Raw genomic sequence first — 57,285 nt, forward strand, 5'->3', positions numbered from 1 at the left:
GCGCTCTTCGGCTTCGAGGCGCCGGAGGAGATCGTCCAGGACATGATCCGGATGCTCCCCAAGGCCCACGGCTACACCGATTCCCGGGGCATCCTGTCCGCCCGCCGGGCCGTGGCCCAGCGGTATCAGGCCATGGGTCTGCCCGAGGTCGACGTCGACGACGTGTTCCTCGGGAACGGCGTGTCGGAGCTGGTCTCCATGGCCGTGCAGGCGCTCCTGGAGGACGGCGACGAAGTCCTGATCCCCGCCCCCGACTTCCCGTTGTGGACGGCGGTCACCACCCTCGCCGGCGGCAAGGCGGTGCACTACCTCTGCGACGAGTCGTCCGACTGGAACCCCGACCTCGCCGACATGGCGTCGAAGATCACCGACCGCACCCGTGCCGTCGTCCTCATCAACCCCAACAACCCCACCGGCGCGGTCTATCCGAAGGAGATCGTCGAAGGCGTCCTCGACCTCGCCCGCCGCCACGGCCTGATGGTCTTCGCCGACGAGATCTACGACCAGATCGTCTACGACGAGGCCGTCCACCACCCGGCCGCCTCCCTCGCCCCCGACCTGGTCGTCCTCACCTTCGGCGGTCTCTCCAAGACCTACCGGGTGGCGGGATTCCGCTCCGGCTGGCTGGTCGTCACCGGTCCGCGTCAGCACGCCCGGAGCTATCTGGAGGGTCTGACCATGCTCGCCTCCATGCGCCTCTGCCCCAACGCCCCCGCCCAGTACGCCATCCAGGCGGCCCTCGGCGGCCGGCAGTCCATCCATGAGCTGACCGCCCCCGGCGGCAGACTGCGCGAACAGCGCGACCGGGCCTGGGAGAAGCTCAACGAGATCCCCGGCGTCTCCTGTGTGAAGCCGAAGGGCGCGCTCTACGCGTTCCCGCGCCTCGACCCCGCCGTGCACAAGATCCACGACGACGAGAGGTTCGTCCTCGACCTGCTGCTGCGCGAGAAGATCCAGGTCGTCCAGGGGACCGGCTTCAACTGGCCGCGACCCGACCACTTCCGCATCCTGACCCTGCCGTACGCCGACGACCTCGACGCCGCGATCAGCCGCATCGGGCGTTTCCTCAGCAGCTACCGGCAGTGACGTCCGTGCCTTCCGGCTGTCATGATCTGGGGGTCGGGAAGGCCGAGGAGAACGGGAGGGCGGCCGGTCGTGGATGTGGCGCTGATAGCCGTGGCGGGAACCTTGTTGGGCGTTGTCTTCACCCACTGGTTCCAGGGGCGGGCCACCGAACGCACGGCCGCCCTCGCCCGTACCGAGCAGCTCCGGCAGGAGCGGATCGCGACCTACAGCGCCTTCGCCGGTGCGGTCGTCGACTACCGGCACAGCCAGAACGACCGCTGGTTCCGGGCTGCCGAGGAACCCGGCTCGGAGGAGGCCGAGGAGTCCCGGTACGCCTCCTACCGGCAGCGCACCGCCGCCCGCCAGGCCCTCTTCCGGGTCCAGTTGGTGTGCGACGACTCCGAGACCCGGCGTCTGGCCGAGGCGGCCTTCGAGGAGACCCACTGCATGCACGAGGCGGTGGGCTTCGAGGAGCGGACCCACCGCTCCGACCGGGCGAAGCAGGCGCTGGCCCGGTTCATCACCGCCGCCGCTCCCGGCGTCCGCTGACGAGGGGCTGCCCGTGGACCTGGTAGCGCCGGTCGTCGTCGAGCCGCTCAGGCGCCGCCGCTGCTCGGAGTGCGGGCAGGGGCCGCTGGAACGGATGATCGTCGAGTTCGACGCACCGGTCTGTCTCCACTGCGCCGACCTCGGGCATCTGGTCTTCCTGCGGCGGGGCGACACGGCGCTCACCCGCCGGGCCCGTGAGAACAGCGAACTGTGGGCCGTCGTCGTACGGCACAACCGGCGCCGCACCCGGTACGAACGGCAGGGCCTGCTCGTCGAGGAGACGGCGCTCGCCGAGGCGGAACGGTCCTGCCTGGCGGACGCGGAGGCGCGCGCCCGGCGGCGGGCCCGGGACGCGGTGCGCCGCGCCGCGCTCGACGCCGGGGTCACCGAGACCCTCCGGACGGAGATCCTGCGGCTCTTCCCGTCCTGCCCGGCGGACCGGGCCACGGAGATCGCCGTCCACGCCTCGGCGAAGGGCAGTGGACGGGTGGGGCGCACGGCGGCGGGCCGCTCGCTCGACCGGGGTGCCGTCAGCGCCGCGGTACGGGCCTCCGTACGGCACGTGGACACGCCGTACGACACCCTGCTGATGCGAGGAGTTCCTCGGCACCAGGCCCGGACGAGGGTCGCACCCGCCATCGAGGCGGTGCTCCGGGCCTGGCGTCGCGGCGGCGCTCACGCCCCCGGCCGGGGGCACGGCTGACGGCTCGGGCGTCAGCCCGTGTCGGCCGGGCCGCGTGGACGGGACCTCAGGCCCCGTCTCCCGCGCGGCGCGCGCGACGGTACAGCAGGGCCCCGCCGAGCAGCAGCGCGGCACTGGCGGCTGCCGCGTAGCCCATGGCGTCCGAGCCGGTGGAGGCCAGCGCGGCGGAGCTGGACTCGCCCTGCGGCGCGGGTGCGGGCGCCGGGGCGGGCGGCTTGGACTCCGTCTGCGGAACCGGCACGTTCGGCACGACGGGGGGCTTCGGGCGCGGGGTCGGCTTCTCGATCGGCTGCTGGGGCTTGCCCGGACCGTTGACCGAGGTGTTGCCGAAGACCGGGTTGAGCACCCCGACCACGCTGACCGAGTTCCCGCTGAGGTTCACGGGGAGGTCGACGGGCAGCTGGAGGCCGTTCCCCGAGATGATGCCGGGGGACCCGGCGGCGTGGCTCTCGGCCGTGGCACCGCCGCCGTTGGAGGAGCCGCCGCCGTGGGAGCCGCCCGCCTGCTCGCCGCCGCGCGGGGTGCCCGGCAGGTCCTTGTGGGTCCGGCCGCCGCCCTCGGAGCCGTAGCCCTCGGGCTCGGGCTGGGCGGAGCGGTTGGCACAGGTGTTGCCGAAGGCCGGGTTGAGCAGCCCGACGACACTGACCGTGTTCCCGCAGACGTTGACCGGCACGTGCACCGGCAGCTGAACCGTGTTGCCTGAGCCGACGCCCGGTGAACCGACCGCGGCGCCCTGTGCGCCGGAGTCCGCGTGCGCGGCGCCGGCGGAGAGCGCGAGCGCCCCACCCGTGACCAACAGTGTGGCCAGACCACTTCGGCGAATCTGCCTCATGGCTTCCTGCCTTCCGGAGTTGTGCACGGGCGAATGCCCGTACCGGAATCAACGCGACAAACGTATGCGCCGGATCCGCCCTTCGGAGGGTTTCACTCCATCGAGTGGAGCGGCGTTCGAGTGTCGTGTCAGCGGCCGAGGAGGCCGGTGAGGGTGCCGACCGGGTCCGGATCGGGGGCGCCGCGCGGCCACCAGTCCTCGCGGTCGGCGTCCGACTCGTATCCGTACCAGAGGCCGTCCCGGCCGAGCCGGAGCTGGAGGGAGCGGGTGGAGAGCCGGTTGCGCCAGGGGCGGAACGCGGGGAGGTCGGCGGCGATCAGCGCCGGTCTGGCCCGGTCGAACGGGCCTGCGGGCGGGTCCCAGGGCTCCTCCAGTACGGCGAGACCGGCTGCGCCGCCCTGCCGCCAGGCGGCGACGGCCCGCGCGAGGTCCGTCGGGGTGCGGCCGAGCGCCTGCGCGAGGTCGCGGTAGAGCGCCCGGGTGGAGGCGGTGAGCCCGGAGCCGGGGTGCGCGGCGGCCAGCCGGACGGCGTCCTGCCAGGGGCCGAGCGCGGCGACCGGGTCGTGTCCCGTGCTGAGGAACGTGTGGGCGCGGACGGCCGCCTCGGAGGCGAGGAGGTCCAGGGAGAGCGGGTCGGGGGCGGCCGGGTCGGGCGGGAACACGGCGGGGCGGCCCGGCCGGTCGGGGACCGGCAGCGGCGGGGGCAGCGGCGGCGCGGGCCTGGTCGCGGCGAGCACGGCGCGGGCCGGGACGGTGGGCATGGCGGGCGCCGCGGCGGTGGTCTCGGCGGCGGACCTGGCCGCGTTGCGCCGGGTGAGTTCGGCGAGGAGCTCCTGTTCGCCCCGGCCGCGCATCAGGAAGAGGACGAACGGGTCCTCGTCGAGGAGCCGGGCGGCCTGGTAGCAGAGGGCGGCGGCGTGCTTGCAGGGGTAGCCGTCGTCCGGGCAGGAGCAGTCGGGCAGGAGGTCGCCCGGCGCGGGCAGCAGTCCGGTGACCGCTTCCAGGGCGTGCGGCACGTCCTTGTCGAGCAGGGCGGCGATGTGCTCGGGGCGGGCGGCGGCCTCGTCGAGGAAGCGTTCCCAGCCCTCGTCGCGGAGGGTCCGCATCCTGATCTCGGTGCGGTAGGGGCGGGTCCGGCTGCCGTGGACGTACGCGACGACCCGTCCGGGCGTCACGGTGATCGCGTCGACGTTGCCCCGGCGGGCGTACGCCTTGCCACGGGCCAGCCGTGCCGGGTCGAGGGCGGTGTCCTCCAGGGCGTCGACCCATGCGTTCCCCCACCAGGTGGCGGCGAACCGGCCGTCGGGCGCTTCGCGGGGCGCGACCTGCGGGAAGGAACGGCGGCGGTCGTCGTGGCGGGGTACCGCTCCGCGCGCGGCGCGTGCGCTGTTCACGAGGCCCTCCTCAGGGACACCAGGTCGGCCAGCTCACGGTCGGTCAGTTCGGTGAGGGCCGCCTCGCCGGTGCCGAGGACGGCGTCGGCGAGGGCCCGCTTGGAGCGCAGCATCTCGGCGATGCGGTCCTCGACGGTGCCTTCGGCGATGAGCCGGTGGACCTGCACCGGCTGGGTCTGGCCGATGCGGTAGGCGCGGTCCGTGGCCTGCTCCTCCACGGCCGGGTTCCACCAGCGGTCGTAGTGCACCACATGCCCGGCCCGGGTCAGGTTGAGACCGGTGCCCGCCGCCTTCAGGGAGAGCAGGAAGACGGGCACCTCGCCGTCCTGGAAGCGGTCGACCATCCGCTCCCGCTCGGCCACCGGTGTGCCGCCGTGCAGGAGTTGGGCGGTGACGCCGCGCGCGGCCAGATGGTCGGCGAGCAGCCTCGCCATCGACACGTACTGGGTGAAGACCAGGACCGATCCGTCCTCGGCGAGGATCGTGTCGAGGAGTTCGTCGAGCAGCGCGAGCTTCCCGGAGCGTCCGGCGAGCCGTGCGGTGCCGCTGCCGCGCGGCGCCTCCTCCTTGAGGTACTGCGCGGGGTGGTTGCAGATCTGTTTGAGGGAGGTCAGCAGCTTCATGACCAAGCCGCGCCGGGCCATGCCCTCCGCCTCCTCGATCTGCCCCATGGTCTCCCGGACGACCGCCTCGTACAGCGAGGCCTGCTCCCGGGTGAGGGAGACGGGATGGTCGGACTCCGTCTTGGGCGGCAGCTCGGGGACGATGCCGGGGTCGGACTTGCGGCGGCGCAGCAGAAAGGGGCGGACGAGCCGGGCGAGCCGCTCGACGGCCTCGGCGTGCTCGATCTCCTCGTTGTTCTCGACGGCGCGGGCATGGCGGGAGCGGAAGGCCTTGAGGGAGCCGAGGAGACCGGGGGTGGTCCAGTCGAGGAGCGCCCACAGTTCGGAGAGGTTGTTCTCGACGGGGGTGCCGGTGAGGGCGACCCGGGCGGGCGCGGGGATCTCGCGCAGCGCCCGCGCGGTCGCCGAGAACGGGTTCTTGACGTGCTGGGCCTCGTCGGCGACGACCATTCCCCACGGGCGCGCGGCGAGTTCGGCGGCGCTGGTGCGCAGGGTGCCGTAGGTGGTGAGGACGATGCCTCCGTCGGCGCCTCCGAGGTCGCGCTCCGCGCCGTGGAAGCGGCGCACGGGCACGCCGGGGGCGAACCTGCCGACCTCCCGCTGCCAGTTGCCCAGCAGGGAGGCGGGGCAGACGACGAGGGTGGGGGCGCTGCGGGCGCGGCGCAGATGGAGGGCGATGAGGGTGACGGTCTTGCCGAGGCCCATGTCGTCGGCGAGGCAGCCGCCGAGGCCCAGGGAGGTCATCAGGTCGAGCCAGGCGAGGCCGCGCAGCTGGTAGTCGCGGAGGGTGGCGGTCAGGCCGGGCGGGGCCGGTACGTCCTCGGGCCCCGCGAGCAGCCGGTCCCGGAGCGCGGCGAGCGCGCCGACCGGCACGGCGGGCACGGTCTCGCCGTCCACCTCGGCGCTGCCGGTGAGGGCGGCGGCGAGGGCGTCGACCGGTTCGAGGAGGCCGAGCTCCCGCTTGCGCGCCTTGCGGACGAGGGCGGGGTCGACGACGACCCACTGGTCCCGGAGCCTTACGACGGGCCGGTGCGCCTCGGCCAGCAGGTCCATCTCGCGCTCGGTGAGCGGGTCGCCGTCGAGGGCGAGCTGCCAGTTGAACCGGAGCAGTTCCCCGGTGTCGAAGAAGGAGGTGCCGTCGGTCGCGGAGCCGGGTGCCGTGTGGGCGGGGCGGACGACGGCGGAGGCGCTGAGCGAGCGGGCCAGTTCGCGCGGCCAGTGGACGGCGACCCCGGCGTCGGCGAGGCGGGCCGCGGCGGGCCCCAGCAGTTCGTACAGCTCGTCCTCGGTGACGGCGAGGACGTCGGGCACCTCCCGTTCCAGGAGCCGGGTGAGCGGGGGCCAGACCCGGGCCGCCCGGCGCAGGGCGAGGACGGCGTCGACGCGGGCACGGGGGCCGAAGTGCTCGCCGTCCCCGGCCCACAGGGCGGCGGCGTCGATGACGAGGGTGGGGTCGGCGAGGCTGTGGACCTGGAGGAGCGCGCCCGCCGCGTGCCGCTCACCGGGCGGCACGTCCGGCTCGGGGGTCCCGGCGTCCGCGTCGAAGAGGTCGGACGCCGACAGGTCGAGGCGGAGCGAGACGCGGACGCCCGCGTCCATGCCGGCCGCCGCCTCGGCGGCCCAGGCACGCGCGCGGGGCAGGTGCTGGGGAGCGCGGGCCGCGAACGGGGCCCCGACGGCGTGGGCGGCGGCCGGGGAGCGGGGCAGGGTGTCGGCGACCGCGTCGAGGAAGGCCCGCACCAGGGCCTCCGGGTCGGGCAGCCTCAGCGGTCCCGGACCGGGGACGGGCACGGCGTGCGCCTCGTACGGCAGGGCGGCGGCGACGGCCCGCAGGTGGGCGATGTCGTCGGCGTCCAGGGGCCCGGCCCGCCAGGCGTCCAGGTCCTCCGGGGTGAGCCCCGGCAGCAGTCGGCCCCGGGCCGTCAGCTGCAGGGCGTGCAGCGCGGCGGCGCCCCAGCCCGCGGCGGCGGGGTGGGCGGCCGGGTGGTGGCGGGCGGCCACCAGGTGGGGCAGGGCCGCGTCGACGGGGAGGGACAGCGCGGGCACCGTACGCCTGCGGGTGCCGCTGCCGTGCAGCCGGGCGACGGTCAGCTCGACGCGCTCGGCGCCGTCGCCCGCGGGGTCGGGCAGGGGAGCGCCGTCGGGGCGCCAGAAGGCGACCCGGCCCTCGCGGGGCAGGGCGGCGGGCAGGAAGACGGCGGCGCTGCCGACCCAGCTCTGTGTCACGGCTCCGCTCCTTCCCACCGGACGGGTGCAATGGTGTGCCGGAGATCCTCGGGTCGGATCTCCGACCGGTTTTCCGACCGGACCTCCGACCTTACGGGTGGGGTCTGACAACGGCCGCCCCGCCCGTTCCCCCGGGCGGCCCAGCCCCGGATGACAGGGGGTCCGGGAGCGGCGAGGGTGACGAACAGCGCAACGACCACGACAGAAGAGGTTCCGCCATGTCCGTTCGTCGCCGGCGTCTCACGACCGCCACCGGGGCCGTGCTGCTCGCCCTCGCCGTGGCGGGGTGCTCGGGTCTGGGCCGTACGGCCGTGGGCACGCTCTCGTACGAGACGCAGCGGCAGGTGTCGCTGCGGGTGACGAGTCCTCCGGTGAAGGGCTGCCATCGGCTGGCGCCGAGCGGGGTGACCCACATCAGGAACGACACCCTGGTCGACTTCGTGATGTACACGACACGCGACTGCCGTGGCAAGCACTCCGTCTACGTCCCGACCAGCAGCAGCAACCTGACCCCGCCGGGCACCCTGCCGTGGCGCAGTTTCCGCATCATCCACTGACGCTCCCCGGGACGGCCCGCCCCGGTCCGGCCGCCGGTTCCCTTTCCGTCCCCCCGGGTCCATCCTGGGAAGTGCCCCCGGGGGACTCCACGGGAGACGGTGGCCGCCATGCGCAGCGGGAACGAGCCGGTGAACGCGCGCAGCGCGCTGCGCCTGCGGTTCTGGCTGGGCCTGTGGGGGCTGGTGTGGGCCGTCTTCGGCACGGCCGTGTTCGCGCTGCTCGGCAGCCCCGGCTGGGCGGCCGCCTGCGGTGTGCTGGTCCTGGTGGTCCTGGTGGACCTGACGCTGGTGGTGCGGCACATCCACCAGGGCGCCCACTGGCAGCCGGACCGGACCGTTCCTCCGTACGAACCGGGTCGCGGCGACGGGACCGGGGGGCGCTGAGCGCCCGGTCCGTGTCCCGTCCGGTGCGGGCGGCCACCCGGTCCGGGTGTCCGGCCGCCGCTCGGGCTGCTGAGCATCCGGCCGCCGCTCCCAGCCCGGGTCGCGCACCGGTGCCCGGCGACCCCTGCGGGCCGGGGCGCGACGGCGTGTCCGGCCGTCGCCCGCAGTCGTCGCCGTCCCGTCCTCGGAGCTCGCCGTGGTTCCGGACACCGGTCCGGGCCCGGCTACTGCTGTTCCGTGTCGAAGCCTGCCGCACGGAGGTACTCCGGCTTCGGGTCGAGTGCCGCCGCGAGACGGAAGTGCCGGGTGGCCCGGTCGGTGAGGCCGGACCGCTCGAAGGTCCGGGCGAGTGCGAAGTGCGCGAAGGCGTTGTCCGGTTCACGCTCCAGGACGAGCTCGAACTCCAGTTGCGCGGGACGCAGCTGCGCGGCGGCGAAGAACGCGCGGGCACGCAGCAGACGTGCCGCCGTGTTCTCGGGGTGGGCGGCGATCACCGAGTCCAGCAGCTTGACCGCGCCACGGGGGTCGCGCGCGGCCAGCAGGTGTTCCGCGGCACGGAAGTCGATGACGTGCGTTTCCGGGTTTCTGTCGGCCACCCTGGCATCCTTCCCCTCGATCCGGTGGTTGAACACCGGACCCGGCACCCGCATTCCGCGACCACCGTCGCCGAGGGCCCCTACGCTCGGTCGGCGGCCCGGCCCGCCAGGTCCTCCCACAGCTTCCGCACCTGCGGTGCGAGCGCGTCGAGCGGGCCGTCGTTGTCGATCACCACGTCCGCCACCGCGAGCCGCGCCGCGCGCGTGGCCTGGGCCGCCATCCGGGCGCGCGCCTCGGACTCGGCCATGCCCCGGAGCCGTACCAGCCGGTCCAGCTGGGTCTCGGGGGACGCGTCCACGACCACGACCAGGTCGTACAGCGGCGCCAGTCCGTTCTCGGCGAGCAGCGGCACGTCGTGGACGACGACGTCCCCGGCGCCCGCGTGGCTCTCCAGCTCCGCCGACCGGGCCCCGACCAGGGGGTGGACGATGGCGTTGAGCGTGGCCAGGCGCTCGGCGTCGGCGAACACGACGGAGCCCAGCTTCGGCCGGTCGAGCGTGCCCGCATCGGTCAGGACGTCCTCACCGAACGCCGCGACGACAGCCGCGAGCCCCGGGGTCCCCAGTTCGACGACCTCACGGGCGATCCGGTCCGCGTCGATCAGCACGGCCCCGTACGAGACGAGCAGCCGTGACACTTCGCTCTTGCCGGCGCCGATCCCGCCGGTCAGGCCCACCTTCAGCATGAGCGGCAGCCTAGGGCGTGTTTCCGGCCGGTCAGGACTCGCCCTCCCGCTCCGCGAGGAAGCGCTCGAACTCGCGCCCCAGCTCGTCCGCCGACGGCAGGTCGACCGGTTCGGCGACCAGGCTGCCGCGGGTGTCCGCGCCGGCCGCCGCGTCGTACTGGTGCTCAAGGCCCTGGACGAGGGCGACCAGCTCCTCGTCGCCCTCGCCGATCTGCCGGTCGATCTCGGTCTGGGTGCGGCGGGCCTCGGTCCGCAGCGCGTGGGCCACGCTCGGCAGGACCAGACCGGTGGCCGCGGTGACGGCCTCCAGCGTGGTCAGGGCCGCGTCCGGATAGGGCGAGCGGGCCACGTAGTGCGGGACGTGCGCGGCGACCCCGAGGGTGTCGTGACCCGCCTCGGTCAGCCGGTACTCGACCAGCGACTCGGCGCTGCCGGGCACCTGCGCCTCGTCGAAGGGGCTGCGGTGGCCGGGCATGAGGTCCGTGCGGTTGCCGTGCGGGGTCAGTCCGACGGGCCGGGTGTGCGGGACGCCCATGGGGATGCCGTGGAAGTTCACCGCGAGGCGCACCCCGAGCCGCTCGACGATCTGCCGGACGGCGGCGGCGAACCGCTCCCACTCCACGTCCGGCTCGGGGCCGGACAGGACGAGGAAGGGGGCGCCGGTGGCGTCCTGGACCAGCCGGACCTCGATGGACGGCGTCTCGTACGCGGTCCACCGGTCGCGCCGGAAGGTGAGCAGGGGGCGGCGGGCGCGGTAGTCCACGAGCCGGTCGTGGTCGAAACGGGCCACGAGCTGGTGCGGGAGGGTGTCGAGCAGCCGTTCGACGATCTGCTCGCCGGTCTCGCCCGCGTCGATGTAACCCTCGAAGTGGTAGAGCATGACGAGCCCGGCCGACTCCTGCGCCAGGGCCAGGTCGACGACCGCCAGGCCCTTCGCGTCCCATTCGTACAAATCCTGGGGATCAAGCACGGCTACCGCTCCTCCTCGTGTTCTCTCTGGGAACACCACGCACGGCACACCCATTCCCGGGGCACGAGATCTTTCCGGGAGGAGTCGTACGAACTCCGGCCACTGGTCCAGACCTTGACACGCCAGATGCCGCTCCCTACCGTCTCGGGACAGCTTCGCGTTCAGCATCACGTCCCTCGTGCACATACAGGAACACTCCCCCACTCCGCACGGAAGGCATCCCCCATGCGCACCCGAACGCTGCTCCTCCCGCTGCTCCCCGCCCTCCTCGCCGTCCCCCTCGTCACCACCCCCGCCGCCGCGGCGACCGTCGAGGTGGCGACCGCCGCCCAGTTGAAGACCGCCCTCGCCGCCGCCCGTCCCGGTGACACGATCAAACTCGCGGACGGCACGTACACCGGCAACTTCAAGGCCACGGTCCCGGGCACCGCTTCGGCGCGGATCACCCTGACCGGTTCCTCGCGCGCGGTGCTGACCGCGGGCGGCGGCTACGGGCTGCACCTGAACGGCGCCTCGTACTGGACCGTGCGGGGGGTCACGATCACCGGCGGCCAGAAAGGGATCATGGCCGACACCGCGGAGAGCGTGGTGATCGACGGGGTGACCGTGCACGGACTGGACATGGAAGGGGTCCACTTCCGCAAGTCCAGCAGGAACGGGGTCCTGAGGAACTCCCGGATCTACGACACGGGGAACGACGGCAGGGGCATGGGCGAGGGCGTGTACGTCGGCACCGCCAACGATCTCACCGACCGCAGCGACAACGCGCAGATCCTCGACAACGTCATCGGTCCCGATGTGCGCGGCGAGGGCGTCGACATCAAGGAGGGGACCACCGGGGCGCGGATCGTCGGCAACGCCTTCGACGGCCGCGGACTGACCGGCGCCAACTTCGACGACTCCTGGGTGGATGTGAAGGGCAACAACGTCCTGGTCGAGAACAACACCGGGGTGAACACGACCAACAACGGCTACGAGACCCACACCCAGCAGAGCGGCTGGGGCTGCGGCACCGTGTTCCGCGGCAACCGTTCGAACCTGACGGGTGCGACCGGGGCCCAGCGGCTCGCGATCAACGTCACCAACCGGAGCGCCTCGTGTCCGACGACGGTCTACGCGTCGAACACGGTGACCGGCGGGAGCGGTCTGACGAACATCCCCGTCACCCCCTGACCGGGCAGGACGGCGGCAGGGTGGGGCGCGCGGGCGGGTGCCCACGCGCGGGGCGCGGGCGGGCGCGCGGGGGGGCGCCCGGCACGACAAGGGCATCGGCCTCACCGCCGAGGACGGGCGGGCGCGCGGGGCGCCCGGCCGGGAAACAGACCGAGGCCCGTTCCCCCGGAGGGGAACGGGCCTCGGTTCGCTAGCGGCTAGCGCTCAGCGGAGAGCCTGTTCAGCTCTGGCCGCCGGCCAGCTTCTCGCGCAGGGCGGCGAGCGCCTCGTCCGACGCCAGGGCGCCGGAGGTGTCGTCCGACTCCGAGGAGTACGAACCACCCGAGATGCCCGCACCGGCGTTGCCGGCGGCCGGGGCGGCAGCGCCCTCGGCAGCGGCGGCCTCGTCGGCCTCGCGGGACTTGATGACCTGAGCCTGGTGCTGCTCGAAGCGGGACTGCGCCTCGGCGTACTGGGTCTCCCACACCTCGCGCTGGGTCTCGAAGCCCTCGAGCCAGTCGTTGGTCTCGGGGTCGAAGCCCTCGGGGTAGATGTAGTTGCCCTGGTCGTCGTAGGACGCGGCCATGCCGTACAGGGTCGGGTCGAACTCGACCGAGGCCGGGTCGGCACCGAAGGACTCGTTGGCCTGCTTCAGCGAGAGGCTGATGCGACGACGCTCGAGGTCGATGTCGATGACCTTGACGAAGATCTCGTCGTTGACCTGGACGACCTGCTCCGGGATCTCCACGTGGCGCTCGGCCAGCTCGGAGATGTGGACCAGACCCTCGATGCCCTCGTCCACGCGGACGAACGCACCGAACGGAACCAGCTTGGTGACCTTACCCGGGACGACCTGACCGATCTGGTGCGTCCGGGCGAACTGCTGCCACGGGTCCTCCTGCGTCGCCTTCAGCGACAGGGAGACACGCTCGCGGTCCATGTCGACGTCGAGAACCTCGACGGTGACCTCCTGGCCGACCTCGACAACCTCGGAGGGGTGGTCGATGTGCTTCCAGGACAGCTCGGAGACGTGCACGAGGCCGTCGACGCCACCCAGGTCCACGAAGGCACCGAAGTTGACGATCGAGGACACGACGCCGGAGCGGACCTGACCCTTCTGGAGGGTCGTGAGGAAGGTCTGGCGAACCTCGGACTGGGTCTGCTCCAGCCAGGCACGGCGGGACAGGACCACGTTGTTGCGGTTCTTGTCCAGCTCGATGATCTTCGCCTCGAGCTCCTTGCCCACGTAGGGCTGGAGGTCGCGGACGCGACGCATCTCGACCAGGGAGGCCGGGAGGAAGCCGCGGAGGCCGATGTCGAGGATGAGACCACCCTTGACGACCTCGATGACGGTACCGGTGACGATGCCGTCTTCTTCCTTGATCTTCTCGATGGTGCCCCAGGCGCGCTCGTACTGGGCGCGCTTCTTCGAGAGGATCAGGCGGCCTTCCTTGTCCTCCTTCTGGAGAACCAGGGCCTCGATCTCGTCGCCGACCTTGACGACCTCGTTCGGGTCGACATCGTGCTTGATCGAGAGTTCGCGGCTCGGGATGACGCCTTCGGTCTTGTAACCGATGTCGAGCAGGACCTCGTCCCGGTCGACCTTCACGATGACGCCGTCGACGATGTCGCCGTCGTTGAAGTACTTGATCGTCTCGTCGATCGCGGCGAGGAAGGCTTCCTCGTTACCGATGTCGTTGACCGCAACCTGCGGGGTGGTGCTGGTGGCGGTGGTCTCGGTGCTGCTCGTCATGTGGGAAAGGGCTCCGGTTACGGACAGAAAGTCGTAGGTACTGCTACGCCGAGAGCCCGTATCGCACCAAGAAGCCGGACAGCCAATGAGGCACCTTTCCCGCGGACGGGTGGCGCCTCGAAAACCGAGGGGACATACAACAGGTGCGAGCGCGGCCTGCTCCGTCTGAGGCGCGCAGGCCCGCAGCGCAACCTTTAGCATACGGGGGCGGCCGGACAGGGTCAATGCGCGAAGCGCACACCCGGGGCAGATCGCCTCAACTCCGGCACCAATTCGAGTCCTTCCACGCCTCATCGGCGGGATCCGCGCACAGCGGCACTGAGCGCAAACTACATCGGCGGGCGAGATGAACCAAGAGCACGAGCACGAAGTCCCCTCCGACCCGGCCGAGGAGGAGGGCGAGGCCACCCGGCGTGACGCGGGGGAGACGGAGAGCAGCCGGGCGAACCGCGGCTGGTGGGACAGGAACGCCGACGAGTACCAGAGCGACCACGGGTCGTTCCTCGGCGACGACCGCTTCGTCTGGGGTCCCGAGGGGCTCGACGAGGCGGACGCCGGACTGCTCGGTCCCGCCTCCGGGCTCAAGGGCCTGGACGTCCTGGAGATCGGCGCGGGCGCCGCGCAGTGCTCGCGGTGGCTGGTGGCGATGGGGGCCCGTCCGGTGGCCCTCGACCTCTCTCACCGGCAGCTGCAGCACGCGCTGCGGATCGGTGGCGGGGTGCCGCTGGTGGAGGCCGACGCGGGGGCGCTGCCGTTCCGGGACGGCACCTTCGACCTGGCGTGCTCGGCGTACGGGGCGGTGCCGTTCGTGGCCGACCCGGTGAAGGTGTTCCGCGAGGTCCGGCGGGTGCTGCGGCCGGGCGGCCGGTGGGTGTTCTCGGTGACGCACCCGATCCGCTGGGCGTTCCCCGACGAGCCCGGACCGGAGGGCCTGTCGGTCGCCGCCTCCTATTTCGACCGCACCCCCTACGTCGAGCAGGACGAACGGGGACGGGCGGTGTACGTGGAGCACCACCGCACGATCGGCGACCGGGTACGGGACGTGGTGGCCGGCGGGTTCCGTCTGGTCGACCTGGTCGAGCCGGAGTGGCCCGCGTGGAACGGGCAGGAGTGGGGCGGCTGGTCCCCGCTGCGGGGGAACCTGATCCCGGGAACGGCGATCTTCGTCTGCGAACGCGCGGAGTAGTAGCGGAGTAGCAGAGGAGCCGGAGCGGGACCGCGCCCGGTCCGTGCCCGGTCATCCGTGTGGACCGCGCTCCCGGTCGCGTTCGGTCGTACTCATGCGGCCGTGCCGGTCGTACTAATGGGTGGGTCCTGTGGACAACGGGACCCACCTTCTTCGGCTCTCGTACGAGACTGAGCACGTGATCCGAAACGACGCGCTCGACCGTCTCCCCGTCCGTCATGCCGTGCCCGAGCTGCTGGACGCGCTCGACCGGCGCGGCACGGCCGTGCTGTCCGCGCCTCCCGGCACGGGTAAGACCACGCTGGTGCCGCTGGCGCTCGCGGGGCTCATAGGGGACGGGCCTCGGCGGCGGGTCCTGGTGGCCGAGCCGCGCCGGATGGCAGTGCGGGCGGCGGCCGGGCGGATGGCGTGGCTGCTCGGCGAGGAGGTCGGCGGCACGGTCGGCTTCTCCGTGCGCGGGGAGCGGCGGACCGGTCCGGCGACCCGGGTCGAGGTGGTGACCACGGGCATTCTGCTCCAGCGGCTCCAGCGCGATCCCGAGCTGGCTGGGGTGGACGTGGTACTGCTCGACGAGTGCCACGAGCGGCACCTCGACGCCGACACCGCGATGGCGTTCCTGGTGGACGTGCGGGCCACCCTGCGGCCGGAGCTGGGACTGATCGCCGCCTCGGCCACCGGGGACACCGCCGCGTGGGCCGACCTGCTGACGGTGCTGGAGGGCTCGGGGCCCGCGCCGGTGGTGTGCAGCAGGGGCGAGGGGTACGGCTGCCGGGTCCACTACGCGGCTCCTCCCCCGGACGTCCGGCCGTCCCACGGCACCTGGGTGGACCCCGCACTGCTGCGGCACGTGGCCGCGACCGTCCGGCTGGCGATGGAGCGCCACGAGGGGGATGTCCTCTGCTTCCTTCCCGGTACGGGGGAGATCGCGCGGACGGCCGGGCTCCTCGCCGATGTCGACGCGGAGGTCCTCCAGCTCCACGGGCGGGCTCCGGCGACCGTACAGGACGCGGTGCTGCGCGGTACGGAGCCCGGCGGGCGGCGCAGGGTGGTGCTGGCGACCTCGGTGGCCGAGTCCAGTCTGACGGTGCCCGGGGTGCGGATCGTCGTGGACTCGGGGCTCGCTCGGGAGCCGCGCACGGACCACGCCAGGGGGCTGGGCTCGCTGGCGACGGTGACGGTCTCGGAGGCGACCGCGACCCAGCGCCTGGGCCGGGCGGGCCGGGAGGCCTTCGGTCAGGTGTACCGCTGCTGGCCGGAGGCCGGTGACGGTGGCAGGCCGCGATTCCCGTCCCCCGAGATCAAGGTCGCGGATCTGGCGGACTTCGCACTGCGCGTGGCCTGCTGGGGCGATCCCACCGCGGAGGGGCTCGCCCTGCTCGACCCGCCGCCCGCCGGGGCGCTGGCGGCGGCCCGCTCGGTCCTCGGGTCGATCGGTGCCGTGGACGAGGCGGGCCGGGCCACCGCACGCGGGGTGCGCTTGTCCCGGCTGGGGCTCCATCCCCGGCTGGGCCGCGCCCTCCTGGACGGCGCGCCGGAGGTCGGGGCTCGGCGGGCGGCGGAGGTGGTGGCGCTGCTCAGCGAGGAGCCGCCGCGCGGGTACGGGGACGATCTGGTGGAGGCCTGGCGCGCGGCCCGGCGGGGCTCCGACGGGTACGGCGCCCGCTGGCGGACGGAGGCCCGTCGCCTGGAGCGCCTGGTGGGCGAGGCGGGTGGCGCCGGTGCGGGGAAGCGGGCCGAGGCGGCACGGGCGGCGGACGGGGCCGGGAGGTCGACGGCGGTCGCCGGAGCGGGTGGTACCGGCGGGATGAGAGGCACCGGCCGGACGCATGGTGCCGGCATGACGGGTGGTGCCGGCATGACGGGTGGTGAGGATCCGGTGGCCGGGCTGGTGACCGCGTTGGCCTTTCCCGAGCGGTTGGCGCGGGCCCGGGAGCAGGGTGGCCTTCTGATGGTGTCGGGCAGCGGGGCGCGCCTGGCCGAGGGGTCGCGGCTGCGGTCCGGTCCGTGGCTGGCCGTGGCGGTGGCGGACCGTACGGCGCGGGACGCGACGGCGCGGGTGCGGCTGGCGGCCGTGGTCGACGAGGAGGTGGCGCTGCGGGCGGCCGGGCATCTGCGGACGGCCGGGGAGGAGGTCCGCTGGGAGGACGGGGACGTGGTCGCGCGCTCGGTGGACCGGCTGGGCGCGGTCGAGCTGACGGTCCGGCCGCTCGGGACGAGGGCCGAGCCCGCGTCGGTGCGGGCGGCGCTGCTCGACGGCCTGCGGCGGGAGGGGCTGGGGCTGCTGCGGTGGAGCCGGGAGGCCGGGGAGCTGCGGGAGCGGCTGGCTTTCCTGCACCGGGAGCTGGGCGGGCCCTGGCCGGACGTGACGGACGACGGGGCGCTTCTGGACCGGGCCGACGAGTGGCTGGAGCCCGAGTTGTCCCGGGCCGCGCGACGGGCCGATCTGGGGCGGATCGACGCGGGCGAGGCGCTGCGGAGGCTGCTGCCGTGGGCGTCGGGCGAGGCGGGGCGGCTGGGCGAGCTGGCGCCGGAGCGGATCGAGGTGCCGAGCGGATCGCGGATCCGGGTCGAGTACGGCGGCGGGCGGCCGGTGCTCGCGGTGAAGCTCCAGGAGATGTTCGGGCTCGCGGAGACGCCCAGGGTGGCGGGGGTGCCGGTGCTGGTGCACCTGCTGTCCCCCGCCGGGCGTCCGGCGGCGGTGACCGCCGATCTGGCGTCGTTCTGGCGGGACGGCTACCGGGCCGTGCGGGCGGAGCTGCGGGGGCGGTATCCGAAGCATCCGTGGCCGGAGGACCCGGCGACCGCGCCGCCGACCCGGCACACGAGCGCGCGGCTCAGACGGGAGGGCTGACGGGGGCGGCGGCCCCCGGCCGGTCCGCCGGGCGGCGGGAGCGGGCCTCCAGCCAGAGCGAGAGGGAGAGGAGGAGCAGGGCGAGGAGGGTGAGGCTCCAGGGAAGGTAGGAGACGAGCATCAGCACCATGAGGCGGTTGGAGGCGACCATCTCGCCGATGCTCTCCAGGTAGTCCTCGCGCATCTTCACGTGCCCCTCGAAGACCGTGATGGTGTCCCGGCCCATGAGGGCCTTGGCGTTGCGGAGTTCTTCCTTGTGGATCTCCTCGCCGTTGACCGGGGCTCCGGTGACGGGCTCGACCCAGAACATGCGCTTGGTGGTGTACCAGCGGGTGAGGCCCGAGTCGGCGAGGATCTGCGGGGTGATGCCCTTGACCGGCATGGTCTTGGGCATGGGGACCTTGGTCCAGGGGACGGTCTGCTCGAAGTAGTAGACCTCCGTGCCGCGGAAGGTGCGGGTGCCCGCGAAGTGGATGGGGGCCGAGGTACGGGTCTGGGCGTCGAAGTACTGGTAGTCGCGCTTCTCGGTCAGGAAGGGGAACTTGAACTCGATGCCGTCGCGCCGGACGGGGTCGCCGTCGACGGATTCGCCGGTGGCGTGGACGGGTTCCTGGGTGTGGGCGTCGAAGATGTACCGCTCGGGGATCTTGGAGACCATCTTTCCGTCGGGCCCCGCGACATAGGAGAGCGCGTCCCAGACGACGACGTCCCGTCCGGCGTCCCGTTCGATACGGCGGGACTCCTCGACATTGCCCTTGAGGGTCTGGACGATCGTGATCTTGTCGACCTTCTCCGCCTTGAGCGTGGAGTAGTTGAGGAGGGTCGCGGGCCGCGCCTCCAGGACGGTCTCCTGGTACTGGTTCGCCGGGATCTTCGCCAGGCGGGGGAAGGCGTACCAGCGCAGGGTCGGGGCCAGCGCGGCGCAGAGGACGGCGAGGGAGAGCAGGACGAGGCTGGCTCGGCGGCGCACGATCGGCCCCTCCTTACTTCTTGGGGCCGGGATCGGCGGTCAGCAGGGGTCTGGGCGAGGTGGGGCCGTCGGGCGGCAGATCGGCCACGGAGAGGACGAGGAGGAGAAGGAGGACTGGGGCGAGTCCGATGGCGGCGGCGACGAGGGCGCGCATGGTCGGCCTCCCGGGTGCGATCTGATGAGTCGTCAGGGCGGGGGCACCGTAGCAACGCGACCGTGAGATGAGAACAGCTCGCACCGCCGAGACGCCTCCTCCCGCTCGGCCGGGGGCCGCGCACGGCCGAGACGCCTCTCCACGGTCGGGAACCGCTCACGGCCGAGACGCCTCCCGCACGGCTCCTGAGGCCCGCACTGCCTGGACACCCGTCGCACGGTTCCGGAGGTCCCACCGCCGGGACACCTCCCGCTCGGCCGGGAGCCACGCGCGGCCGAGACGCCTCTCGCACGGTCCCGGGATCGCGCGCCACTGCATCGCCGAGCCACCCGGCGAACGGTCACGGGGGCGCGGGCCGCAGGCCACCGCGCCGGTCGGTTCGGGAAATCACCCACCGCCGAGCCGCTTCTCGGGCAGTTCCAGGAGCGCGCACCGCCGGCCGCCGCCCCGGCGGCTCCCGGCGGGCGCGGACCGTCGAGCCTTCGCTCTGGTTCCTCGCGGGGGTCACGCGCCATCGGGTCGCCGCCCGGACGGCACGGGGAGCGCGTCGGCTTCGCAGCCAGTCGGCCAGTCGATCGATCGGTCGGTCGCTCGGTCGGGGCGAGGGGGAACGGGGAGCGCCGTCCCGCCGCCTGGTGGGGCGGTGGGACGGCGCAGGGGAAATGCGGGAGGGGTCCGGTCAGGCCGAAGGGGAGGGGGACGCGGAAGTGGAGGCCGACGCCGAGGCGGAAGGGGAGGCCGAGGGCGACGTGCCGCCGGAGGGCGTCGGGTCCGGGGTGGGCGTCGGGGTGGGCGCCGCCGTGACCGTCAGCTCGATCTCCGTGCTGCCGCCGCCGGGCGAGGTCAGACGGAGCACGTACGTGCCCGCCTTGGTGCCCGCGAACAGCTCGGGGAGGGAGATCAGACCGTTCTCGTCGGTGGTGCGGACGAGGGTCCGCAGCGGGGCGCCCGCCGCGTCCTCGAAGTACGGCCCGTCAGCGCTCTCCCCGGTGCCCGAGGCCGAGTCGACGATCTCGGCGGTGACGAGGACGCCGGGGGCGAGCACGCCCTTGTCGGTGGCCTTCACCTGGACGCGCTGGGTGTAGGCGGCGCCGGTGGCGGCCGTCAGAGGGTCTCCGGCGACCCGGGCGAGGGTGTCGGCCCGGCGTTCGGTGACGGTCGCGGTGAACCGGACCCCGTCCAGGGTGCGGCCGACGACGGTGGCCGTGATCGTGAACGAGCCGGTCTTCTCGCCCGCCCGCAGCGCGGGGGCCGTGGCGATGCCCGCCGCACCCGTGGTGACGGTCGCGGAGGTGCCGCCCCCGGTGAAGCGGGCGTCGGTGCCACCGGTGATCTCGAAGCGGACGGCGACTCCGGTGACCGGGCTGCCGGAGGCGTCGAGCGCGGCGGCCGCCGGGGACTTGGCGAAGGCGCTGCCGGTGCTCGTGACGAGTTCCCCGGTCGCCACCGTGGTGAGGCGCGTGACCTTGGCGGCCGGGGGGACGGTCGGCTTCTTCGGCGGGGTCACCGGAGGCTTGACCGGGGGCTTGGGCGTGACCGGGGGCGGGGTGGCCTCCGATCCGCCCGGCTTCGGCTTCGGCGCGGGAGGCGTCGGGGAGGGGACGAGCGGGGACGTGGGCGGGCGGTTGCCCTGGCCGCCGCCGTCGCTGCGGTCGGCCGGCAGCACGCCCGTGCCGTCCGGGACCTGGTGGGTGCCGCGCTGGTAGTACTCGAACCAGGACAGGACCGTGTTCAGGTACTCCCGGGAGCGGTTGTAGCTGAGGATCGCCTTGTCGAGGTCGGCCTTGAGGGCCAGATCGCGATTGTTGGCGCAGAGGTAGAGACCGGCGGCCTGCGCCGCGTCGTAGATGTTGTTCGGGTCCTTCTTCCCGTCGCCGTTGGCGTCCTGGCCCCAGACGGCCCAGGTGGACGGGATGAACTGCATCGGGCCGACGGCACGGTCGTGGGTGCTGTCGCCGTCGTAGGCGCCGCCGTCGGTGTCGGAGATGTTGGCGAACCCGACGCCGTTGAGGACCGGGCCGAGGATCGGCGAGAGCGTGGTCCCGTTGGCGTCGACCTTGCCGCCGCGCGCCTGCCCGGACTCGACCTTGCCGATGCCCGCGAGCAGCTGCCAGGGCAGTTTGCAGCCGGGGTCGGTCGAACGGATCGACTGCTCGGCACGCTGGTAGGCGGCGAAGACGGAGGCGGGGATGCCCGCCTCGGCGGGGCCGGTCGTCACGGGCAGGTTGGGCGTGGGCGCCCCGGGCTTGTTCGGGGTGTTGAGCGGAGGCAGGTCCGTGTAGTACGGCGAGTCGCCGGTGGCCGAGCCGCCGCCGGAAGGGGACGTGGTGTCCCCCGCGCCTATGCTGCGATCGCCGCCCGCGTTGTCCGTGGGCGGGGCGGCCGTCTCCGGAGCCTGTGAGGCGGCGAGCGCGGCGACCGCCGCCGCCACCACCGCGCCACTGGTGGCTCCCCTGCGCAGCCTGCGGCCCAAGTGCGCTGACATGTCCGTGGTCCCCTCCCCCTCGACTCCGGCCCGCGCTCCCCGCGCGAGACCTCTGGCGACCCTATGCCACCTCGCGCCCGTCGGGCACCGGCACCTGAGCGTGCTTCACGGTTTCGTCACCTGATGGCCGCCTCCCGGGACGGGAACCCCAAGGGACGTCGGGCCCCTTGGGCGGTGATCGCCCACGTACCGTGGCCGACATCACCGCGAGCTGGGGGAATCACGTTGCCTTTCACACTGAGCCATGCCGCCGCGGTCCTGCCCGTACTGCGCCGGGACGGGACCGCTCGCGGGCCGCTGGTCGCCTCCGCGCTCGTCGCGGGCTCCTTCGCCCCGGACATGACCTACTTCGCCGCCACGGCCGTCCCCGAGGCGATGCTCCTCGGGGACGTCACCCACTCCCCCGTCGGGATCGTCACGGCCGATGTGCTGATCACCGCCCTGCTCGTCGCTCTGTGGCTGACCGTGCGCGAGCCGCTCGCGGCGCTGCTGCCCTCCCGGTGGCGCGGGCGGGTGTACGGGCTGCTGCGGGGCCGTCCCTGGCGGGAGCGGCGCCCGGCCGTGCTCGCGGGCTGGTTCGGGCTCTCCGCCGTGCTCGGCTCGACGACGCACGTGGTGTGGGACGCCTTCACGCACCACGACCGCTGGGGTACCCGCGTGATCCCCTTCCTCGGCGAGGTCGTGGCCGGGTTCCCGGTCTACCAGTACGCGCAGTACGGGGGTTCGGCGCTGGCCCTGGCCCTGCTCTGCTGGTGCCTCGTACAGGCGCTTCGGGCGGCCGGTCCGGGCGCGGAGCTGCCGCCGGGTGTGCCCGTCCCGGACCGCCGGGGGCGGTTCCTGGCCCTCGGACTGATCGGCGGCTGCGTCCTGGCCGGGATCGCCCACCGGGTGCTGCGCTGGATCTCGTCCATGGGCTGGGAGCGGATCGAGACGCCGCTGGACATCATTCCGACGGCCTGCTTCGGGGCGGGCGCGGGGCTCGCCCTCGGGCTGGTGCTGTACGGGGCGGGGGCGCGGCTGTTCACCGGGGCACGGCGTCCGGGCGGTCCCGCGCGTCCGGGCGGTCCCGCTCCGGAGGGGTCGGGAGGGGCTCCGCTGCCGGAGCGCTCCCGTCAGGGGTCTCGCTGATCCGCTCCGGTGGGATGAAAACCCGGCCGGTGGCGGCACCGGAGAGCAACGGGGGACGGCGAGGGTGACGCCCACCGCTTCCGGTCGCCATGCCGCCGGGTGGGGCTGTCAGTGCTGAGGAGCGCGGTCCGGTGGTCGGCCGCAGGCGCGGCGGGGCAGCGGCCCCGGCTCCCGAGCCCGCCCCGTCGGCCGTACGACCGGCTCCGCGCGACTCACCGGCCCTACGGCGCTCCAGGCCCGGCCCGGCTCCCCGGTCCCGGGAGCCGGGCCGCCCCCTGAGAGAGTCGCCCGGCGCACGAACCGCACGGGCCGGGCCCGTGCCCCCTGGGGGTCGCGGGCCCGGCCGGCGGGGATGGCGTCAGTGCGCGGCGGAGTCCCAGTCGCGGCCCACGCCGACGGAGACGTCGAGCGGGGCGCGGAGGTCGGCGGCGGCCGACATCTGCTCGCGGACCAGGGCCTCGACGCGCTCCCGCTCACCGGGGGCGATCTCCAGGACGATTTCGTCGTGGACCTGGAGGAGCATCCGGGAGGCGAGGCCCGCCTCGGTCAGCGCCCGGTCCACCTTGAGCATGGCGACCTTCACGATGTCGGCGGCCGTGCCCTGGATCGGGGCGTTGAGCGCCATCCGCTCGGCGGCCTCGCGGCGCTGGCGGTTGTCGCTGTTGAGGTCGGGCAGATAGCGGCGGCGGCCGAGCATGGTCTCGGTGTACCCGGTGGCGCGGGCCTCCTCGACGACCCGGTGCAGATACTCCCGGACGCCGCCGAAGCGCTCGAAGTAGGTGTCCATCAGGACGCGGGCCTCGCCCGGGTCGATGTTCAGCTGCTGTGCGAGGCCGAAGGCCGACAGGCCGTAGGCGAGGCCGTAGGACATGGCCTTGATCTTGCGGCGCATCTCGGCGTCGACGGCGGACCGCTCGACGCCGAAGACCTGGGAGGCGACGGTGGTGTGCAGGTCCTCGCCGGAGGCGAAGGCGTCGATGAGCCCCGCGTCCTCGGAGAGGTGGGCCATGACGCGCAGCTCGATCTGGCTGTAGTCGGCGGTCATGAGGGACTCGAAGCCCTCGCCGACGACGAAGCCGTGCCGGATGGCGCGGCCCTCGTCCGTCCGCACCGGCACGTTCTGCAGGTTGGGGTCGGTGGAGGAGAGACGGCCGGTGGCGGCGGTGGTCTGGCTGAAGGTGGTGTGGATGCGGCCGTCGGCGGCGACGGTCTTGATCAGGCCCTCGACGGTGGAGCGCAGCCGGGCCTGCTCGCGGTGGCGGAGCATGATGACGGGCAGTTCGTGCTCGGTCTGCGCGGCCAGCCAGGCGAGGGCGTCGGCGTCGGTGGTGTAGCCGGTCTTGGTCTTCTTGGTCTTCGGCAGGTTCAGCTCGCCGAAGAAGACCTCCTGGAGCTGCTTGGGCGAGCCGAGGTTGAACTCGTGGCCGACGGAGGAGTGCGCCTCCTTGACGGCCTGCTGCACGGCTGCGGCGAACTGCTGCTCCATGGCCTCCAGATGGTCCCGGTCGGCGGCGATGCCGTGTCGTTCGAGCCGGGCGAGGAGGGTGGAGGTGGGCAGTTCGACCTCGTGCAGCAGTTCACGGGCGCCGACTTCACCGAGCCGCTCCTCGAAGGCTCCGGCGAGGTCGAGGACGGCCCGCGCCTGGGTCATGAGGGCGTCGGCCTCGGCGGTCTCGTCGGCGCCGAAGGCGAGCTGTCCGTCGGCCGCGGCGGCCGGGGCCAGTTCGCGGCCGAGGTACTCCACGGAGAGCGCGTCGAGCGCGAAGGAGCGCCGGCCGGGCTTGACGAGGTAGGCGGCGAGCGCGGTGTCCATGGTGACGCCCGCGACGCTCCAGCCGTGCTCGGGGAAGACCCGCAGGGCGCCCTTGGCGTTGTGCAGGACCTTGGGGCGGCCCGTGTCGGAGATCCACTCGGCCCAGGCCAGTTCGTCGGCTCCGTCGAGGGCGCTGGGGTCGAACCAGGCGGCGGCCCCTCCGGCCGCGGCGAGGGCGATCTCGCTGACGTTCCCCGTGCCGAGGGCCCAGCTGTCGACGGTGGCGACACCGAGGGGCCCGGTGCCGTGCTCGGCGAGCCAGGGGGCCAGCTCTCCGGCGCCGATGACGGTGCCGTCGATCTCGACGCCCTCGGCGGGCGCGGGGGCCGCTTCCTCGGCGGCGCCGGGGTCGACGGCGAGGAGCCGCTCGCGCAGCGAGGGGTTGCGGATCTCCAGGGTGTCGAGGACGAGGGCGACCGCCGCCCGGTCGTACGGCTCGCGGGCCAGCTCCGCCACGGTCCTCGGCAGCTCGACGTCCCGGACCATCTCGGTCAGGACGCGGTTGAGCTTGACGGAGTCCAGGTGGTCGCGGAAGTTCTGTCCGGCCTTGCCCTTGACCTCCTCGGCGCGCTCGACGAGCTCGGCGAAGGAGCCGAACTGGTTGATCCACTTGGCGGCGGTCTTCTCGCCGACGCCGGGGATGCCGGGGAGGTTGTCCGACGGGTCGCCGCGCAGGGCCGCGAAGTCGGGGTACTGCGCGGGCGTGAGGCCGTACTTCTCCTGGACCTTCTCCGGGGTGAAGCGGGTCAGCTCGGAGACGCCCTTGGTGGGGTAGAGCACGGTGGTGCGGTCGCTGACCAGCTGGAAGGAGTCCCGGTCGCCGGTGACGATGAGGACGTCGAAGCCCTCGGCCTCGGCCTGGGTGACGAGGGTGGCGATGACGTCGTCCGCCTCGAAGCCCTCGACGGCGAAGCGCGGCGCGTGCATCGCGTCCAGCAGCTCGCCGATCAGCTCGACCTGTCCCTTGAACTCGTCGGGGGTCTTGGAGCGGTTCGCCTTGTACTCGGGGAACTCGTCGGAGCGCCAGGTCTTGCGGGACACGTCGAAGGCGACCGCGAAGTGCGTGGGCGCCTCGTCGCGCAGCGTGTTCGCCAGCATCGAGGCGAATCCGTAGATCGCGTTCGTCGGCTGCCCGGTCGCGGTGGTGAAGTTCTCCGCGGGCAGCGCGAAGAACGCCCGGTACGCGAGCGAGTGCCCGTCCATGAGGAGCAGGCGGGGGCGGGTGTCTGCGGGGTTCTTCGATGCTGTCTCGGCCACATGACGATCCTGCCACGGACCACTGACATTCCGGTCCACACCGGCGGGGTGCCCCGTTGTCGGTGCCGCGTGACAGGATCGGATGTGTACGCCGCAGGATTACCGCTCAAGGGAGAGCGCGATGGTCAGCAAGCCTCCGGCCGGTGACCCGGTCCAGGACGCACCGCAGGTCACGCCGCCGCAGCACGCCGCCGCCGGGCTGCCGGCCGTCGGGCACACCCTGCGGATGGCACGGGAGCAGATGGGCGTGGTGCGTACCGCGCGGACGCTGCTCAAGGTCAACCAGAAGGACGGTTTCGACTGTCCCGGCTGCGCCTGGCCGGAGGGGGACAAGCGGCATGTGGCGGAGTTCTGCGAGAACGGGGCGAAGGCGGTCGCCGAGGAGGCGACGCTGCGCCGGGTGACCCCGGAGTTCTTCGCGGCGCACCCGGTGGCGGAGCTGGCGGAGCGCAGCGGGTACTGGCTGGGGCAGCAGGGCCGGATCACGGAGCCGGTGTATCTGCCGGAGGGCGGCGACCGGTACGAGCCGGTGTCCTGGGAGCGTGCCTTCGCGATCCTGGCGGAGGAGCTGCGGGCGCTGGCCTCGCCGGACGAGGCGCTCTTCTACACCTCGGGGCGGACGAGCAACGAGGCGGCGTTCCTGCTCCAGCTCTTCGCCCGGGAGTTCGGCACGAACAATCTGCCGGACTGTTCCAACATGTGTCACGAGTCGTCGGGTTCGGCGCTCACGGAGACCATCGGCATCGGCAAGGGCAGTGTGTCCCTGGAGGACCTGCACCGGGCGGACCTGATCGTGGTGGCCGGGCAGAATCCGGGGACGAACCATCCCCGGATGCTGTCGGCGCTGGAGAAGGCGAAGGCGGCGGGGGCGCGGGTCATCTCGGTGAATCCGCTGCCGGAGGCGGGTCTGGAGCGTTTCAAGAACCCGCAGACCCCGCTGGGCATGGTGCGGGGCGCCGCGCTCACGGATCTCTTCCTGCAGATCCGGATCGGCGGTGACCAGGCCCTGTTCCGGCTGCTCAACAGGCTGGTCCTGGAGACGCCGGGGGCGGTCGACGAGGAGTTCGTGCGCGAGCACACCCATGGGTACGAGGAGTTCGCGGCGGCGGCTCTCACGGCGGACTGGGACGAGACGCTCGCGGCGACGGGGCTCGGGCGGGCCGAGATAGAGCGGGCCCTGGAGATGGTGCTGGCCTCGGAGCGGACGGTGGTCTGCTGGGCGATGGGCCTGACGCAGCACAAGCACGCGGTGCCGACCATCCGCGAGGTGGTCAACTTCCTGCTGCTGCGGGGGAACATCGGGCGGCCGGGGGCCGGGGTGTGCCCGGTGCGCGGGCATTCGAACGTGCAGGGCGACCGCACGATGGGGATCTTCGAGCGGCCCTCGTCCGCGTTCCTGGACGCCCTGGACAAGGAGTTCGGGATCGTCTCGCCGCGCCACCACGGTTTCGACGTGGTGCGCTCGATCCAGGCGCTGCGCGACGGCGAGGCGAAGGTGTTCTTCGCGATGGGCGGGAACTTCGTGGCGGCGACGCCCGACACGGAGGTGACGGAGGCGGCGATGCGCCGGGCCCGTCTGACGGTGCACGTGTCGACGAAGCTGAACCGTTCGCACGCGGTCACGGGCACGCGCGCGCTGATCCTGCCGACGCTCGGCCGCACCGACCGGGACACGCAGCGCGGCGGCAGGCAGTTCGTGACGGTCGAGGACTCGATGAGCCAGGTGCACGCCTCGCGGGGCAATCTGCCGCCCGCGAGCCCGCACCTGCTGTCGGAGCCGGCGATCGTGGCGCGGCTCGCGCGGGCCGTGCTCGGTGCCGGATCGGCCACGCCCTGGGAGGAGTTCGAGGCGGACTACGGGACGATCAGGGACCGGATCGGGCGGGTGGTGCCCGGTTTCGAGGACTTCAACGCGCGTCTGGCGGCGGACCCCGGGGGCTTCACGCTGCCGCACGGTCCGCGCGACGAGCGGCGGTTCCCGACGAGGACGGGGAAGGCCAACTTCACCGCGGCGCCGGTGGAGTTCCCCCGGGTGCCCGAGGGGCGGCTGCTGTTGCAGACGCTGCGCTCGCACGACCAGTACAACACCACGGTCTACGGTCTGGACGACCGCTACCGGGGCGTCAAGGGGGGCCGCCGGGTGGTGCTGGTCCATCCGGCGGACGCGGAGGCGCTGGGCTTCGCGGACGGCTCGTACGCGGATCTGGTGAGCGAGTGGACCGACGGGAGCGAGCGGCGGGCGCCCGGTTTCCGGGTGGTGCACTATCCGACGTCCCGGGGGTGCGCGGCGGCGTACTACCCGGAGACGAACGTGCTGGTGCCGCTGGAGTCGACGGCCGATGTCAGCAACACCCCCGCGAGCAAGTCCGTGGTCGTCCGTCTGGAACAATCGCCCTCCGCCTAAGCGTTTGCTCAGGCGATCGAAGAGCCGTCCAGGACGAACGGAGCCGGGCCATGGGTGAGCAGCAGCACGTGAAGTTCCCGCAGGAGGTCATCGAGGAGTACGCGGCGCTGGGCGTCGACCTCCCGGCACTCTTCTCCGCCGGGCACCTGGGGAACCGGATGGGCGTCCAGATCCTGGAGGCCTCCGCCGAGCGGGTCGTCGGCACGATGCCGGTGGAGGGGAACACCCAGCCGTACGGCCTGCTGCACGGCGGCGCCTCGGCGGTGCTCGCGGAGACCCTGGGCTCGGTCGGCGCCATGCTGCACGGCGGGGTCTCCCGGATCGCGGTGGGCGTGGACCTGAACTGCACCCACCACCGGGGGGTGCGCAGCGGTCTGGTGACCGGGGTGGCGACGCCGGTGCACCGGGGGCGTTCGACGGCCACGTACGAGATCGTGATCAGCGACGAGCAGGACCGGCGGGTCTGTTCGGCGCGGCTGACCTGTCTGCTGCGCGAGGTGACCGGCAAGGACGCGGGAAACGTGCCGGAGTCGGGCGCGGGCGGGGCGGGCACGGGCGTCTGACCGACGCCTGACCAGCGGCGGGTCCGCTGTGGATCATGGAGGGGGCGGCACCTGCGGGTGTCGCCCCCTCCGGCGTTCCCGCCCCGACCCCGGTCACTCTGTGTGACATCGACGGGAGGCCGGACGGCGGCAAGCGGAGGGGCCGGTTCGTCCGCTCAGCTTTCTGCCCCTGTCCGATATCCGGAGAGTCCGCTGAGCGGACCGTCAGTACCAAGAATCGCTCAAGCCCCTTAGCGGAACTGCGTGTTCTCACTATGTGAACTCCGCATTACAGACCGCTATGCCCCGGTTTCACCTGCCACCGCGCACCCACATTCCGCATCGGCATAACAAGACAGTCACATCCTGTCCTCGGCGCTCCCCGACCCTCCCCACCTGCGCTTAGAGTCACCGCCAGTCACCGCGCCGCCGGGTGCGTCCTACGGCACGGCCCTGTACCCACACCCATGTACGGCCCGGCGTTCACCACGGCACTCCTCGTTCCACAGCTCCACGGCACCACCTCGTCCGAGGGGGCCGCGCCAGGGAAAGGACCCTTCGTGCGAAACCGTTCGATGCTCATACTCACCACCGCGGTCACCGCGGGAGCACTCACCCTCACCGCCTGTGGTTCGCGCGACGACAAGGGCGGCGCCACCGACGGCGGCGGTGGCGGCATCACCGTGACCATCGGCCTCGACGCCCCCCTGACGGGCGAGCTGTCGGCCCTCGGCCTCGGCATCAAGAACTCGGCCGACCTGGCGGTCAAGACGGCCAACAAGAAGGCGTACGTCAAGGGCGTGACCTTCAAGCTGGAGTCCCTGGACGACCAGGCCCAGCCCTCCGCCGGCCAGCAGAACGCCACCAAGTTCGTCGCCGACAAGGGCGTCCTGGGTGTCGTCGGCCCGCTGAACTCCTCCGTCGCCGAGTCGATGCAGAAGGTCTTCGACGACGCGAAGCTGGTGCAGGTCTCCCCGGCCAACACCAACCCGGCCCTGAGCCAGGGCGTCAACTGGGCCTCCGGCGACAAGAAGCGCGGCTACAAGTCGTACTTCCGTACCGCCACCACGGACGCCATCCAGGGCCCGTTCGCCGCCCAGTACGTCTACAACGAGGCCAAGAAGACCAAGGCCTTCATCATCGACGACAAGAAGACCTACGGCGCGGGTCTCGCGGGCACCTTCAAGGGCGAGTTCGAGAAGCTCGGCGGCAAGGTCCTCGGCACCGAGCACATCAACCCGGACACCAAGGACTTCTCCGCGGTCGCGACCAAGGTGAAGAGCTCCGGCGCCGACGTCGTCTACTACGGTGGCGAGTACCCGGCCGCCGGCCCGCTGGCCAAGCAGATCAAGGAGGCCGGCGCGAAGGTCACCGTCGTCGGCGGTGACGCGCTCTACAGCCCCGAGTACGTGAAGCTCGCGGGTGCCGCCGCGGCCAACGGCGACATCGCCACCTCCGTCGGCGCGCCGATCGAGTCCCTCGCCTCCGCCAAGGAGTTCCTGGCGGACTACAAGACGGGTGGCTACAAGGAGGCGTACGAGGCCTACGGCGGTTACGCCTACGACTCCACCTGGTCGATCATCGAGGCCGTCAAGAAGGTCGTCGACGGCAACAGCGGCAAGCTCCCCGAGGACGCCCGCGCCAAGGTCGTCGAGGCCATGCAGAGCGTCTCCTTCGAGGGCGTGACCGGCAAGGTCTCCTTCGACGAGTTCGGTGACACCACCAACAAGCAGCTGACGGTCTACAAGGTCGAGGGCGGCGCGTTCAAGCCGGTCAAGTCCGACACCTTCGGCGGCTGATCTCCGCACACCCCACTCAGCACCACCTCACCGCGCGGGGGGCCGCACCTGGCTCCCCGCGCGGTGTCACATCCGTCGAAAGTCTCGGAGGACAATGCGGTGAACGAACTGCCGCAGCAGCTGGTCAACGGCCTGCTACTGGGATCCATGTACGGGCTGGTCGCCGTCGGCTACACGATGGTCTACGGCATCGTCCAGCTCATCAACTTCGCCCACGGCGAGATCTTCATGACCGGCGGCTTCGGGGCCCTCACGGTCTGGCTCATCCTGCCCGGCGGCACCAGCATGTGGGTCGCGCTGCCCCTCATGATCATCGGTGCCGTGCTCGTCGCCACGACGATAGCCGTCGGGGCGGAACGGTTCGCCTACCGTCCGCTCCGTGGCGGGCCACGGCTCGCCCCGCTCATCACGGCCATCGGTCTCTCGCTCGCCCTGCAGTACGCCGTATGGGTCTGGTACCCGGAGGCGAAGTCCGCGCGGCCCTTCCCGCAGATCCCCGGCGGTCCGATCGAGCTGGGCCCGATCACCATCCAGACCGGTGACGTCTTCCTCCTGGTCGCGGCCCCGATCTGCATGGCCTTCCTGGCCTTCTTCGTGATGCGCACCCGGACCGGGCGCGGCATGCAGGCCACCTCGCAGGACCCGGACACCGCGAAGCTCATGGGTGTCAACACCGACCGGATCATCGTGATCGCGTTCGCCCTCGGTGCCGCGTTCGCCGCCGTCGGAGCGGTCGCCTACGGCCTCAAGTACGGCGTCGTCGACTACAAGATGGGCTTCCTGCTCGGGCTCAAGGCGTTCACCGCCGCGGTCCTCGGCGGCATCGGCAACATCTACGGGGCCATGCTCGGCGGTGTCGTCCTCGGAGTCGCCGAGACCATGGCCACCGCCTACATCAGCCACATCCCCGGTATGCAGCAGCTCGGCGGCCAGTCCTGGGCCGACGTCTGGGCCTTCGTACTCCTCATCGTCGTACTCCTCGCCCGGCCCCAGGGCCTCCTCGGCGAGCGCGTCGCGGACAGGGCGTGAGCACCATGACCACCATCTCCGAGAACCCGACGGCGCCCCCGGCCCCCGAGTCCGCCGGACCGGCCAGCCTCATCGGCTTCCTGCCGGTCAAGGCGGCCCGCGCCCTCGCGCTGGGCGGCGGCGTCCTCACCGTCGCCAGCTGCTTCCTCGCCTGGACCTGGACCTCCCGGTTCCCGGGTGACCTCACGGTCACCGGCTACCCGGGCGGCCTCCAGCTCCAGGTCCTGGTGACCGGACTGCTCACCACCCTCTTCGCCCTCTCCTCGTACGGGGTCAAGGGCACCCGCTGGCTGACCCCGGCCGGGGCCGACCCGGCGCTCAAGGTCGCCGCGCTGGCCTCCTTCGCCATCGCCTGGTTCACGATCGGCGCGATCAGCGTCAACCTCGGCGGACCGGTCAACCTGGAGCCCGGCGGCGTGATCGTCGCGGTCGCCACGCTGATCGCCCTGGTCGGCGCCCTCGCCCTCCCCTACGCGCGGCCGAAGGTGCTGCCCGTGGACCCCGAGGACACCGGCTGGGACCAGTTCAAGCACCGCGCGGGCAACGGCTGGACCAGCTTCAAGGCCTCCTTCTCCGCCACCGGCACCGCCCGCCGCCTCCCGGCCATGCACTCCGCCGTCGAGATCCTGATCATCACGGGCGTCCTCGCCGTGGCGCTCGGCGTCTTCACCTACGGCGTCGGCACGGAGTACGACGAGCTGTTCCTCGGCTTCCTGATCACGGCCGGCATCGGCTTCGCGGCGGTCAGCAAGTCGGGCCTCGTGGCCCAGGCCACGCAGCTCACCAAGAAGCACCAGAACCTCACCATCGCGGGCGCGTTCATCGCGGCGGCGCTCTTCCCCTTCACCCAGACCGACGACCAGTACGCGACGCTCGGCGTCTACATCCTGATCTTCGCCACGGTCGCCCTGGGCCTGAACATCGTCGTCGGCCTCGCGGGTCTCCTCGACCTCGGATACGTCGCCTTCCTCGGCGTCGGCGCCTACGCGGCGGCGCTCGTCTCGGGCGCCCCGACCTCGCCGTTCGGTGTCCACCTGCCCTTCTGGGCGGCCATCCTGGTCGGCGCGGCGGCCTCCCTGGTCTTCGGTGTCCTCATCGGCGCCCCGACCCTGCGGCTGCGCGGCGACTACCTCGCCATCGTGACGCTCGGCTTCGGTGAGATCTTCCGCATCGCCGTCATGAACACCGACGGCACCTCGGGCCCGGACATCACCAACGGCTCCAACGGCATCGCGTCCATCCCGAACCTGAACATCTTCGGGTTCGACTTCGGCGCCGAGCACTCGATCGCGGGCTTCACGATCGGCCGCTTCGCCAACTACTTCTTCCTGATGCTGCTGATCATGGCGGTCGTCGTGCTGGTCTTCCGGCGCAGCGGCGACTCCCGCATCGGCCGCGCCTGGGTCGCCATCCGCGAGGACGAGACCGCCGCGCTCGCCATGGGCATCAACGGCTTCCGGGTCAAGCTCATCGCCTTCGCGCTCGGTGCCTCGCTCGCCGGTCTCGCCGGTACGGTGCAGGCCCACGTGACCTACACGGTGACCCCGGAGCAGTACCTCTTCGCCGGACCGATCCCGCCCAACTCCGCCTTCCTGCTCGCGGCCGTCGTCCTCGGCGGCATGGGCACCATGAGCGGTCCGCTGGTCGGTGCGTCCCTGCTCTTCCTCATCCCGAACAAGCTGCAGTTCATGGGCGAGTACCAGCTCTTCGCCTTCGGCGTCGCGCTGATCCTGCTCATGCGCTTCCGCCCGGAGGGCATCATCGCCAACCGGCGCAACCAGCTGGAGTTCCACGACAAGGACGAGACGCCCGCCACGCTCTCCAAGGCAGGTGCCTGAACCATGACAACCACCACGAAGCCGTCCGAGGGCACCGCGCCCGAGCCGGCCGTCCGCGAGACCGTTCTCGACGCGCGCGGGGTCACCATGCGCTTCGGCGGCCTGACGGCCGTGCAGAACGTCGACCTCACCGTCAACAGCGGCGAGATCGTCGGTCTCATCGGCCCCAACGGCGCCGGGAAGACCACCTTCTTCAACTGCCTCACCGGTCTCTACATCCCGACCGAGGGCGAGGTCCGCTACAAGGGCCAGGTCCTGCCGCCGAAGTCGTTCAAGGTCACCGCGGCGGGCATCGCGCGGACCTTCCAGAACATCCGTCTCTTCAGCAACATGACGGTCCTGGAGAACGTCCTCGTCGGACGGCACACCCGGACCAAGGAGGGCCTCTGGTCGGCCCTGCTCCGCGGCCCCGGCTTCAAGCGGGCCGAGGCCGCCTCCGAGAAGCGTGCCATGGAACTCCTTGAGTTCATCGGCCTCCAGGACAAGGCGCAGCACCTCTCCAAGAACCTGCCGTACGGAGAGCAGCGCAAGCTGGAGATCGCCCGCGCCCTCGCGAGCGACCCCGGTCTGATCCTGCTCGACGAGCCCACCGCGGGCATGAACCCGCAGGAGACCCGGGCGGCCGAGGAACTCATCTTCGCCATCCGGGACATGGGCATCGCGGTGCTCGTCATCGAGCACGACATGCGGTTCATCTTCAACCTCTGCGACCGGGTCGCCGTGCTCGTCCAGGGGCAGAAGCTGATCGAGGGCGACAGCCAGACCGTCCAGAGCGACGAGCGGGTCATCGCCGCCTACCTGGGCGAGCCGATCGAGGCGGACGCGCCGTCGGCGGACGCCCCGTCCGCCGACGCCCCCGCGCAGGACGCGCCTTCGGAGGACACCCCGGGAGACCCCGGTTCGGGCAAGGAGAACGACGCATGACCGCACTGCTCGAAGTCGAGGACCTGCGCGTCGCCTACGGGAAGATCGAGGCCGTCAAGGGCATCTCCTTCTCCGTCGAGGCCGGTGAGGTCGTCACCCTCATCGGCACCAACGGCGCCGGGAAGACCACCACCCTGCGGACCCTCTCCGGGCTCCTCAAGCCGGTCGGCGGCCAGATCAAGTTCGAGGGCAAGTCCCTCCGCAAGATCCCCGCGTACAAGATCGTCTCGCTGGGTCTGGCCCACTCCCCCGAGGGCCGGCACATCTTCCCCCGGATGACGATCGAGGAGAACCTGCTCCTGGGCGCCTTCCTCCGGAAGGACTCCGCGGGCATCGCCAAGGACGTGCAGCGCGCCTACGACCTCTTCCCGATCCTGGGCGAGCGTCGCAAGCAGGCGGCCGGCACGCTCTCCGGCGGTGAGCAGCAGATGCTCGCCATGGGCCGGGCGCTGATGTCCCAGCCGAAGCTGCTCATGCTGGACGAGCCCTCCATGGGTCTGTCCCCGATCATGATGCAGAAGATCATGGCGACGATCTCGGAGCTGAAGGCCCAGGGCACCACGATCCTGCTCGTCGAGCAGAACGCGCAGGCCGCGCTGGCGCTGGCGGACCACGGTCACGTCATGGAGATCGGCAAGATCGTGCTGTCCGGCACCGGGCAGGACCTGCTCCACGACGAGTCCGTCCGCAAGGCGTACCTCGGCGAGGACTGAGTCCCGTACGGAGACGGAGGACCGGGTCGGTACGGAGACGACGGACCCGGTCCCGGACCGAGACGGCCGGAGGCCCGCCCCGCACACGATCGCGGGGCGGGCCTTCCGTCGTCGGAGGAGGGGCGGGCTACTGGCCCTTGGCCGCCTTCTTCTCCTCGGCGTCCTCGATGACGGCCTCGGCGACCTGCTGCATCGACATCCGGCGGTCCATGGAGGTCTTCTGGATCCAGCGGAAGGCGGCCGGTTCGGTCAGGCCGTACTGGGTCTGGAGGACCGACTTGGCGCGGTCGACCAGCTTGCGGGTCTCCAGGCGCTGGGAGAGGTCGGCGATCTCCCCCTCCAGGGCGCGCAGCTCGGCGAAGCGCGAGACGGCCATCTCGATGGCCGGGACGACGTCGCTCTTGCTGAACGGCTTGACCAGGTACGCCATGGCGCCCGCGTCACGGGCCCGCTCGACGAGCTCGCGCTGCGAGAAGGCGGTGAGCATGAGGACCGGGGCGATGGACTCGGCGGCGATCTTCTCGGCGGCCGAGATGCCGTCGAGGACGGGCATCTTCACATCGAGGATGACGAGGTCGGGGCGGTGCTCGCGGGCCAGTTCGACGGCGGTGGCGCCGTCCCCGGCCTCACCGACGACCGTGTAGCCCTCCTCCTCCAGCATCTCTTTGAGGTCGAGGCGGATGAGGGCCTCGTCCTCGGCGATGACGACACGGGTCGTCAGCGGCGGGACGTGCGACGCGTCGGCGTCGTCAACGGGCTGGGGAGACTCGGGGGCGGTCACGCGGGCTCCTCGTTCGATGGCCTCGTTCCGAGGCGGATACAGCTCCCCATGAGCGTACCCACCTCCTGTAAGGTAGGTGCACGGCGGGTGATCACCGACCTTCGTTTCGAAGGATGCCCCGGTAGCCCAGCGGAAGAGGCAGTGGTCTCAAACACCATACAGCGTGGGTTCGAATCCCACCCGGGGCACTTTACCTTTGATTCCAAGGCTTGAGACGAATCACTCTCTCCGCTGGACACCGCCATCCGGCCGCCGCCCGGTCTAACCGAGCGGCTCCCCGATGTGGTGCACCCGGACCAGGTTGGTCGAACCCGCGACTCCCGGCGGGGAACCCGCCGTGATCACCACGATGTCGCCCTTCCGGCAGCGCCCGATCCGCAGCAGCTCCTCGTCGACCTGCGCCACCATCGCGTCCGTCGAGTCCACGTGCGGGCCGAGGAAGGTCTCGACGCCCCAGGTGAGGTTGAGCCGCGAGCGGGTCGCCGGGTCCGGGGTGAAGGCGAGCAGCGGGATCGGCGAGCGGTAGCGGGACAGGCGCCGCACGGTGTCGCCGGACTGCGTGAAGGCGACGAGGAACTTGGCGCCCAGGAAGTCGCCCATCTCGGCGGCGGCACGGGCCACCGCGCCGCCCTGGGTCCGGGGCTTGTTCCGCTCGGTCAGCGGCGACAGCCCCTTGGCGAGGACGTCCTCCTCCGCCGCCTCGACGATCCGGCTCATGGTCCGCACGGTCTCGATCGGGAAGCGGCCGACGCTGGTCTCGCCGGAGAGCATGACGGCGTCGGTGCCGTCGATGACGGCGTTGGCGACGTCGGACGCCTCGGCGCGGGTGGGCCGGGAGTTGTCGATCATCGAGTCGAGCATCTGGGTGGCGACGATGACCGGCTTGGCGTTGCGCTTGGCCAGCTTGACGGCGCGCTTCTGGACGATCGGGACCTGTTCGAGGGGCATCTCGACGCCGAGGTCGCCACGGGCGACCATGATGCCGTCGAAGGCGGCGACGATCTCCTCGATGTTCTCCACGGCCTGCGGCTTCTCGATCTTGGCGATGACGGGCAGCCTGCGCCCCTCCTCGTCCATGATCCGGTGCACGTCCTCGATGTCACGCGCGCTGCGGACGAAGGAGAGCGCGATGACGTCGGCACCGATGCGCAGCGCCCAGCGGAGGTCCTCGATGTCCTTCTCGGACAGGGCGGGCACGGAGACCGCGACGCCGGGCAGATTGAGGCCCTTGTGGTCGGAGACCATGCCGCCCTCGATGACCAGGGTGTTCACCCGGGGTCCTTCGACGGAGACGACCTCCAGGGTGACGCGGCCGTCGTCGACGAGGATGCGCTCCCCCGGGGTCACGTCGGCGGCGAGACCGGAGTAGGTCGTCCCGCAGCAGTGCCGGTCGCCCTCCATCGGCTCGACGCTGATGGCGAACTCGTCACCGCGTTCAAGCAGTACGGGGCCCTCGCGGAAACGGCCGAGGCGAATCTTCGGGCCTTGAAGGTCGGCGAGGACGCCGATGCTGCGGCCCGTCTCGTCGGACGCCTTGCGGACGCGCCGGTAACGCTCTTCGTGCTCGGTGTACGACCCGTGGCTGAGATTGAAGCGGGCCACGTCCATTCCGGCCTCGATCAACGCCTTGATCTGGTCGTACGTTTCAGTGGCGGGCCCAAGGGTACAAACGATTTTCGCTCGGCGCATGAGTCGAGCCTAGGGCTTACCCACCAGTAGCGAGTTGGCGGGACATGACTACTCAACAACCTTTCAGTGAAAGGCTGTTGACAAGTCTTGAATCTGTGCATGGGGGTGCTCCGATGAGCGATTCCGGGCCCCGGACTCCCTTCGCGCCGAGCCCGGACACCAGGGCCGACGTCGAACACTTTCCCAGTCCGTAACCCGAAAGGTCTGTTGCCGACGTGCCCCTTGGGCCAGAATCTACGCGCGTTGTCCGGGCGATCCACGCCGGAACCAGCGCCACCGAACCAAGGAGAAGCACATGCCGTTGAACCGCCGGACCTTCCTGGGGAGCTCCGTCGCCGTCGGAGCCGGAGCCGCCCTCGCCACCGGGACCGCCGTCCCCGCCGAGGCCCACGGAGCCGGACACGGACACCACCCCCGGCCGGCCAAGCGGTACTCCTTCACCGTGATGGGCACCACCGACCTGCACGGCAACGTGTTCAACTGGGACTACTTCACGGACAGGGAGTTCGACGACAAGGCGCGCAACGACGTCGGCCTCGCCAAGATCTCCACCCTGGTCGACCGGGTCCGCGAGGAGAAGGGCCGCCGCAACACCCTCCTCATCGACGCGGGCGACACCATCCAGGGCACCCAGCTGTCCTACTACTACGCCAAGGTCGACCCGATCACCGCCCGCCGAGGCCCCGTCCACCCCATGGCCCAGGCCATGAACGCCATCGGCTACGACGCCGCCGCGCTCGGCAACCACGAGTTCAACTACGGCATCCCCGTGCTGCGCAAGTTCGAGGAGCAGTGCGACTTCCCGCTGCTCGGCGCCAACGCCCTCGACGCGAAGACCCTGCGCCCGGCCTTCGCCCCGTACAGCATCCACCGGCTGCGCACCCCGCACGGCAGGGACGTCAAGGTCGCCGTCCTCGGTCTGACCAACCCCGGCATCGCCATCTGGGACAAGGCCAACGTCAGCGGGAAGATGGTCTTCCCCGGCCTTGAGGAGCAGGCCGCGAAGTGGGTGCCGAGGCTGCGCTCGCTGGGCGCCGACGTGGTCGTCGTCTCCGCCCACTCCGGCACCAGCGGCACCTCCTCCTGGGGTGACCAGCTCCCGCACGTCGAGAACGCCGCCGCGCTCGTCGCCGAACAGGTCCCCGGCATCGACGCCATACTCGTCGGCCACGCGCACGCCGAGATCCCCGAGTACCGGGTGAAGAACAAGGCGACCGGCAAGGACGTCGTCCTGTCCGAGCCGCTCAAGTGGGGCCAGCGCCTGACCCTCTTCGACTTCGACCTGGTGTGGGAGAAGGGCCGCTGGACCGTCGAGAAGACCGCCGCGCGGGTCCTCAACTCCAACACCGTGGAGGAGGACCCGAAGATCACCGGGCTGCTCGTGGACGAGCACCGCAAGGTCGTCTCCTACGTCAACCAGGTCATCGGCACCTCCACCGCCACCATGACCACCGCCGACGCCCCCTGGCGCGACGAGCCGATCATCGACCTGATCAACGTCGTCCAGGCCGAGACCGTGAAGGCGGCCCTCGCGGGCGGCGCCCACGCCGCCCTGCCCGTCCTCTCCCAGGCCTCCTGCTTCTCCCGCACCGCGCGCATCCCGGCCGGGCAGGTCACCATCAAGGACGCCGCCGGGCTCTACCCCTTCGAGAACACCCTGGAGGCCCGGCTGCTGACGGGCGCCCAGCTCAAGGACTACCTGGAGTACTCCGCGAAGTACTACGTCCGGACCCCGGCGGGCGCGCCCGTCGACACCGCGAAGCTGACCAACGCGGACAACACCCCGGACTACAACTACGACGCCGTCTCCGGGCTCACGTACGAGATCGACATCGCCGGGCCCGTCGGCTCCCGGATCGTGAACCTGTCCTTCGAGGGGCGGCCGATCGACCCGGCCGCGAAGTTCGTCCTCGCCGTCAACAACTACCGGGCCAGCGGCGGCGGCGCGTTCCCGCACATCGCCAACGCCCAGCAGCTGTGGGCCGACTCGGACGAGATCCGCAACACCATCATCCAGTGGGTGAAGGCGAAGGGGACGGTCGACCCGGCCGCCTTCGCCTCGGTCGGCTGGAAGCTGACCCGGGACGGCGTCCCGGTCTTCTGATCCCTCGCGGGACCGGCCGCCAGGGCGTGTTTCGAAAGTCCCGCCTGCCTGGCGACGCCTGGCACGCACGCTCGCCGCGTTGTCGGGATCACCCCGATACATCCAGTATCGGGGTGACCCTCCGCCTTGCGATCGCACGCACCAGACGCCGCCAGGCCTGCCCTCCGGGCAGACGGCGCCACTTTTGAAACACGCCCTAGACGATCTGAGTGAGAGGCGTCAGCTTCTGGCCCTGGGCCGGAACGACCGGCGCCTCTCGCTCTTCCAGGCCGAAGCGCGTGAACGCCGTCCGGCGCGGCAGCGGATACGGCTCCTTGCCCGTCACCGCGTTGAGGATGGTCGCGCTGCGCCAGGCCGCGAGCCCCAGGTCGGGGGCGCCGACGCCATGGGTGTGCCGCTCGGCGTTCTGCACAAAGACCGAGCCGGTCACCGAGGGGTCGAGGACCAGCCGGTACCGCTCGTCGATCCGGGCCCGCCCGGCGGAGTCGTGCCGCAGGTACGGGTCGAGCCCGGCGAGCATCCGGTCCACCGGGCGCTCCCGGTAGCCGGTGGCCAGGACGACGGCGTCGGTGGTGAGCCGGGTCCTGCTGCCCTGCTGGACGTGTTCCAGGTGCAGTTCGATCCGCGTGGTGGCCACCCGGCCCGCCGTGCGGACCCGGACCCCGGGGGTGAGGACGGCGTCCGGCCAGCCGCCGTGCAGGGTGCGCCGGTAGAGCTCCTCGTGGACGGCGGCGATCGTGTCGGCGTCGATGCCCTTGTGCAACTGCCACTGCCGGGGCATGAGTTCACCGCGCACCGGCTCGGGCAGGGCGTGGAAGTAGCGGGTGTAGTCGGGGGTGAAGTGCTCCAGGCCCAGCTTGGAGTACTCCATCGGCGCGAAGGCCTCGGTACGGGCCAGCCAGTGGATCCGCTCGGCCCCCAGGGGGCGGGCCCTGAGCAGGTCCAGGAAGATCTCGGCGCCGGACTGCCCCGAGCCGATCACGGTCACGTGTCCGGCGGCGAGCAGCGCCTCCCGGTGGGTGAGGTAGTCCGCCGCGTGGATCACGGGGACGCCGGACGCCTCCGCGAGCGGCCTGAGGGGCTCGGGGACGTACGGCTCGGTGCCGACTCCCAGGACCACGTTCCGGGCGTAGGCGCGGCCGAGGGCCTCCGCCTCGCCGTCCGGGTCGAGCTGGGTGAAGTCGACCTCGAACAGGCGCCGTTCCGGGTTCCAGCGGACCGAGTCGACCTGGTGGCCGAAGCGCAGGCCCGGCAGCCGCTCGCTGACCCAGCGGCAGTAGGCGTCGTACTCGGCGCGGTGGATGTGGAACTTCTCCGCGAAGTAGAAGGGGAAGAGCCGCTCGCGGGCCTTCAGGTAGTTGAGGAAGGTCCACGGGCTGGCCGGGTCGGCCAGGGTCACCAGGTCGGCGAGGAAGGGGACCTGGAGGGTGGCGCCCTCGATGAGGAGGCCCGGATGCCAGTGGAAGGCCGCCCGTTGCTCGTAGAAGGTGGCGGCGAGACCGCCGGGGACGCCGTGCGCGAGGGCGGCCAGGGACAGGTTGAAGGGCCCGATGCCGACGCCCACCAGATCGTGGGGCCGGTCGAGTTCGTCCTGGGGGGTGCTGCCGGTCATCGGGGGGTGCCGCCTTCCACGAGGGTGATGAGCTGGGCCAGGTCGCCGGGGGTGGCGTACGGGTTGAGCAGGGTGGCCTTGAGCCAGAGACGGCCGTCGGCCTCGGCGCGGCCGAGCACGGCCCGGCCCTCGGCGAGCAGGGTGCGGCGGATCTCCGCGACGGTGGCGTCGGGGACGCCGGACGGCCGGAAGAGGACCGTGGTGAGCGTCGGACGGGCCCGCAGCTCGAACCCGGGGGTCTTCTCCACCAGGTCGGCCAGGTCCTGGGCCAGGTCAGCGCAGGCGTCGACGAGCGCGCCGAGCCCGTCCCGGCCCAGTGCCCGCAGGGTCACGGCGGTCTTGAGGACGTCGGGGCGGCGGGTGGTGCGCAGGGAACGGCCGAGGAGGTCGGGCAGACCGGCGCCGGTGTCGTCGTCGGCGTTGAGGTAGGCGGCGGTGTGCCCGAGGACGTCGAGGTCGGCCGCGTCGCGTACGGCGAGGAGTCCGGCAGCGGCGGGCTGCCAGCCCAGTTTGTGCAGGTCGACGGTGACGGTACGGGCCCGGTCGAGGCCGTCCAGGAGGTGCCTGCGGCTGCGGCTGAACAGGGCGGGGCCGCCGTAGGCCGCGTCCACGTGGAAGTCGGCGGCGCGGGCCCCGCACACGTCGGCGAGGGCCCCGAGCGGATCGATCAGGCCCTCGTCGGTGGTCCCCGCGGTGGCCGCGACCAGCACGGGGCCGGTCAGTGCGGCGAGGGCCGTGCCGACGGTGGCCGGGTCGAGGGTGCCGCGCGGGGTGGGCAGCACCAGGGGCGCGGGGAGCCCGAGGAGCCAGCACGCGCGGGCGAGGGAGTGGTGGGCGTTGGCCCCGACGACGGTACGGAGGGCGGGGCCGTGCCGTTCCCTGGCGAGGAGCAGCGCCAGCTGGTTGGACTCGGTGCCGCCGGTGGTCACCAGCGCGTCGGGGCGCTCGGCGGCCGGGAAGACCTCGGCGGCGAGGGCGGCCGTGACGCGGGCCTCCAGGGCGGAGGCGGCGGGTGCCTGGTCCCAGGAGTCCATGGACGGGTTCAGCGCGGAGGCCGCCAGATCGGCGGCGGCGGCCAGCGCGAGGGGCGGGGTGTGCAGATGGGCGGCGCAGAGCGGGTGCGCGGGGTCGGCGGCACCGGCGGCGAGGGCCTGTACGAGGGTGGCGAGGGCTTCACCGGCGCCGGTGCCGGTGCCGGGAAGCACCTCGCCGAGGGCGTCCACCCGGCGCGCCACCTCCTCGGGCCCACCGGCCGGGAGGGGCCCGCCGCGCTCCCCGGCCCCGGCGCGCAGGGCGTCGAGGACGGTGCTCAGCAGGGGACGGAGGGCATCGGCGCCGGTGGCGCCTCCGGCGAGGGGTGGGGGTGCGGCACGCATGGACGACAGGGTGCCGGTGACCGGCCCGCGATGTCCGGGGAGCGGGGGGTTGTTACCCGAACGAGGGACGGGGGACGAGGGACGGGGAGACCGGTGCGGGGGTGGGGTGGGGGTGGGGGCCGGTCCCGGCCGGGAGGGCGGCGGGACCGGTGTGGGCCGGGCCGTCGGCACGGGGCCGGACGGGGTGCGGCGGGACCGGCGCGAGGGCCGCGCCGGTCGGGCCGCGCGTGCTCGTGCGGGGGTCCCCGGCGCTGGGCCCTCGGGCCCCGCGCCGGGGGTGACCGCTCAGGCCGTGCGGACCGCGAGGGCGCGGCGGAGGTCGTCGAGCTGGTCGACGAGCTGGCGGCGGAGGGCGGGGAGCACGGTGTCCTCCGCCAGACAGCGCTCGCCCAGGGAGAGGGCCTCCTGGTCGATCGCGTGGGCGGGGAAGGCCTGGCGGCCGGTGGCCTCGGCGATGGCGGGGCCCCGGCGGTCGGCGAGGGCGACGGCCGCCGGGTAGAAGCGGGCCACGTACTTCCGCAGCAGCGCGGCCTGCTCGGGCTGCCAGAAGCCCTGGGCGGTGGCGAGGAAGAGGTAGTTGGAGAGGTCGTCGGTCTCGAAGAGCGCCGACCAGGCCGCCGCCTTGGCCTCCTCGGTGGGCAGCGCGGCCCGGCAGCGGGCGGCGCCCTCCTGGCCGGTGGCGCTGGGGTCGCGCGCCAGCTCGGCGGCGATGGCCGTCTCGTCGGTGGCGCCGAGGACGGCGAGCCTGCGGAGGATGCGCCAGCGCAGTTCGGGGTCCAGCTCGGGGCCGCCGTGGACGGTGCCCTCGTCGAGCCAGGACGCGATCTTGTCGGGGGTGGTGGCGCTGTCGACGAAGGCGCGGACGGCGGTCAGGCGCAGTCCGGGCGCGTCGCCGTCCTCGGTGCGGCGGAGCAGCGCGCGGGCGATCTCGCCGATGGCGGCGAGGGCGGCGGGGCGGTCGTCCTCGGAGACGAACCGGTCGGCGATCTGGGCGCGGGCGAAGGCGAGGACGCCCTGGACCACGGCGAGTTCGGTCTCCTCGGGAAGGTGTGCGCGGGCGATCTCCAGGTACTCGGCGGGGGCGAGGGCGCCGTCGCGGACCATGTCGCGGAGCGCGTTCCAGACGACGGCCCGGGTGAGCGGGTCGGGGATGCGGGAGAGACCGCGCACGGCGGACTCCTCGGACACCCCGTCGAAGCGGAGCTTGGCGTAGGTGAGGTCCTCGTCGTTGACGACGACGAGGGCGGGGCGGGGTCCGGTCAGCTCGGCGGGCTCGGTCGCCGGTACGTCGAGTTCGCGGCGCTCGCGCAGGACGAGGCCGCCGGAGGGGTCGCGGTCGTAGAGTCCGACGGCGACGCGGTGCGGGCGGCTGCCGTCGCGCTCCACGGCGAGCTTCCAGTGGAGGCCCTCGCCGCTGAGGGCGGGGGTGAGGGTGTCGACGCCGGTGGTGCGGAGCCAGCGGGCGGCCCAGGCGTGAACGTCGCGGTCGGTGGCGGCGGCGAGGTTGTCGATGAAGTCGGCGAGGGTGGCGTTGCCGAAGCGGTGGCGCTTGAAGTGGATGTTGATGCCCGCGAGGAAGTCCTTCTCGCCGAGCCAGGTGACGAGCTGGCGGAGCGCGGAGGCGCCCTTGGCGTAGGAGATGCCGTCGAAGTTGAGGAGCGCGGAGGCGGTGTCGGGGACGGACTCCGGGTCGGGTGCGACGGGGTGGGTGGAGGGCCGCTGGTCGGCCTCGTAGCCCCAGGCCTTGCGGGTGACGCCGAAGTCGACCCAGGTGTCGGGGAAGAGGTCGGCGCAGGCCTCGTTGACGGTCTGGTAGCCCATGTACTCGGCGAAGGACTCGTTGAGCCAGATGTCGTCCCACCAGCGCAGGGTGACGAGGTCGCCGAACCACATGTGGGCCATCTCGTGGGCGACGACCATGGCGCGGTGCTGGCGTTCGGTGACGGTGACGGCGGAGCGGAAGACGAATTCGTCGCGGAAGGTGACGAGGCCGGGGTTCTCCATGGCGCCCGAGTTGAACTCGGGGACGAACGCCTGGTCGTAGGAGTCGAAGGGGTACGGCTCCTCGAACTTCTCGTGGAAGCGGTCGTAGCAGGCCTTGGTGACGGTGAGGATCTCGTCGGCGTCGGCGTCGAGGTGCTCGGCGAGGGAGCGGCGGCAGTGGAGGGCGAAGGGGAGTCCGGCGTGCTCGGTGCGGACCGAGTGCCAGGGTCCGGCGGCGACGCACACGAAGTAGGTGGAGAGCGGCGGGGTGGGGGCGGCCTGCCAGGTGCCGTCGGGCCGCCGTTCGGTGATGCCGTTGGAGAGGACGGTCCAGCCTTCGGGGGCGGTGACGGAGAGGGCGAAGACGGCCTTCAGGTCGGGCTGGTCGAAGGCGGCGAAGACGCGCTGGACGTCCTCCATGAAGAGCTGGGTGTAGACGTACGTCTCGCCGTCGCTGGGGTCGGTGAACCGGTGCATCCCCTCGCCGGTGCGGGAGTAGTGCATGGTCGTGGCGATCCGCAGGACGTGCTCGCCCTCGGTGAGGCGCAGCGGGAGCCGGTTGCCGTCGAGGGCGGTGACGTCGAGGGGCTCGTCGTCGAGGTGGGCGGAGTGCAGGGTCTCGGGCTTCAGCTCGACGAAGGTGTCCCCGGCGGCGCGTGCCGTGAAGCGGATGAGGCTGTGGGACGCGAAGGTCTCGTCGCCGGTGGTGAGGTCGAGGTCCACGGTGTAGTGGTGGACGTCGAGGAGCTGGGCACGGGTCTGCGCTTCGTCGCGCGTCAGTACGGACATGGCCCTATGCTGCCCGATGCCCTCGGGGCCGGACGGAGGTGGTCGGCCGAGGGCGGTCGGGCGGACGTGGTCGGGGGAGGGCCGTCGGGCGGACGTGGTCGGGCAGGGGCCGTCGGACAGAGGCGGTCGGGCAGGGGCCGTCGGGGCTCGCGCCTCTCAGGCGAGTCAGGCGAGTCCCGAGCCGTTCAGGTGGGCGAAGGCGGCGGTGATGCGGGGGCGGTCGTAGCCCGCGGGTCCCGCGGCCCCGCCGGAGAGCAGGGCGTGGAGCAGGACGCGGGCCTTGGCCGGGTCGAGGGGGCCGGCCGGGACGAGGCCCCGGTGCAGCAGGTCGTACTCGGAGCCGGGGCCGCGGTAGGTGTCCGTCAGGGTCGTGCCGCCGCCGGTGCGGGAGGCGAGGACCACGGGGATCCGGGTGGCGAGGTCGGCGAGGGGGTCGACCAGCCATCCGGGGACGTGTCCGGCGCCGAGGGCGGCGACCACGAGGCCCTGGAAGCGGTCGTCGACGGCTTCCAGGAGTTCGCCCCGGTCGCCCTGGGAGAGGGTCACCAGGGCCACCCGTACGGCGGGGTCGAGGGTGAGCCGGTGGGGGGTGGACGGGACGGCGGGCCGGAGCAGCAGGCGGGGGCGGCCCTCGACGACGGAGCCGAGGGGGCCCGCGCCGGGCGAGGCGAAGGTGGCGACGGAGGTCGTGTGGGTCTTGCGGGCGAACCGGGCGGCGTGGATCTCGTCGGCGAGGACGACCAGGACGCCGAGGTTCCGGCAGGCCGGGTCGGCGGCGACGGCGAGGGCGGCGGCGAGGTTGGCGGGGCCGTCGGCGCCGGGCAGGTCGGGGCGGCGCATGGCGCCGGTGACGACGACCGGCCGTTCGGTGGTGCAGAGCAGGTCGAGGAGGAAGGCGGTCTCCTCCAGGGTGTCGGTGCCCTGCACGACGACGGCGCCGGAGCCGTCGGCGACGGTGTCCCGGACCTCGGCGGCGAGGGCGGCGAGGTCCTCGTGGGTGAGGGAGGAGCTGGGGACCCGGCGGAAGTCGCGCAGGACCACGTCGTGGCCGCCGCCGAGTTCGGCGAGGACCTCCCGGCCGCTCATCCGGGACGCGTCACCGCCCCGCGCGGAGATGGTGCCCCCGAGGGTGAAGACCGTGACGCGGGCCATCAGCGTGCTCCGTCCGCTGTCGTCTCCCGGGGGCGGGCCGTCCTCGTGCCCCGCGCACGGCCGTCGGTCCGGTGCCGGGCCGTCGGCAGGCCCCGCGCACGGCGGTCGTCCCGGTGGTGGGGCATCAGCGTGTTCCGTCCGCGATCGTCTCGTGGTGGCGGATGACCTCGGCGATGATGAAGTTGAGGAGTTTCTCCGCGAAGGCCGGGTCCAGTTTCGCGCTCTCGGCGAGTTCCCGCAGCCTGGCGATCTGGCGGGCCTCGCGGCCGGGGTCGGCGGGCGGCAGCTGGTGGCGGGCCTTGAGGACGCCGACCTGCTGGGTGCACTTGAAGCGTTCGGCGAGCATGTGGACGACGGCCGCGTCGATGTTGTCGATGCTCTCGCGCAGCCGGGTCAGCTCGGCGCCGACCGCCTCGTCGACCCCGTCCTCGGTGGGGGCGGCCGGGTCGGCGCGTACGGTCTCGTCGGTTCGCTCGTCGGCCCGTCCGGACTCGTCGGCCGGCCGGTGCTGGGTGGAGTCGCTCATGATCTGCGAGCTTAGACGGACCTCGGCGGGATCGTGGGCGGGTGTTCGGGATCCGGGACGCGGTCGCTCCAGCCGCCGGGGACGGAACGGCCCTGCTGCTCGCGGAAGCGGACGGGGGCGGTGCCGACCCGGCGGGTGAAGAGCCGGGAGAAGTAGGCGGGGTCGTCGTAGCCGACGCGGCGGGCGACGGCGGCGACGGGCAGTTCGGTGGCGGCGAGGAGTTCCTTGGCGCGGCCGAGGCGGACGGTGAGCAGGTAGTCCTTGGGACTGCACCCGGCGGCGCGGCGGACGGCGGAGCGCAGTTCGGCGGCGGTCATGCCGTGCCGGGCGGCGTGTTCGGCGACGGAGAGCGGCTGGAAGGCGTCGCGGGCGAGGGCGGCGAGGACGGGGTCGCCGTCGGCGTTGGTGTCGGCGCGGGCGCGGCGCAGGGCGACGAGGAGTTCGTGGACGGCGGCGCCGGTCTCGACCTCCAGGAGGGGGTTGCCGGGGCGGGCGGCGCGGGCGATGCGGCCGATGGCGGCGCGGGCGGGGGCGGCGTCGGCGAGGGGGACGACGGGCCGGTCGGGTTCGATGTAGCCGAGTTCGGCGTAGGTGGTGGTGGCGGGTCCCGAGAAGTCGACGAAGGCCTCGTCCCAGCCGGTGCCCGGGTCGGCGCCGTAGTGGTGGGGGACGCCGGGGGTGAGCCAGAGGACGGCGGGGGCGGTGACGGCGGTACGGCGCCCGTCGGCGCCCCGGTACCAGCCGCCGCCCGCCGAGACGAGGACGGCCACGTGGTGGTCGAGCGTGCGGGGGCCGACGGTGGGCAGGGTGCCGTGCTGGAGTCCGACGCCGAGGCAGACCAGGCCGAGGCGGTGGTGGACGGGGCTGGGCGTGAAGTAGCGCATCCAGGTGTGGTACATGGCCGGGTGCCTTCCTGACGTCGTCGTCCCCGTGTGTCCCGACGTCTTCCCGACGTCGTCGTCCCCGTGCGTGCCGACGCCTTCCTGATGTCGTCGTGCCGTGCGTCGCGACGTCTTCTCCGACGTCCTAACGTCCAAACTTCGACGATCTTTGTCCATGGACCGGTCCGCCGCCAGGGGGTGAGGGTGAGGCCATGAGCACGTTCACGGTGGGTGACGAGGACTTCCTGCTCGACGGGCGGCCGGTGCGGCTGCTCTCGGGCGCGCTGCACTACTTCCGGGTGCGCGAGGAGCTGTGGGAGCACCGGCTCGGGATGCTGCGCGCGATGGGCCTCAACTGCGTCGAGACGTACGTTCCCTGGAACCTGTACGCGCCGGAGCCCGGCCGGTACGGGGACGTGGCGGAGCTCGGCCGGTTCCTCGACGCGGTGGCGCGGGCCGGGATGTGGGCGGTGGTGCGGCCGGGGCCGTACATCTGCGCCGAGTGGGAGAACGGCGGGCTCCCGCACTGGCTGACGGGTCCGCTGGGGCGCCGGGTGCGGACCTTCGACCCGGAGTTCCTGGGGCCGGTGGAGTCCTGGTTCCGGCGGCTGCTGCCGCAGGTGGTGGAGCGGCAGGTGGACCGGGGCGGGCCGGTGGTCCTGGTCCAGGTGGAGAACGAGTACGGGAGCTACGGCAGCGACCTGGCGTATCTGGAGTGGCTGGCGGGGCTGCTGCGGGAGTGCGGGGTGAGCGTGCCGCTGTTCACCTCGGACGGGCCGGAGGACCACATGCTGACGGGTGGTTCGGTGCCGGGCGTCCTCGCGACGGCGAACTTCGGCGCGGGCGCCCGGGAGGGCTTCGCGGCGCTGCGGCGGCACCGGCCGTCGGGGCCGCTGATGTGCATGGAGTTCTGGTGCGGCTGGTTCGACCACTGGGGCACGGAGCACGCGGTGCGGGACGCGGCGGAGGCGGCGGAGGCGCTGCGGGAGATCCTGGAGTGCGGGGCGTCGGTCAATGTGTACATGGCGCACGGCGGGACGAACCTCGCGGGCTGGGCGGGTGCGAACCGGGCCGGTGAGCTGCACGACGGGCCGCTGCGGCCGACGGTGACCTCGTACGACTACGACGCCCCGGTGGACGAGGCGGGGCGGCCGACGGAGAAGTTCTGGCGGTTCCGCGAGGTGCTCGCGCCGTACGCGCAGGGCCCGCTGCCGGAGCCGCCGGAGCCCCCGGCGCGGCTCGCGGCGCCGGTCTCCGGGCCGCTCGACGGCTGGGCGCCGCTCGACGCGGTGCTTGAGTCGCTGGGCGGTCCCGAGCGGGTCTCGCCGGTGCCGCCGACCTTCGAGGAGCTGGGGGTGGACCGGGGTCTGGTCCGCTACCGGGTCGCGGTGCCGGGTCCCCGGCAGCCGTACCCGCTGGGGGTGACGGGGCTGCGGGACCGGGCGGTGGTGTACGTCGACGGGGCTCCGGCCGGGGTCCTCGGGACGGCGGACGGGGAGGACGTGACGCTGGCCGGGCCGGTGGCGGGTCCGGCGGTGGTGGACCTGTGGGTGGAGTCACTGGGCCGGGTCAACTACGGGCCCCGGCTGGCGGAGCCCAAGGGGATCACCGGCGGGGTGCGCCACGAGCGGCAGTATCTGCACGGGTTCCGGGCCCGGGGACTGCGGCTCGACGCCTTCTCGGCGGAGGCGGTCGGCGGGGTGCCGTTCGGGCGGGCCGGTCAGGGGGCGGGACCGGGGCTGTACCGGGGGTTCCTGGAGGTCTCGGGGGCCGGGGACGCGTGGCTGCGGCTGCCGGGCGGGACCCGGGGCTTCGTCTGGGTGAACGGCGTCTGCCTCGGCCGGTACTGGGCGGCCGGGCCGCAGGAGGCCCTGTTCCTGCCGGGCCCGGTGCTCCGGGAGGGCGCGAACGAGGTGTGGGTCCTGGAGCTGGAGGGCGCCGGGGCGGCGACGGCGGAACTGGACGTGATCGGCTGACGGGCCGTCCGGCTGAGGTGTGCCGGGGGCTGGCGCCTGCCCCGCGTAGGGGGACGGTCCCTGCTCCATGTGTACGGGGGTGGTCACCCGTACAGGCCGTCCGGGTGAGGTGCTCCCTCGTACACGCCCGTACGAGGGAGGGCGGTCACCCCCGCACGGGCCGGGCCCGGTGGCCGTCGTACGGGCCGGGCCCGGTGCGGGCCGTCGCGCGCGTGAGGGTGCCCCGGAGCCGAGGGCGCTCCGGGGCACCCGTTTCAGGGCGAGCGGCTACAGCGTGGCCGCGGCCGACGTGATCGCGGCGGCGAAGGTCGAGACCTCCGTGTAGACACCGGGATAGCCGGCCCGCGCGCAGCCCTGGCCCCAGCTCACGATGCCGACCTGGATCCAGGCACCGGCGTTGTCCTTGCGGAACATCGGGCCACCGGAGTCACCCTGGCAGGTGTCGGTGCCGCCCTGGCTGTACCCGGCGCAGATCTCCTCGCCGGGAACGAGGTCGGCGCCGTACGACGACTGGCAGGAGGCATCGGAGACGAACGGCACGTTCGCCTTCAGCAGGTACCGCTGCTGCGCCCCGCCCTCGCGGGCCGCGCCCCAGCCGGCGACCGTGAAGGTGCCGCTGTTGTACGCGGTGGTGTCGGCGATCTTCAGGGTGGGCACCGTGGTGATCGGGCTGGCGAGCTTGATGAGCGCCCAGTCCTTGCCCTGGCCGTTGTAGCCGGGGGCCTGGAGGACCTTGGTCGACTTGACCTTGACGGCGCTGGTGCTCTGCAGGTCCACGACACCGGCGGTGGCGGTGATGCTGGTGTTGTTGCCCGAGCCGCTGACGCAGTGGGCGGCGGTGAGCACGACCTGGGGGGAGATCAGCGAGCCGCCACAGCCCATCGACAGCCGGATCATCCAGGGGAACTCGCCCTGGGCGGCGCGGACGCCGCCGACGACGGGGGCGGGGGCCGCGGCCGCGTTGGTGGTGGGCTGGAGGCTGACGGCCGCCAGGACGACGGCGCCGGCGGCGGCCAGCCTCTGGAGTGCGCGGACCATGCGGTTCTGCTTCACGTGTCTGCCTTCTCTCATGGGGGGTGGACCTCCACGGGCGCGCTGACATGAGCCCGTCAAGGCATGTCCGGATTATGGACAGGGCGCAACTGGCGCCACAAGGAAGTGTTTTCGGCCAGTCCCGGGGACGGGACCGTACAGTGGGAGGAAGGGGGAAAACGGTATGACGCACCGTCAGGAGGGTGATCAGGTCGCCCACGGCTTCCCGCACCGCGCCGCGGTCGGGGCCTCGCTCACCGCGCTCTACCGGCGCCTCTCCCCCGACGGGGTGCACCGCTACCCGTCCAGCGTGCCCGCCGCCGACGTCGCCCTCACCGACGACGAGGACCTCCACCTCGGCGCCCAGCGGGTGGCCAGGACGCTCGTCCGGCACCTGCGGCTGCCCGAGGCCCGCATGGTGGTCGGCTTCCGGACCATGGAGCACGCGGCGACCGTCGAGCTGACCGCGGGACCCGAGTACTTCGTCGAGCTCAACGACCGGTTCAGGACCCGCCGCCGGGACATCGGCGCGGCCCTCGCCCACGAGATCACCCACGTCCTGCTGCACCGGCTCGGCCTGGGCTTCCCCGGCACCGCCGAGAACGAGATCCTCACCGACGTCACCACCTCCTACCTGGGCGCGGGCTGGCTCCTCCTCGACGCCTACCGGCGGGACGGCGTGGAGAGCCAGAAGCTCGGCTACCTCACCCCGGAGGAGTTCGGGTACGTCCTCGCCAAACGGGCCGAGCTGTTCGGCGAGGACCCCTCCCCCTGGTTCACCAGCGCCGTCGCGTACGAGGCGTGGACCCGGGGCAGGGCCGAGGCCGCCCGGGAGCGGACCGCGCCGCCGCTCGCCGGGGCGGGCTGGGCCGCCGCCCGCCGGTACGCCTGGGAGCGGCGCAGGGGGCGGGCCGGGGAGGACGCCCCGTACGCCTTCCACGACGGCGCCCCGGCCGGTGCCGTCTCCTTCTCCTGTCCGGTCTGCCGCCAGCGCCTGCGCGTCCCGGCGGGCCGGGCGCTGCGGGCCCGCTGCGCGGTCTGCCGGACGGTCCTGGAGTGCGCGGGCTGACCGCCGCTCCGGAATCGATTTGCGCCGGGGCCCGACGACGGGTCAGGGTCGGCCCATGAGCACGCTGTTCGACGCGATCCTGGACGGGGACGAGGACGGGGTCGTACGCGCCCTGCGGGAAGGGGCGGGGCCCGACTCCCGGGAGGACGGGGAGACCGCCCTGTACCGGGCGGCCGTCGGCGACGAGGCCGGAATCGTACGGCTGCTGCTCGCCGCCGGGGCCGATCCCGGTCTGGAGAGCGGCGAGGACGGCGGGGACCTGCCGCTGTGCGGCGCGGCCTGCGGCGGGCACGCCGAGGTGGCCCGCGCCCTGCTCGCGGCGGGCGCGGCGGCCGACCAGGAGGAGGCCTACGGCTTCACCGCCCTCGCCTGGGCCCTGCGGCTCGGGCACGCCGACACCGCCCGGGTGCTCCTGGAGCACGGCGCCGACCCCGGCCGGCCGGGACCCGACGGGATCCTCCCGCTGGTCGCCGCCGCCCGGCGCGGCTCCACCGGCTGCGTACGGGCGCTCCTCGACCACGGGGCCACGGCCCGGGAGGCCGCGCTGCGGGAGGCGCGGCGCTGGATCGGCGCGGACATCGCGGCCGAGCTGCGGCGCGGCCTCGTCGCGGGCCACGACGGCGGGGAGACCTACGAGGCGGTCGTCCGGCGGGTCCGGGAGGACGGCGGGCTGACGGTCGTCGTCGAGCTGCTGCGGGAGGACGGCGCGCCGGGCCGCGGCGACGACCGGCACACCGGGCACGCGGCCATCGCCACGCTCCTGGAGGCGGCGCTCGGACTGCGCACCCCGCACGAGGAGCTGGCCGCGCGGGCGCTGCGCTGCGGCGAGCCGGAGTTCGACGACTGGACGACGGCGGTGGCCGAGCTGACGGCCCGCGCCGACGAGGAGACGTTCGTGACGGCGGCGGCCTGGTGCGCCTACCGCGATCCGCTCCGGCGCGCGCTCGGCGCGCAGGTCCTCGGCGCCCTGCCGGGCTTCGCGGCGGGCGCGGTGCCGGTGCTTCGGCGGCTCGCGGCGGAGGCGTCCGGCCCCGCGCGGGAGCCCGCCCTTTCGGTGGTGACGGCCCTCGGCACCTGCGCCGAGCCGTCGGCCGTGCCCGAACTCCTGGCGCTCGCCGCGCATCCCGATCCGGTGGTACGGCGCTCGGTGGCGGGGTCGCTCGCCGGGATCGTGCCCGCCGGGCACGTCGAGGCGCTGGGGGTGCTGCTGGCGCTGAGCCGGGACGGCGACGCGCGGGTACGGGACTGGGCGACGCTCGCCCTCGCCGAACTGCCCGACGACACCCCGCTCGTACGGGAGGGGCTCGCGGAGCGGCTCGCCGACGCCGACCCGGAGACGGCGGCGGAGGCGGCGCGCGGGCTCGCCATCCGCCAGGACCCGCGCGCCGTGGACGCCCTGGCCTCGGTCCTCGCGGACGGCGACCCGGAGGGCCCGGCCCGCGAGACGGCCCTGGCGGCCCTGGAGTACCTCCACGACCCCCGGGTCAGGACCCGCCTGGAGTGGATGCGGCCACGACGCTCCTGAAGGACCGGGGCGGCCGGCGGGGGCGAGCCCCCGGGCGTCCGGCCCGGCCCCGGCCCCGAGGAGGGCTCGGGGACCGGGTCGCCCCGCGAGGGGCGGGCCGGGGCGGCTGCGGGAGGAGCCTCCGTGGATCCGGCGACGACCGATGGACCCGGTGTCGTCCCGCACGCAGCCGCGCGGCACCTCGCGTGGACCCGGCGCGAGGCGGAACGCCTCCCGCCTCCCCCGATCCCGATCCCGGGCTCCGGGCTCCGGGCTCCGGGCTCCGGGCTCCGGGCTCCGGGCTCCGGGCTCCGGGCTCCGGGGAGCGACGGCCCGGTGGCCCGAAGCGTGCTCAGCCCCCGTACACCGGATGTGGTGGTGTCGCCCGCGCCAGGAGGCGGCGGGCCGTCTCGCCCGCTTCCGCCGGGGTGCGGCGGGCGCCCTTGTCCGCCGTGGGGCCCGGACGCCAGCCCTCCATGACGGTGAGGCGCCCGCCCTCGGCCTCGAAGACCCGGCCGGTCACGCCCTCCGACGCGGCCGAGCCCAGCCACACCACCAGCGGCGACACGTCCTCGGGCAGCGCGTCGAGGCCCTGGAAGACCTGTTCGGTCATCCGGGTCCTGGCCGCCGGGGCGACCGCGTTGACCTGCACCCCGTACCGGGCCAGTTCCGCCGCCGCGACCAGGGTGAGGCCGACGATCGCGGCCTTGGCGGCGGTGTAGTTGCCCTGTCCGACACTGCCGAGCAGCCCCGCGCCCGAGGTGGTGTGGACGATCCGGGCCACCGGGGTCCGGCCCGCCTTCGCCTCCGCCCGCCAGTGCGCGGCGGCGTGCCGCAGCGGCAGGAAGTGGCCCTTGGCATGGACCCGCATGACGGCGTCCCAGTCGTCCTCCTCCAGGTTGACCAGCATCCGGTCACGGAGGAAGCCCGCGTTGCTGACCAGGGTGTCGAGCCGTCCGTAGGCGTCGAGGGCGGTGGCGACCAGGGAGGCCGCGCCCTCGCCGGTCGCGATGTCCCCGCCGTGGGCGACGGCCTCGCCGCCCAGGGCCCTGATCTCCTCCACGACCGCCGTCGCCGGGCTGTCGGGGCCGGGACGTCCGTCGAGGCCGACCCCCAGATCGTTGACGACGACCCGGGCGCCCTCGGCGGCGAAGGCGAGCGCGTGCGCCCGGCCGAGCCCCCGGCCCGCCCCGGTCACGACGACGACCCGGCCGTCGCACAGCCCCGGGCCCGTACCCCTGCCCGCGCCCGGGTCCGCGTCCGTACCGATGCCGACGCCGACGCCCGTAGGGACGTCCCCGCCCGTACCCGTACCCGTGCCCGTGCCCGTGCCCGTGCCCGTACTGATGTTCATGTCAGCTCTCCTTGTTCGCGGTCGCGGCGTCGAGGAAGGCGGGGCGTTCGCCGCCCCCGTGCACGAGGAGCGAGGCTCCCGAGACGTAGGCGGCCCGGCCGGAGGCGAGGAAGACGGCGGCCTCCCCGATCTCGTCGGGTTCGGCGAGCCTGCCGAGCGGTACGGTCCGGCCGACGGCGGCGATCCCGGCCGCGTCGCCGTAGTGCAGGGCGGACAGCTCGGTCCGCACCATGCCGAGGACGAGGGTGTTGACCCGCACCTCGGGGGCCCATTCGACCGCCATCGAGCGGGCCAGGTTCTCCAGGCCCGCCTTGGCCGCGCCGTAGGCGGCGGTGCCGGGGGACGGGCGGGTTCCGCTGACGCTGCCGATCATGACGACCGCGCCGCGCGAGGCCCTGAGCAGCGGGTGGGCGGCGAGGCTGACGACGAGGGGCGCGGTGAGGTTGAGCGCGAGCACGCGCGCGTGGCGCTCGGACCCTCCTTCGTCCAGGGGCCGGTACGGGCTGCCGCCCGCGTTGTTGACGAGGGCGTCGAGCCGTCCGTACCGCGCGGCGAAGGCGGTGAAGAACTCCTGTACGGCGGCGGGTTCCCGCAGGTCGAGCGGGTGGAAGTCGGCGGCCCTGCCCGCCGCTTCGACCGGTGCGTCCGGGGGTCTGCGGGCGCAGACGGCGACCCGGGCCCCGGCCCGCAGGAAGGCGCGGGCGATGCCCGCCCCGACGCCCCGGGTACCGCCGGTGACGAGCACGACCCTCCCGTCCAGCTCCATCGGCTGCTACCTTCCTCCTCAAGAGTTACCTAACAAACGTTTGGTGGAAAGGTAGCTGATCCGCCCATGGGTGTCTGCACCTCTCGCCCCGCTCCCGGCGTGGCCCTGGTCACCGTCGACTTCCCACCCGTCAACGCCCTGCCCGTCAAGGGCTGGTACGCGCTCGCCGACGCCGTCCGCACCGCCGGGCGCGACCCGGAGGTCCGCTGTGTCGTCCTGACCGCCGAGGGCCGCGGCTTCAACGCGGGCGTCGACATCAAGGAGCTGCAGCGCGATCCCGGGCACACCGCCCTGATCGGCGCCAACAGCGGCTGCGCCGAGGCCTTCGCCGCCGTGTACGCGTGCGAGGTCCCGGTCGTCGCGGCGGTCGCCGGACACTGCCTCGGCGGCGGTGTCGGACTCGTCGGGAACGCCGACGCGATCGTCGCCGCCGACGACGCCGTCTTCGGGCTGCCCGAGCTGGACCGGGGCGCGCTCGGCGCCGCCACCCATCTCGCCCGGCTGGTGCCGCAGCATCTGATGCGGACGCTCTACTACACCGCGCGGACCGTGACCGCCGCCGAACTGCGGGCCCACGGCTCGGTGTGGGAGGTCGTCCCCCGGGCCGGTCTCCTCGACGCGGCCCTCGCCCTCGCCGGGGAGATCGCCGCCAAGGACGGCAGCCTGCTGCGGCTCGCCAAGGCGGCGCTCAACGGCATCGACCCCGTGGATGTCCGGCGCAGCTACCGCTTCGAGCAGGGCTTCACCTTCGAGGCCAACCTCAGCGGGGTCGCCGACCGGGTCCGCGATTCCTTCGGCAAGGAGAACTCCCCGTGACCGACAAGACCATGACCCCGGAGGAGGTCGTCGGCCGGCTCCGCTCCGGCATGACGGTCGGGATCGGCGGCTGGGGCTCCCGGCGCAAGCCGATGGCCCTGGTGCGAGCGCTGCTCCGGTCCGAGATCACCGATCTCACGGTGGTGTCGTACGGCGGCCCGGACGTCGGCCTGCTCGCGGCGGCGGGCCGGATACGACGGCTCGTCGCCCCTTTCGCCACCCTGGACTCCATCCCCCTCGAACCCCACTTCCGGGCCGCCCGCGAGCAGGGCCGGATCGCGATGACCGAGTACGACGAGGCCATGTTCATGTGGGGGCTGCACGCCGCCGCCAACCGGCTGCCCTTCCTGCCCGTGCGGGCCGGACTCGGCTCCGACGTGATGCGGGTCAACCCGGAGCTGCGGACCGTCACCTCCCCGTACGCCGACGGGGAGGAGTTCGTCGCCGTCCCCGCCCTGCGCCTCGACGCGGCCCTCGTCCACGTCAACCGCGCCGACCGGCTCGGCAACGGCCAGTACCTGGGCCCCGACCCCTACTTCGACGACCTGTTCTGCGAGGCCGCCGACACCGCGTACGTCTCCTGCGAGCGGATCGTGGACCGCTTCGGTCCCGGCACCGTGCCCCAGACCCTCCTGGTGAGCCGCCACAGCGTCACCGGGGTCGTGGAGACCCCGAACGGCGCCCACTTCACCTCCTGCGTCCCCGACCACGACCGCGACGAACCGTTCCAGAAGCTCTACGCCACCACCCCCTGGGCCGAGTTCGCCGCCCGCTTCCTGTCCGGCAAGACCGAGGACGACTACCAGGCCGCCGTCCGCGCCTGGCACGACGAGCGCGAGGAGCAGCGGTGACCAGCCGAGCCGAGTACTGCGTGATCGCCTGCGCCGAGGCCTGGCGCGACAACGGCGAGGTCCTCGCCAGCCCCATGGGGCTCGTCCCCTCCTTCGGGGCCCGGCTCGCCCGGCGCACCTTCTCCCCCGACCTCCTCCTCACCGACGGCGAGGCCCTGCTCGTCGGCCCCGAGGGGGAGCCCGAGGGCTGGCTGCCGTACCGCAGGCACCTGAGCATGGTCACCGGCGGCAGACGGCACGTGATGATGGGCGCCAGCCAGATCGACCGGTACGGCAACCAGAACATCTCCTGCGTCGGCGACTGGGTACGGCCCACCCGCCAGCTCCTGGGGGTGCGCGGGGCGCCCGCCAACACCCTGAACAATCCGGTGAGCTACTGGATACCGAAGCACTCGCGCCGGGTCTTCGTCGAGCGCGTCGACATGATCTGCGGCGTCGGCT

45 protein-coding genes and 1 tRNA gene (2 of these 46 only partly in view) are annotated in these 57,285 nt (G+C 73.0%); 24 read left to right on the top strand and 22 right to left on the bottom strand.

The window, feature by feature from the left end:
* The 3 genes from ACIRQY_RS08575 to ACIRQY_RS08585 all read left to right on the top strand — a co-directional run.
* Positions 1-1,086, top strand: the 3' portion of a protein-coding gene (locus ACIRQY_RS08575) for a pyridoxal phosphate-dependent aminotransferase (RefSeq protein WP_403923079.1). It extends 126 nt beyond the left edge of the window; only the last 1,086 of its 1,212 coding nucleotides appear in the window; the start codon falls outside the window, past its left edge; its stop codon occupies positions 1,084-1,086.
* A gap of 105 nt (positions 1,087-1,191) precedes the next feature.
* Positions 1,192-1,614, top strand: a complete 423-nt coding sequence (locus tag ACIRQY_RS08580; protein WP_351779034.1) for a hypothetical protein — start codon at positions 1,192-1,194, stop codon at positions 1,612-1,614.
* Positions 1,615-1,627: 13 nt separating this feature from the next.
* Positions 1,628-2,317, top strand: a complete 690-nt coding sequence (locus ACIRQY_RS08585) for a DUF2293 domain-containing protein (RefSeq protein WP_403923081.1) — start codon at positions 1,628-1,630, stop codon at positions 2,315-2,317.
* 46 nt (positions 2,318-2,363) lie between these two features.
* Here ACIRQY_RS08585 and ACIRQY_RS08590 read toward each other — a convergent pair whose 3' ends face one another.
* From ACIRQY_RS08590 to ACIRQY_RS08600, 3 genes are all read right to left on the bottom strand, one after another.
* A complete protein-coding gene (locus ACIRQY_RS08590) occupies positions 2,364-3,149 on the bottom strand; it encodes a chaplin (protein ID WP_351779039.1) in 786 nt (261 codons plus the stop codon).
* A 128-nt stretch (positions 3,150-3,277) separates the two neighbouring features.
* Complete coding sequence (locus ACIRQY_RS08595; RefSeq protein ID WP_403923083.1) at positions 3,278-4,543, bottom strand: SWIM zinc finger family protein; 1,266 nt, start codon at positions 4,541-4,543, stop codon at positions 3,278-3,280.
* The gene (locus tag ACIRQY_RS08600; RefSeq protein WP_403923085.1) at positions 4,540-7,392 is read right to left on the bottom strand and encodes a DEAD/DEAH box helicase; all 2,853 of its coding nucleotides are present in this window, start codon (positions 7,390-7,392) and stop codon (positions 4,540-4,542) included. The genes ACIRQY_RS08595 and ACIRQY_RS08600 overlap by 4 nt, the downstream gene beginning before the upstream one ends.
* A gap of 218 nt (positions 7,393-7,610) precedes the next feature.
* Here ACIRQY_RS08600 and ACIRQY_RS08605 point away from each other — a divergent pair, with 218 nt between their 5' ends.
* Together ACIRQY_RS08605 and ACIRQY_RS08610 are read left to right on the top strand one after the other, a co-directional pair.
* Positions 7,611-7,949: a hypothetical protein gene (locus ACIRQY_RS08605; RefSeq protein WP_403923087.1), complete on the top strand. Its 339-nt coding sequence runs from the start codon at positions 7,611-7,613 to the stop codon at positions 7,947-7,949.
* Positions 7,950-8,057: 108 nt separating this feature from the next.
* A complete protein-coding gene (locus ACIRQY_RS08610) occupies positions 8,058-8,333 on the top strand; it encodes a DUF6343 family protein (RefSeq protein ID WP_403923089.1) in 276 nt (91 codons plus the stop codon).
* 224 nt (positions 8,334-8,557) lie between these two features.
* On the opposite strand, the gene ACIRQY_RS08615 is transcribed toward ACIRQY_RS08610, so the two are convergent.
* The 3 genes from ACIRQY_RS08615 to ACIRQY_RS08625 form a co-directional block, all read right to left on the bottom strand.
* A complete protein-coding gene (locus ACIRQY_RS08615) occupies positions 8,558-8,929 on the bottom strand; it encodes a tetratricopeptide repeat protein (protein ID WP_351779053.1) in 372 nt (123 codons plus the stop codon).
* 80 nt (positions 8,930-9,009) lie between these two features.
* On the bottom strand, positions 9,010-9,615 hold the full coding sequence (gene coaE / locus ACIRQY_RS08620) for a dephospho-CoA kinase (RefSeq protein ID WP_403923091.1): 606 nt from the start codon (positions 9,613-9,615) through the stop codon (positions 9,010-9,012).
* 31 nt (positions 9,616-9,646) lie between these two features.
* On the bottom strand, positions 9,647-10,585 hold the full coding sequence (locus tag ACIRQY_RS08625) for a PAC2 family protein (RefSeq protein ID WP_351779058.1): 939 nt from the start codon (positions 10,583-10,585) through the stop codon (positions 9,647-9,649).
* 225 nt (positions 10,586-10,810) lie between these two features.
* Between ACIRQY_RS08625 and ACIRQY_RS08630 the strand changes: the two genes are divergently transcribed.
* On the top strand, positions 10,811-11,758 hold the full coding sequence (locus tag ACIRQY_RS08630) for a right-handed parallel beta-helix repeat-containing protein (protein ID WP_403923094.1): 948 nt from the start codon (positions 10,811-10,813) through the stop codon (positions 11,756-11,758).
* 220 nt (positions 11,759-11,978) lie between these two features.
* On the opposite strand, the gene rpsA is transcribed toward ACIRQY_RS08630, so the two are convergent.
* A complete protein-coding gene (gene rpsA, locus ACIRQY_RS08635; protein WP_351779064.1) occupies positions 11,979-13,490 on the bottom strand; it encodes a 30S ribosomal protein S1 in 1,512 nt (503 codons plus the stop codon).
* 346 nt (positions 13,491-13,836) lie between these two features.
* On the opposite strand from rpsA, the gene ACIRQY_RS08640 reads away from it, so the two are divergent.
* A complete protein-coding gene (locus ACIRQY_RS08640; protein WP_403923096.1) occupies positions 13,837-14,676 on the top strand; it encodes a class I SAM-dependent methyltransferase in 840 nt (279 codons plus the stop codon).
* 178 nt (positions 14,677-14,854) lie between these two features.
* Positions 14,855-17,527: an ATP-dependent RNA helicase gene (locus ACIRQY_RS08645; protein WP_403923098.1), complete on the top strand. Its 2,673-nt coding sequence runs from the start codon at positions 14,855-14,857 to the stop codon at positions 17,525-17,527.
* Here the strand turns inward: ACIRQY_RS08645 and ACIRQY_RS08650 are convergent.
* The 3 genes from ACIRQY_RS08650 to ACIRQY_RS08660 form a co-directional block, all read right to left on the bottom strand.
* Entirely contained in the window at positions 17,511-18,497 is a 987-nt protein-coding gene (locus tag ACIRQY_RS08650) for a DUF3068 domain-containing protein (protein WP_403923100.1), read from the bottom strand. The two genes, ACIRQY_RS08645 and ACIRQY_RS08650, sit on opposite strands and share 17 nt — an antisense overlap.
* 13 nt (positions 18,498-18,510) lie before the next feature.
* A complete protein-coding gene (locus ACIRQY_RS08655) occupies positions 18,511-18,651 on the bottom strand; it encodes an SPW_0924 family protein (protein ID WP_351779075.1) in 141 nt (46 codons plus the stop codon).
* Positions 18,652-19,330: 679 nt separating this feature from the next.
* A complete protein-coding gene (locus ACIRQY_RS08660; protein ID WP_403923102.1) occupies positions 19,331-21,136 on the bottom strand; it encodes a lytic transglycosylase in 1,806 nt (601 codons plus the stop codon).
* 225 nt (positions 21,137-21,361) lie between these two features.
* Here ACIRQY_RS08660 and ACIRQY_RS08665 point away from each other — a divergent pair, with 225 nt between their 5' ends.
* Positions 21,362-22,264, top strand: a complete 903-nt coding sequence (locus ACIRQY_RS08665; RefSeq protein ID WP_403923104.1) for a DUF4184 family protein — start codon at positions 21,362-21,364, stop codon at positions 22,262-22,264.
* 358 nt (positions 22,265-22,622) lie between these two features.
* Here the strand turns inward: ACIRQY_RS08665 and polA are convergent, their stop codons facing one another.
* On the bottom strand, positions 22,623-25,334 hold the full coding sequence (gene polA, locus ACIRQY_RS08670) for a DNA polymerase I (RefSeq protein WP_403923106.1): 2,712 nt from the start codon (positions 25,332-25,334) through the stop codon (positions 22,623-22,625).
* Between the two features lie 121 nt (positions 25,335-25,455).
* On the opposite strand from polA, the gene ACIRQY_RS08675 reads away from it, so the two are divergent.
* From ACIRQY_RS08675 to ACIRQY_RS08705, 7 genes are all read left to right on the top strand, one after another.
* Positions 25,456-27,738, top strand: coding sequence for an FdhF/YdeP family oxidoreductase (locus ACIRQY_RS08675; protein ID WP_403923108.1), 2,283 nt, complete (start codon positions 25,456-25,458; stop codon positions 27,736-27,738).
* Between the two features lie 50 nt (positions 27,739-27,788).
* Positions 27,789-28,301: a PaaI family thioesterase gene (locus tag ACIRQY_RS08680; protein WP_403923110.1), complete on the top strand. Its 513-nt coding sequence runs from the start codon at positions 27,789-27,791 to the stop codon at positions 28,299-28,301.
* Between the two features lie 554 nt (positions 28,302-28,855).
* On the top strand, positions 28,856-30,079 hold the full coding sequence (locus tag ACIRQY_RS08685; protein ID WP_403923853.1) for a branched-chain amino acid ABC transporter substrate-binding protein: 1,224 nt from the start codon (positions 28,856-28,858) through the stop codon (positions 30,077-30,079).
* Between the two features lie 99 nt (positions 30,080-30,178).
* Positions 30,179-31,108, top strand: coding sequence for a branched-chain amino acid ABC transporter permease (locus tag ACIRQY_RS08690; protein WP_351779095.1), 930 nt, complete (start codon positions 30,179-30,181; stop codon positions 31,106-31,108).
* Positions 31,109-31,113: 5 nt separating this feature from the next.
* Entirely contained in the window at positions 31,114-32,946 is a 1,833-nt protein-coding gene (locus tag ACIRQY_RS08695) for an ABC transporter permease subunit (RefSeq protein ID WP_351779858.1), read from the top strand.
* A 3-nt stretch (positions 32,947-32,949) separates the two neighbouring features.
* A complete protein-coding gene (locus ACIRQY_RS08700) occupies positions 32,950-33,870 on the top strand; it encodes an ABC transporter ATP-binding protein (protein WP_351779098.1) in 921 nt (306 codons plus the stop codon).
* Positions 33,867-34,583, top strand: a complete 717-nt coding sequence (locus tag ACIRQY_RS08705; protein ID WP_351779101.1) for an ABC transporter ATP-binding protein — start codon at positions 33,867-33,869, stop codon at positions 34,581-34,583. Before ACIRQY_RS08700 ends, ACIRQY_RS08705 begins: the two co-directional genes overlap by 4 nt.
* 127 nt (positions 34,584-34,710) lie before the next feature.
* Here the strand turns inward: ACIRQY_RS08705 and ACIRQY_RS08710 are convergent, their stop codons facing one another.
* Complete coding sequence (locus ACIRQY_RS08710; RefSeq protein WP_351779103.1) at positions 34,711-35,364, bottom strand: response regulator; 654 nt, start codon at positions 35,362-35,364, stop codon at positions 34,711-34,713.
* Between the two features lie 115 nt (positions 35,365-35,479).
* Here ACIRQY_RS08710 and ACIRQY_RS08715 point away from each other — a divergent pair.
* A tRNA-Leu gene (locus ACIRQY_RS08715) sits at positions 35,480-35,552 on the top strand.
* A 73-nt stretch (positions 35,553-35,625) separates the two neighbouring features.
* Here ACIRQY_RS08715 and pyk read toward each other — a convergent pair.
* Positions 35,626-37,053 (bottom strand): pyruvate kinase, encoded by a 1,428-nt coding sequence (pyk, locus tag ACIRQY_RS08720; RefSeq protein WP_403923113.1) that lies wholly within the window; start codon positions 37,051-37,053, stop codon positions 35,626-35,628.
* 295 nt (positions 37,054-37,348) lie between these two features.
* Between pyk and ACIRQY_RS08725 the strand changes: the two genes are divergently transcribed.
* The gene (locus ACIRQY_RS08725; protein WP_403923115.1) at positions 37,349-39,157 is read left to right on the top strand and encodes a bifunctional metallophosphatase/5'-nucleotidase; all 1,809 of its coding nucleotides are present in this window, start codon (positions 37,349-37,351) and stop codon (positions 39,155-39,157) included.
* Between the two features lie 196 nt (positions 39,158-39,353).
* Here ACIRQY_RS08725 and ACIRQY_RS08730 read toward each other — a convergent pair whose 3' ends face one another.
* The 6 genes from ACIRQY_RS08730 to ACIRQY_RS08755 all read right to left on the bottom strand — a co-directional run bounded on the left by ACIRQY_RS08730 (position 39,354) and on the right by ACIRQY_RS08755 (position 47,494).
* Positions 39,354-40,769, bottom strand: a complete 1,416-nt coding sequence (locus ACIRQY_RS08730) for a lysine N(6)-hydroxylase/L-ornithine N(5)-oxygenase family protein (RefSeq protein WP_403923117.1) — start codon at positions 40,767-40,769, stop codon at positions 39,354-39,356.
* Entirely contained in the window at positions 40,766-42,145 is a 1,380-nt protein-coding gene (locus ACIRQY_RS08735; protein ID WP_403923119.1) for a pyridoxal phosphate-dependent decarboxylase family protein, read from the bottom strand. The genes ACIRQY_RS08730 and ACIRQY_RS08735 overlap by 4 nt, the downstream gene beginning before the upstream one ends.
* Positions 42,146-42,430: 285 nt before the next feature.
* Positions 42,431-44,917: an aminopeptidase N gene (gene pepN / locus ACIRQY_RS08740; RefSeq protein ID WP_403923121.1), complete on the bottom strand. Its 2,487-nt coding sequence runs from the start codon at positions 44,915-44,917 to the stop codon at positions 42,431-42,433.
* Between the two features lie 165 nt (positions 44,918-45,082).
* Positions 45,083-46,069, bottom strand: coding sequence for an asparaginase (locus ACIRQY_RS08745; protein WP_351779117.1), 987 nt, complete (start codon positions 46,067-46,069; stop codon positions 45,083-45,085).
* 124 nt (positions 46,070-46,193) lie between these two features.
* Complete coding sequence (locus tag ACIRQY_RS08750; RefSeq protein WP_351779120.1) at positions 46,194-46,595, bottom strand: chorismate mutase; 402 nt, start codon at positions 46,593-46,595, stop codon at positions 46,194-46,196.
* 11 nt (positions 46,596-46,606) lie between these two features.
* Positions 46,607-47,494 carry an AraC family transcriptional regulator gene (locus ACIRQY_RS08755; RefSeq protein WP_351779123.1) on the bottom strand — a complete coding sequence of 296 codons (888 nt, stop codon included), beginning with the start codon at positions 47,492-47,494 and terminating at the stop codon, positions 46,607-46,609.
* A 194-nt stretch (positions 47,495-47,688) separates the two neighbouring features.
* Here ACIRQY_RS08755 and ACIRQY_RS08760 point away from each other — a divergent pair, with 194 nt between their 5' ends.
* Positions 47,689-49,452 carry a beta-galactosidase family protein gene (locus ACIRQY_RS08760; RefSeq protein WP_403923124.1) on the top strand — a complete coding sequence of 588 codons (1,764 nt, stop codon included), beginning with the start codon at positions 47,689-47,691 and terminating at the stop codon, positions 49,450-49,452.
* Between the two features lie 267 nt (positions 49,453-49,719).
* On the opposite strand, the gene ACIRQY_RS08765 is transcribed toward ACIRQY_RS08760, so the two are convergent.
* Complete coding sequence (locus tag ACIRQY_RS08765; RefSeq protein WP_351779861.1) at positions 49,720-50,490, bottom strand: serine protease; 771 nt, start codon at positions 50,488-50,490, stop codon at positions 49,720-49,722.
* 178 nt (positions 50,491-50,668) lie between these two features.
* Here ACIRQY_RS08765 and ACIRQY_RS08770 point away from each other — a divergent pair, with 178 nt between their 5' ends.
* Both ACIRQY_RS08770 and ACIRQY_RS08775 read left to right on the top strand, forming a co-directional pair.
* A complete protein-coding gene (locus tag ACIRQY_RS08770; protein ID WP_403923126.1) occupies positions 50,669-51,553 on the top strand; it encodes a hypothetical protein in 885 nt (294 codons plus the stop codon).
* A gap of 55 nt (positions 51,554-51,608) precedes the next feature.
* A complete protein-coding gene (locus ACIRQY_RS08775; RefSeq protein WP_403923128.1) occupies positions 51,609-53,078 on the top strand; it encodes an ankyrin repeat domain-containing protein in 1,470 nt (489 codons plus the stop codon).
* Positions 53,079-53,409: 331 nt separating this feature from the next.
* On the opposite strand, the gene ACIRQY_RS08780 is transcribed toward ACIRQY_RS08775, so the two are convergent.
* Both ACIRQY_RS08780 and ACIRQY_RS08785 read right to left on the bottom strand, forming a co-directional pair.
* The gene (locus ACIRQY_RS08780; protein ID WP_403923130.1) at positions 53,410-54,411 is read right to left on the bottom strand and encodes an SDR family oxidoreductase; all 1,002 of its coding nucleotides are present in this window, start codon (positions 54,409-54,411) and stop codon (positions 53,410-53,412) included.
* A gap of 1 nt (position 54,412) precedes the next feature.
* A complete protein-coding gene (locus tag ACIRQY_RS08785; protein WP_403923132.1) occupies positions 54,413-55,177 on the bottom strand; it encodes an SDR family oxidoreductase in 765 nt (254 codons plus the stop codon).
* A gap of 66 nt (positions 55,178-55,243) precedes the next feature.
* Between ACIRQY_RS08785 and ACIRQY_RS08790 the strand changes: the two genes are divergently transcribed.
* The 3 genes in view from ACIRQY_RS08790 to ACIRQY_RS08800 are tightly spaced (each overlapping or abutting the next) and all read left to right on the top strand, a layout consistent with a single transcriptional unit that may run on beyond the window.
* The gene (locus ACIRQY_RS08790) at positions 55,244-55,993 is read left to right on the top strand and encodes an enoyl-CoA hydratase family protein (protein WP_403923134.1); all 750 of its coding nucleotides are present in this window, start codon (positions 55,244-55,246) and stop codon (positions 55,991-55,993) included.
* Positions 55,990-56,844: a CoA transferase subunit A gene (locus tag ACIRQY_RS08795; RefSeq protein ID WP_403923136.1), complete on the top strand. Its 855-nt coding sequence runs from the start codon at positions 55,990-55,992 to the stop codon at positions 56,842-56,844. Before ACIRQY_RS08790 ends, ACIRQY_RS08795 begins: the two co-directional genes overlap by 4 nt.
* A protein-coding gene (locus ACIRQY_RS08800; RefSeq protein ID WP_403923138.1) for a CoA-transferase subunit beta crosses the window boundary here: on the top strand, positions 56,841-57,285 show its 5' portion. Its footprint extends 269 nt past the window's final position; only the first 445 of its 714 coding nucleotides appear in the window; it begins with the start codon at positions 56,841-56,843; its stop codon lies off the right edge, out of view. The genes ACIRQY_RS08795 and ACIRQY_RS08800 overlap by 4 nt, the downstream gene beginning before the upstream one ends.

The organism is Streptomyces sp. NPDC101490 (assembly GCF_044767145.1).
Taxonomy (GTDB): Bacteria; Actinomycetota; Actinomycetes; order Streptomycetales; family Streptomycetaceae; genus Streptomyces.

What these genes read in the sequence shown, in the direction of transcription:
- ACIRQY_RS08640 (WP_403923096.1), top strand. Translation starts at nt 13,837, where the DNA reads ATGAACCAAGAGCACGAGCACGAAGTCCCCTCCGACCCGGCCGAGGAG.
- ACIRQY_RS08790 (WP_403923134.1), top strand. Translation starts at nt 55,244, where the DNA reads ATGGGTGTCTGCACCTCTCGCCCCGCTCCCGGCGTGGCCCTGGTCACC.
- ACIRQY_RS08680 (WP_403923110.1), top strand. Translation starts at nt 27,789, where the DNA reads ATGGGTGAGCAGCAGCACGTGAAGTTCCCGCAGGAGGTCATCGAGGAG.
- ACIRQY_RS08610 (WP_403923089.1), top strand. Translation starts at nt 8,058, where the DNA reads ATGCGCAGCGGGAACGAGCCGGTGAACGCGCGCAGCGCGCTGCGCCTG.
- ACIRQY_RS08765 (WP_351779861.1), bottom strand. Translation starts at nt 50,490, where the DNA reads ATGGTCCGCGCACTCCAGAGGCTGGCCGCCGCCGGCGCCGTCGTCCTG.
- ACIRQY_RS08760 (WP_403923124.1), top strand. Translation starts at nt 47,689, where the DNA reads ATGAGCACGTTCACGGTGGGTGACGAGGACTTCCTGCTCGACGGGCGG.
- ACIRQY_RS08705 (WP_351779101.1), top strand. Translation starts at nt 33,867, where the DNA reads ATGACCGCACTGCTCGAAGTCGAGGACCTGCGCGTCGCCTACGGGAAG.
- ACIRQY_RS08695 (WP_351779858.1), top strand. Translation starts at nt 31,114, where the DNA reads ATGACCACCATCTCCGAGAACCCGACGGCGCCCCCGGCCCCCGAGTCC.
- ACIRQY_RS08655 (WP_351779075.1), bottom strand. Translation starts at nt 18,651, where the DNA reads ATGCGCGCCCTCGTCGCCGCCGCCATCGGACTCGCCCCAGTCCTCCTT.
- ACIRQY_RS08755 (WP_351779123.1), bottom strand. Translation starts at nt 47,494, where the DNA reads ATGTACCACACCTGGATGCGCTACTTCACGCCCAGCCCCGTCCACCAC.
- ACIRQY_RS08775 (WP_403923128.1), top strand. Translation starts at nt 51,609, where the DNA reads ATGAGCACGCTGTTCGACGCGATCCTGGACGGGGACGAGGACGGGGTC.
- ACIRQY_RS08750 (WP_351779120.1), bottom strand. Translation starts at nt 46,595, where the DNA reads ATGAGCGACTCCACCCAGCACCGGCCGGCCGACGAGTCCGGACGGGCC.
- ACIRQY_RS08725 (WP_403923115.1), top strand. Translation starts at nt 37,349, where the DNA reads ATGCCGTTGAACCGCCGGACCTTCCTGGGGAGCTCCGTCGCCGTCGGA.
- ACIRQY_RS08785 (WP_403923132.1), bottom strand. Translation starts at nt 55,177, where the DNA reads ATGGAGCTGGACGGGAGGGTCGTGCTCGTCACCGGCGGTACCCGGGGC.
- ACIRQY_RS08770 (WP_403923126.1), top strand. Translation starts at nt 50,669, where the DNA reads ATGACGCACCGTCAGGAGGGTGATCAGGTCGCCCACGGCTTCCCGCAC.
- ACIRQY_RS08780 (WP_403923130.1), bottom strand. Translation starts at nt 54,411, where the DNA reads ATGAACATCAGTACGGGCACGGGCACGGGCACGGGCACGGGTACGGGT.
- pyk (WP_403923113.1), bottom strand. Translation starts at nt 37,053, where the DNA reads ATGCGCCGAGCGAAAATCGTTTGTACCCTTGGGCCCGCCACTGAAACG.
- ACIRQY_RS08730 (WP_403923117.1), bottom strand. Translation starts at nt 40,769, where the DNA reads ATGACCGGCAGCACCCCCCAGGACGAACTCGACCGGCCCCACGATCTG.
- ACIRQY_RS08605 (WP_403923087.1), top strand. Translation starts at nt 7,611, where the DNA reads ATGTCCGTTCGTCGCCGGCGTCTCACGACCGCCACCGGGGCCGTGCTG.
- ACIRQY_RS08685 (WP_403923853.1), top strand. Translation starts at nt 28,856, where the DNA reads ATGCTCATACTCACCACCGCGGTCACCGCGGGAGCACTCACCCTCACC.
- ACIRQY_RS08590 (WP_351779039.1), bottom strand. Translation starts at nt 3,149, where the DNA reads ATGAGGCAGATTCGCCGAAGTGGTCTGGCCACACTGTTGGTCACGGGT.
- pepN (WP_403923121.1), bottom strand. Translation starts at nt 44,917, where the DNA reads ATGTCCGTACTGACGCGCGACGAAGCGCAGACCCGTGCCCAGCTCCTC.
- ACIRQY_RS08745 (WP_351779117.1), bottom strand. Translation starts at nt 46,069, where the DNA reads ATGGCCCGCGTCACGGTCTTCACCCTCGGGGGCACCATCTCCGCGCGG.
- ACIRQY_RS08735 (WP_403923119.1), bottom strand. Translation starts at nt 42,145, where the DNA reads ATGCGTGCCGCACCCCCACCCCTCGCCGGAGGCGCCACCGGCGCCGAT.
- ACIRQY_RS08700 (WP_351779098.1), top strand. Translation starts at nt 32,950, where the DNA reads ATGACAACCACCACGAAGCCGTCCGAGGGCACCGCGCCCGAGCCGGCC.
- ACIRQY_RS08675 (WP_403923108.1), top strand. Translation starts at nt 25,456, where the DNA reads ATGGTCAGCAAGCCTCCGGCCGGTGACCCGGTCCAGGACGCACCGCAG.
- rpsA (WP_351779064.1), bottom strand. Translation starts at nt 13,490, where the DNA reads ATGACGAGCAGCACCGAGACCACCGCCACCAGCACCACCCCGCAGGTT.
- ACIRQY_RS08630 (WP_403923094.1), top strand. Translation starts at nt 10,811, where the DNA reads ATGCGCACCCGAACGCTGCTCCTCCCGCTGCTCCCCGCCCTCCTCGCC.
- coaE (WP_403923091.1), bottom strand. Translation starts at nt 9,615, where the DNA reads ATGCTGAAGGTGGGCCTGACCGGCGGGATCGGCGCCGGCAAGAGCGAA.
- ACIRQY_RS08660 (WP_403923102.1), bottom strand. Translation starts at nt 21,136, where the DNA reads ATGTCAGCGCACTTGGGCCGCAGGCTGCGCAGGGGAGCCACCAGTGGC.